This window comes from Leptospira barantonii, assembly GCF_002811925.1.
In the GTDB taxonomy this organism is placed as follows: Bacteria; Spirochaetota; Leptospiria; order Leptospirales; family Leptospiraceae; genus Leptospira; species Leptospira barantonii.
On the sequence record NZ_NPDS01000001.1, the window covers coordinates 698,015 to 755,685 of the forward strand.

Consider the following 57,671-nt stretch of genomic DNA (forward strand, 5'->3'; position numbering starts at 1 on the left):
TCCAGCGCCTGCGCCAGTAACCAAAGGAAAGAATAAATAATTGATTTCTCATTGAAATTCGCGCGATAACAACTGCGATCGCGATTTCCGCGGTCGCAGGGTAAAGAAGCATCGCTTCAAAAATATTCTTACATTCTAAATTTTGAATCTATCACAAAAGACTCAAACGTATTCGGAAAGATATTCTTTGCCTTTGAGATGACTTGGAAAAAAGATCGGAAACTTCTTACCGGTTTTAGCGCGGGAACGACGATACGACTTGGAAGAATTCCAAAAGGTTTCATATTCCGAATCCAAACGAAACAAAAGTTTTTCCCAAAAGATGAAATGAGAATCCACGAATTCTTGCCGAATGTCCTTGGCTCGTAAAGTCAACGGACATTTGCCCGTGAATTCTTTCATAAAAACGAGTCCGACCAAAACTCCTCGCGTATCCAAATACGGTTCGAGAGGAAAGGTTCTACAACTGATCGAACGATTGTCGCGTTCGCAAAATTGAATTCCCTTACATTCGCAGAAAAGAGTTTCTTTGGAATCATACTCCGCGAGCATCTTCTTGTCTATTTCCGTTTCCGGTTTCCAAACCTTCCAAAGATCCGTTCTTTTTTTTAACATGGAGAATTCGGAACGATACAAGGTCGGAACTGCGTTGTCCGCGATACAACAAAAAGGAACTCCGTCGTTGTCGGGCTTACACAATTCTCCGCAATCGAAGTCGGTTAATTCTTCTTGGAGAAGAGAATAGTAGTAAGAGATCTCGTCTTCGGCGAGATGTTTAGGATCGTTTTTTTTTGCTATCGTCTTCAATGGATGAATGACTCCGACTTTTATCGATTCGATTTTTTTTCGGAGTGATGATCTTTCGAAAGATCGCGTATCCCGAAAAGAGAATTCCGGCAGAACAAAGAATTCCCCACTTTCTGTAAAACAACTCAACGCCGGGGGTGAGAAAACCATTTTTCTGAGCCAAGGCCATCAAAAGGGCAAAAATCGTTAAGAGTGAAAACGCGCTTAAAAAGAATAGAACGGTGATTCGAAGATTCTTTAGAGTGTTTTCCAAATCTTTCTTAAACTCCAAGAACCGGGAATAAAATTCTTTGGTTTCTTCTCCTTCGGATAACTTCTGCACGTTATAAAATGATTCGAACTCTTCGGGGATCTTGGTCGTGTCTAAAAGTAGAAATTCGTAATCCAAGGTTTTATCATATTCTTCCCTGGACTCCGGCGAAATCAATGTCAGATAGGCGCGTGTTCCTTCTTCCCGATCCAACTCTCGGGACGGGTTCCAAGGATCGGATTCCAATTTTTCGAGATAATCCCGATACGCGGACTCGATTCTCCCGAAGTCGGAACTCCGAGAAACATCCAGAAGTCTGTAATAGTCCGGTTTTGTATTCACTGCCATAGGATTTAAATAGGGAGGAGTTCCCGCATTTTCTCCGAAAAATTCCCTTTTCCTCTCTATGGAAAACCCCTTTACAGTCGGTCCTGCAAGCAGAAATTCAGTCCTATGAACGTTCTGGAACTGGAAAAAAAGGCAGGAAAAGTCTATATCGAGACTTACGGATGCCAGATGAATGAGTACGACTCGGGAATCGTATCCAATTTGATGAAGGACGCCGAATATTCTTCCTCCCCCGACCCGGAGGATTCCGACATTATCTTTCTCAATACCTGCGCGATCCGTGAAAACGCTCACGCAAAGATCTACAATCGCCTTCAATCCCTGGGATATCTGAAAAAAAGAAATCCGAACCTAGTCATCGGGGTTCTCGGTTGTATGGCTCAAAATCTCGGGGACGATCTTTTTCATCAGGAGCTTCCTTTGGACTTGGTCGTAGGACCGGACAACTACAGAAGTCTTCCGGAACTCATTCAAAGGATTCGAGAAGGGGAGAATTCGATCGCGCTGACTCGACTTTCCAAGATCGAAACCTACGACGAGATCGAACCTCGGGTCGTAAACGGAATCCAAGCCTTCGTTACGATCATGCGCGGATGCAATAATTTCTGTACTTTCTGTGTCGTACCTTATACCCGCGGTCGGGAAAGAAGTAGGGATCCGAAGAGCATCGTCCGCGAAGTTCAGGACTTGGCCGACAAAGGAATTCGTCAGGTAACACTTCTCGGTCAGAACGTGAATTCCTACAAAGAACAAGGCGAAGACTTTGCCGGTTTGATCAAAATGCTTCTCGATGAAACGACAATCGAAAGAATCCGTTTTACTTCTCCGCATCCGAAGGATTTTCCTTCTCATCTTTTAAAACTGATGGCGGAGAATCCTCGTTTTTGTCCGAACATTCATCTTCCTTTGCAAGCAGGAAACACGAGAGTTCTCGAAGAGATGAAACGTTCTTATTCCAAGGAAGAATTCTTGGATGTCGTAAAAGAAATCAGAAGTATCGTTCCCGATGTCGGAATTACAACCGATATCATCGTAGGATTTCCGAACGAAACCGAAGAAGAATTCGAAGATACTCTCGCGGTCGTGCGTGAAGTTCAGTTCGACATGGCCTTTATGTTCAAATACTCCGAGCGCGAAGGAACGATGGCGCAGAGAAAACTACCGGACAACGTTCCGGAAGAAGTGAAATCCGCGAGACTTACCAAACTCGTAGACTTGCAGACTTCGATTTCTCACGAACAAAACAGATCTCGTATCGGCAGAGTATATTCCATTTTGGTTGAGAACACTTCCCGCAAGTCGGAACAACAACTCTGTGGTCGAACTCCTTGCGGAAGAATGACCGTGTTTCCTCTTCCCGAAGGAAAAATCGCATCCGAGATGATCGGTTCCACCGTTTCCGTTCAGATCGAAAGTGCGACCAGCGCGACCCTCAAAGGAAGGATCCTTGCTTGAAGGACGGAGACAATCGAAAGAAGGCTTCCGCTAAGAAGTCGACCTCACGCGCGTCTTCCAACAAAACCGATTCTTCCTCAAAGAAAAAATTAGATTCTTCCCCGAGCAAAAAAACTTCCAAGAGTAAAAACGAAGATAAGAATTCTCCGTTTGATTCTTCCTTCCATTCTCCCTCGAAAAAGAAAAACGCCGATGTTTCCGATTCGAACTCAAGTCGGAAGTCAACGAGCAATCCTTCGAATTCCGGTAAGGATTTAAGAACCGTTCGTCTGAGCAGTGTGGAAGATCTACCGCCGGACTTTAAGGTTCATACGGACAAACGTAAGTTTTATATGATCATTCCGATCTTGGATCGGTATATTTTGAAGGAGATTCTTTCTCCGTTTTTGGTAGCTCTTGCGTTTTTTACGATGGTTTATATGGTTCTCGCCCTTCAAAAGATGATCGGTCTTTTTGTAGGGAAGGGCGTGGATCCGCTTCGTCTTCTGGATTATTTCGGTTATCTTTTGGCCAACACGCTTCCGATGACGATTCCTATGGCTTGTTTGATGAGCGGGATCATGGCCGCGGGAAGACTTTCCGGAGATTCAGAGATCACCGCGATCCGATCGGCGGGTGTGAGTTTTCCTCGAATCTATATTAACTTTCTTGCATTCGGTTTCGTAATGGCCCTCGCGGTCGCGTATTTGAACTTCTATCTTTCTCCCGAAAATACGAGAAAGATGAACGAATTCAACAAATGGGTTCTCGCATACAATCCGCTTCTTGCGATCACTCCCGGACAATTCAGCGGGGACAAAACTCAGGACCTTTTCGAAAAACGAGCGCGTACGATGTACACGGACGGAATGAATCCGGATACGGGAGAGCTCAGAGGGGTTCAAATCCGAGAATGGGAAATCTTTCTCGAAGGAAACGAATACTTTCATATCGGTGGAAAGATGATTCCTATGGGCGGCTCGAGAATCATTCAGATCATCAACGCCGGCAAGGGCAACCTTGTGGAAAAACAAGGACCCGATGGGGATTATGAAAAATCCATCCGTCTCAAAGACGGTTGGATCTTAGAATGGAGCGACGATCGTAAAAGTTTTTCCGTAACCGATTTTAGAAACGGAGAAATGGATTACAACATTCCCAAAGGAAAAGAAAAGAAAACCCTGGAGTTGAACGTAAAGCCCGAAACATTTTCCATGCCGGTTCTCTTTCAGATCCGAAACAATATGGAAACCGAAGGACTCGAAAAGATTCCCGGCCTTGAAACCTTAAAGGAGATGGGAATCGAAATTAAAGGTTTAGTTGGACTAAAGCAAATGGTGGAGCAGATGAAGATCGATCTCGCCATGGGAGCCGCAAACGGAACGCTTACGCCCGATCAAATGACTCAATCGTATTCGGTTCTCACTCAGTTGATGGCCTTGATGCAACAAGGGAAGAAAGTTTTAACGGATTTTAACGTCGAAATTCACAGAAGAATCGCGATGCCGATCTCCTGTTTGATTTTTTTCTTTATTTCATTTCCTTTAGGACTCGTGGTCAAACGTTCCGGAAAAGGAATGAGTTTTACGCTTGCAGTCGTTTTCCTAATGATCTACTTTACATTTTTTACCCTCGGGAGTACGATTTCCTACAATGACAAGGTTCCGGATTGGATTGGTCCTTGGAGTGCGAACATTCTAATCGCGCTTTTAAGCATCAATATCATGATCAAAAGAACCGATATGGATTTACCGAAACCGATTCAAAAGGTCCTGGATAAGATTTCTGATCAAAAATCAAAATTGACAGAGAGATTAGAAAGTTTAAGTATATGGGGAAAAATAAAAAAGATCATGAAAAGAGGTTCCTGACCCGGGAAAATCCGCTGGTTAGTGTTAGAATTAATACGATGAGTCAAAAAAACGCGATCATTTGGCATCTCACTTCAGGAAAAGAATTCCCGATTCAAATCTGGAAGCACCCTCGTGTAAACATAGAATTGAGCAAGGTTTCCCTCGACGGACTCGGCGCGATCGATTTGATGAAAGCCGACATTCATATCTTTTTCCTTTCCGTAAGTTTGCAGGAATGGAATCAAATCCGAGAATTCATCCGCAAATTCGAACTACATCCATACGTAAGTTTGATCATGGTTTATTCCGACGACGCCGAGAAAATCAACGGGGTCGTACCGGAAACCGGCAAAATCGAAGTACTCGAACATCCGGTTCATCCTAGAAACTTAAGACTCATTCTCGATAGAACGATACAATCCGAATTTTACAAACTCGCGGCCAACGAAATCGGAAACAGTTGTCTGACCAATATCGGATTTTTTGAAGGTGTATTCGAACTCGCACAAAAAGAATACAAGGACGCGACCAAGGCCAACGAAGCGCTCCAAGCCATCTTAGAATTCGAATCCAAAGTTAAAAAGAACAACGAAGAAATCAACAAGGCCCTCGAAAGAGTCAACGAACTCAAGAATAAGGAACTTCTCGCGCTTCACGAAAGGCTGAAAGTTTCGGAGATTTTGGATTCGATGAAAACTCAGGAATTGAAGGATGCTCTCGATTTCAAAAAGGCGACCGAACAAGCATTAGATTATTCTCATATAGAAGAGATTCAACTCGATAAGATTTTGGAAGCGCAGGATCGTCTGTTCGCTTATACCGAAAAGGAAATCAAGGATCTGATCGAAGAGAATCGAAGTCTGAAAAAACGTTTGGGAATCCAGTAAACTTTTACCGTTCCATAATTCTTTTGTTTATTCATAACCTCGTGTTTTCGGCGCGATCCATCTTGTCGTTAAACCTCGCCTTCATTCGTATAACAACGATTAGTCTCTAAAAAGTTCTCTGGAGAATTCCTTATAATCCGGAGAATTCTTCCCGAATTTATACTCCGCATACAAAAGTCCGTGTTTCTTCCGGAGAATATCGTATTTCTCCCTGGATTGATCGTCTCGATTCTTTTTGGAAAGACGATACGCCCTTTCGTAACAGTTCGCAAGAAAACCCTGCGCTTCCGAATCCTCGTAAAACTTGGTTCCGATCTGAATGTATCGTTCCAAAAGATCCATGGCTTGCAAAAAATTCTTCAGAGCGAGTTGATGTTTGATGTATTCCCTATAAATCCCGGCTTGTAGTTCGCGATACGCGTCCGCATCTCGAACTTTTTCGTTTTGAATTCTTTCCAAAGAATTCATCGCCCCGACTAAAAGATGAATCGAATCGGATCTCGCCTTGTTTAAATCCCTAGTAAGAGATCGTTCGAAATTCTCTTTACGATTTTTTCTTTGCCACTCGTAACGATCCGCTTCGAAGGTCTGTTGGTCGAATTCTTTTCGTTTCAAATCCGCGAGATCGTTCGCCTTTCTAAAACGATCCATCGCGGTCAAAAAATCTTCCTTGGATTTTTCAAAAAGAGTTTTGGAATTCTCTTCGCTCGCATTCCCTAAGATATCCAAGTCTTGGAATTGAAGACCGTCCTTGCCCCAATCCGATTCCTTGTCGCTTCCTTCCGGAATCAGAATTTCGATTTTTTTTTCGTTGGGAACCTGTTCGCCAAAAAGGATCAGGGGAGAATGGAGAATAAAAAACGAAATCGTAAACGTGAAAACTTTATGATAAAAGGAAGAATGGTTCATCGGGGATCTATCTCGGAGCAAAGAAGAAACGCGGAACAACGCGAATCGACTTTGAAAAAAAATATCTTAGGTCAATTTAGGATTGGTCGCCGATGGCCGTCATCAAAAAATTAGATCGAAAACAAACGAGAAAGAGTAACAAAGAATGAAAGAAGTTTCGGTTCCCGCGACCAAAAGAATCGCACTCGTAGCACACGACAATCGCAAGGAAGACTTGGTAACCTGGGTCAAAACACATCGGGAAATCTTATCCAGACATCATCTGTTCGGTACGGGAACGACCGGAAAATTGATAAACGAAGAAGTGGAATTGCCCGTTTACCGATTTTTATCCGGACCGTTAGGCGGAGATCAACAGATCGGCGCGAAAATCGCGGAAGGGGATCTGGACATCGTGATCTTTTTCTGGGATCCTCTCACTGCGCAACCCCACGACCCGGACGTAAAGGCTCTTTTAAGAATAGCAGTACTTTATAATATTCCAATGGCTTGTAACCGCTCTACGGCGGACTATATGATCAGTTCTCCTCAGTTTACGACTTCTTACAAAAAGGTTCTTTTGGATTACGAAACGAAAATCCGAAGAGATTGATCGAACGAAACTATGAACTTTCTTTCGCGTATTTTTTCGGGAACTTCCGAAGCCGTCCCGCCTTTACAGTTTTCGCCCGAGGCGATCGAAGAGGTGCGTGCACATCTTGAAAATCGTCCGAGTTCCGCGTTTCAGATCAGAATCGAAAGAAAAAACAAACATTCCAACGTTCAAGTCGGTTACGATCGAAAGAAGAACGTAAAGACGATCCATTCTTATCCGATCGTCGTCGAGATGAGCGAGATCGACGAAATCTGTTTGGAAGGATCGCGTATCGATTGGGACGCCTTGAACCGAGAATTTAGAATTCATCCGGACGTGGACTTGGATGTGGAATACGGAACGATTCTGAACCGATTTAAGATTCGGATCAACCGGAATCTATTCAAGGACGATCAACCGCGCGTATATCAAAACGTCGACGGACTTCCGGATTGGGTTCCTATACAAATTAGAAAATTAGAATTCTCTAAAATAGAAATTCGGGAAAGAATTTGGTTTCTGGATTTGACGGAACGACACGAGATCGAAGAGATTTTAAAGATCGAAAAGGAAATCGCGGAGGAAATTCTGGATTATTTCAGCGAATTTCCGATCCGCCGCGACTGAAAAATCGTCGAATCACAGTTTCGACTAACGTTTCCAGATGACCCGATCTCCTTCGGAGATCGTTTTCAATCCGTTATTTCCGTTGTCGGGGATTGCTCTTGAAAGAAAATAATCCGTTTCTTCGATCGTCGCCTCGCCGGATTTACCGGAAGTATTGTAGATTTGGATCTTACTTCCTTTTTTTAAACCGTCGAGAGTTCCGGCGTTGATGATGATGTCTTCGTCCTTAACTCTTAAAACCGAACCGGAAGGTGGAATCGCGGCCAGAATTTTTGCGACGGATCTTGCGGACGCTTCGGGAATAAAGTCTCTTCCCTTCGCAAAAACACGGAACGTCGCGAGGACTTTTTCGTATTTCGAATCCTTAATGGTCCAGTCGATGTTTAAAGAATGATTTTCGTATTTTAGGGAACCGTAAATTAGGAATCTGGGTTTGATTCCGTTCTTAGAAGTATCCTTGATCTTAAGAAAAGTCGATTCCGTAAACGGAAGAATACCCGTGTAAGCGTCCGCGTTTAAATCGAAAGAGGCGGGATTTGTGCGCGCGGTTTCCAAAACGTTCGAAAGAGTGATCGTAGGACTTAATGAAAGATTCTTACGAACGGAAGAAGAAACCAAAAGTGCGAGATCCGGATAATCTCCGAGATACGATTTATCGGAAAGATCGAAAAGTAAAAGAACGGGCGGTGTTCTTCCGTAGTTTTCCAGAAGATTGTCGCCGGTGATCTCCACCATTCCTTCTTTGTATGCGATCGATTGTTTCATCGAGCTAAGAAGATTTTCGATTTCATACTGATACTTTTCGTTTTCCGGATATTTCTTTCTCAAAAACAAAAGTAGATTCAGATAACGAGGGAAAAATCCGTTTCGTTTGTATTCGGATAACGTTTGAAACTGAACCTCGGGTTGGCCCGGAATCAATTCTCTTGCGGACGCAAGATGATGAGAAGCCATATCATACAAAAGAGAATTTTTCGAAGAACGAAAACGTTGCATTCTATATTCTCCGAGTTTTCTTCGGAAAGAATTGTTTTCCGGGAAGTGACCGAGTGCGACCGACTCGGACTTTTGTCTGGATACGGAATCTAAATCATCTAATTTTAATATTTCTATAAGATCGTTTTTCAGAGCCTCTTTCGTGGAAGAATCCTTATTCGCTTCTTTTTCTTCCGCAAACGCTTTCAGATAAAGATAAGAAGGATTTTGAGGATACAAAGAAACGAGTTTTCTGGAAAGAGGAACCGCTGAGACGAAGTCTCCTTGCCAGATTCTAATTCTTACTAGAGAATCGATGGCTTCTTCAAAGTCGGGATATAAGGAGATCGCCCTTTCCAATTTTTCGGAAGCGATTTCCAATTTTTGTCTTCTTTCTTGAGGAGAATTTTTCTCGGACCAATCGATCAGCAAGGAAGCCATGCTGAAAAATAAATCCGGGTCATCCGATGAGCTGGAAAGGATCGCGTTCCAAAGATGATATGCCTTGGAATAATTCCCGGTTTTTCCGTTTACCTTCGCTTCCAAAATTTGAACTTCTTTCGAGCTTTGAAATTTGGATCGGGAAGCTTCCAGTTTTTTGAGGGCCGATTCGTAATTTCCCATTTCCAAAAGAATTTGGATCTGAACCGGGGCCAATACCGGGTCGAAGGGATCGGTTTCCAGGGAAGGTTTTAAGAGGTTTAGAGAATTCTGATATTCTTTTTTACGAATATACGCTAAGGCGGCGCCTTTGATTGCGTTTTTGTTTTCCGGCTCTAAAGCAAGGGCCTTGTTATAAGCTTCGAAGGATTCGTTGTATTTATGAATGTGTTTTGCCGCCTCGGCAAGTCCCAATAAGGAGCGAACCGACATGGAATTGGATCGATACGCTTCCGAAAAGGACTGATAGGCCGCGGTGTAGTTTCTATCTTTGAGAAAGGATTCTCCTTCCTGGATTTTTCGGATCGTTTCCTGCGACGAAACCGGAGCGACGAATAAGAATAGGATAATTACAAAAACGGAATGTCTTTTTAAAAAATCTAAACTCATTTCGTGAAGAATCCCGTTTCGGCCTTGCCCGAGGTGTTTCTGAAGTTCGCCTCTACGACTAAAGGAATGTAAAAGTCTTTTTTATCCGCGTCCACTCGGCTTTTGAAGGATACGATATAACGTCTGTCCTTATGTCCTAAGAAGGAATCGTAAAGATTCTTTTCCAGTCCTTCGCCCGGAATGAGAATGAACTTTCCACCCGTCGAAGCCGCGATCGTTTTATAGGTTTCCACGGCCGGTCCCGTATCCGATAGAGAAAGAAAATAAACCGGTATCGCATGCGCCTTAGAATATCGAATGATTTTTTCCGGAGAAATCTGTGTGAAAGAATCCGGATAAGAATTTCCGGAGACCAGAACCAAGGCGATTCTCGGACCTAAGCGGTCGAGTAGATCCGACATTCCTCTATAGATAGCCTTGCCCGTTTTCGACGTATTGTCGTTGGGAGAAGTTCTTAATATTCTAAAAATCTCATGCATCGAATAGGTGAAGTCGGATGCTTTGATGAGTTCCGACCCTGAACGGAGGACTTCGATGCCATCGTATTGTCTCAGGGACATCAAAAGCGGTTTAAGGGACTTTTCGAATACCTGATAGCCAGCCTTAACCTCGGGAGTATTCTCATAAATGAGAGATACCGAAACCCGGTTATTGAATTGTTGCATATCCGCAAGTCCGATCAGGGGGGATAAGTTTCCATATTCATAAACTCTAAACGAGTTCCTCGGTATCGCCTTTATATCTCGCCCGGATCTGTCTCTCACTCTTAGAAAAACGGAGATGTCGGGATATTCTCTGTTCAGGACCTTTTCCACAACAAGATCCATGTTGGAACTCAACTGATTCGAAGGACTGAAAATCTCCACTCTATGTCGATTGAAGTCCGCAATGAACTGCGTTCCGGTATAATCGAATGCGGATGAGAACGGTTGGTTGAGCTTTCGAACTACGTTCTTAGAATCTCGAAACGAATCAAGTAATCTCCAAGTATTGTCGAGTGTGTTGTAAATGATGAGTCCCGACTTTTCGTCCGAAATATAGATTTCGTTTTTTCGAATCGTGAGGTTTCGCGGGGAAGAGAGTGTGTTCGGGTTGGTGATTTCCCTAAGAAAGTTTCCTTCCGAATCGAATACTGCGATTCTCGAATTTCCACGGTCGGCTACGTAGATTTCGCCCTTGGAATTTACTTTTAATCCCGATGGGTTGCGCAGAATTCCGACACCGATTTCCTGAATGAAAGTCCCATCCGTTTTTAATTTTTGAATTCGATTATTTCCTGAATCGGAGATATAAAGAAAACCATTCTTTGTAAGGAATATTCCCGTTGGTCCGTGAAATTCTCCGTTTCCTTTCCCCGAAATGCCGAATCGATTTCGATATTCGCCTCTGGTATTGAACTCGTAGATCTTATCCGCTTTGAAATCCGCGACAAATATCGAGGTCCCTCTCAACGAGAAGAATAGGGGACCTGATAAGTTCCGACCTAAGGAACCCTTAAAGTTGTCCACCGGGTTTCCGTTGGGATCAAACTTTACAATATTCGCCGTATCGAAGGATAAAACATAAAGAAATCCGTCATCGTCAATGGCTACATCCGAAGGATTTCGAAAGCGGAAGCGCCGGAGATCGTCTCCTAAGATTGCTGAATAATAGCGAACTGCGGAATCTTGGCTACCGCCAGCAAGATTGATCCTGAGAGCATCCAACCTTGCTTTCTGAATCTGGTTGAGTCCTGTTGTTCCTTCTATTTGTTCTAATTCCGACATACTTTCAGGCCAGTCACCGGAAAGATAATACGAGTTGGAGAGAAGCAAACGTGCTAACGTAAAATCGTTCTTTATGGATAGCGCTTTAAGAAAGTTTTCTCGGGATGAAGAATACTGGGAGTTATTAAAATAAGAGAATCCTCTCGCAAATTGGGTTCGTGCTTCCTTTTCCTGAATGGAGAAATTAGGGAGTCCGTCGGAACTCAACGATAGAGTAATAAAAAGGAAAATTAAGGGGATAAGAAATCGATTCAGACGGAACATTGAACTCTTAATTTGCCTCTATCTTCTCAATAAATGGCCGTAAGAGACATAATTTCAAGGACTTTTTAGAATCTAAGGGTACAGAAACTTGTCTTTCGATGAATGAAAATCCTAATATTTAAAGAGTTCGTTTGGCAACTTTAAAGAAGGGGACGGAATTCGTTGATTAGAAGAGCCTTGGAAGGAATTTGACCATAATTCGTTTCAGTCAAAGGTTGAAGAGGACGGAACTCCCTATATATTAACGAAGGCTCAATCGTAATTTTGGGGTCCTGAAAAGAATCCGGGGCCACAGTTCCATGATTTTGTTTCCAACTATCATGGTGTTCCTGCCACATTTCGCGTTTCGCACGATTTTCAGAAAGCTCTGTTCTTGTTTCCCTAAGAATAAAATCCAAGATTAGAATATAATTTCTAAATCTTTTTTCAATATTATTCAGTTCTTCCAAGGAAGCTTCCATACCTGTTTTGAATATCGGATTACGCGATTGAAAAAAACGGAAAATTATGCACTATTCAACTCGAAATTCTTACCTCGCATTAGTTTTTTTAAAATTAATTTCCGATTCGAAAAGATTGTAAAATAAAAGTGGAAGGGTCGTGTGTCTTCTCGCTCCGATTTTAAAGGCCCTCCTTGCAGATTTTTATGCTGAGAATCTTCTTCTTTATCTAAATCTACAAGTCGAGAAAAAAATCTGCAAATCGAGATTCCGAAATAAAAACCGGCGAATTTTGCTTCATACCAATCTTGATAATCGGGACGGAACGAATATCGAATCAATTGTTGATTCTTAGATTGGTAGAGAGTTTTTCTAAAAGCGGAATCCTGAAATTTAGAGAATAGATTTCTTTTTTGAAATTTAAACAATAAGTAATGAAAGTAATTTTTTAAAGTTCGGTGTTTCTTTATTTGCTTTCGGACAAATCCTTCCAAATGTATTGGGACTAACAGATCGGAAGGTCCTGTATCTTTTTTAGATTTCCCCTTGAATTCAGTAAAATCCTGTAAACGATTTTCAATCATTTCGAACCTCTATCGAGTACAGTTCTAAGAGTTACACGAAGAGAGTATGAAATGAAAGAATTATGAAAAAGATTTTAAGACGGCAATATGTGCTTCCACCGATTCGGCTAAAGCCTTAAGGTCGTAACCCCCTTCTAAAAAAGACAGAACTTTACCTTGACAAATTTTCTCTGCACTTTCGAGAACAATACGAGAAAGTTGTTCATAACCATTCGTTGTGATATTCATTCCTCCTAAAGGATCATCTTTATGTGCATCGAAGCCTGCGGAAATTAGAATTATATTCGGTTCAAATTGTTCCATTGTCGGAATAACGATTTCTTTAAATTTTTGAATGTAGATTTGATCTCCAGAATTTGCTTGCATCGGAATATTCTTCGTAGTTCCGACTCCATCTCCGTCACCAATTTCCGTTGAAGCACCGGTCATCGGGTAGAATGGAAATTGATGAATAGATAGATAAAAAATATTTGGATCCCTATAGAAAATCTCCTGAGTGCCATTGCCATGATGAACATCCCAATCAATAATAAAAATTTTCTTAAATCCATTCTTTTGCAAATATCGAGCCGAGATAGCTACGTTGTTTAGCATACAAAAACCCATAATGCGATTGTGCTCAGCATGATGTCCGGGCGGTCTTAAAAGTGAAAAGCCGTTCTTTATATTGCTTGAAATCAAAGCGTCGGCTAAAGTAATTCCGGAATTTGCGGCGGAATAAGCCGCGACCCATGACTTCTCCGTAAAAGGCGTATCAGAGTCGAAATATCCTCTTTTATTTTTCGAATCTTCTATTCTTTGAATGAGGTAGTTTGAGTGAATTTCATTATAAAACTTGGGATTAACTTCTTTTAATTTTGGAAAGTATAAGGAACTGAAATAGCTTGTTTGTTGCAGTTTACTTAGACAGGAAAGAATTCGATCGGAGTTTTCAAAATGAGGGATTTTCGGATCGGAATTGTGGTAAATAAAATCCTCAGAGAATATGAATCCAGTGGTCATCTTTTCCTCCCGATCAATTTGTTCAGGAAATACCAACGTCTTTCCCGAGTTTTTTCAAAGAGAATGCCTATTATTTTAAATTTCGAACAGTCTTTTTTAGTTGAATGCGTTGAATTCCGACATTCTATGGAGAACTAAAAAACTTCTTCGATGCTTACGAAACATTTAACCGACGTGAACAAAATAACTCTTATACTTTTCTCTTTTTTGGTTTGGACTGTGTCCTTATTTCCCGATTTTGATCTTCCTTTTCCAAAGGGTAGAATGCAAAAGAAGATACCCGAAACAGGTTTTCAAGAACTTAGAGACGTAGAGGTCGGAGCTCCAGAAGTTTCAAAGAAAAATGCAGGAGATTCCTCATCTCGAAAATCGGAAATTAAAACTCCGATAACCCAATTCAAATCACCGCCCCTTAACTCCAAAGCTGAACCGAATACAACTGCGAAAGTAGAAGTCGGAACTCAACAAAAAGAAGAAAACTCAAAGAGGAATACGACCTCACAATCTGTTCAGAACGTGATATCTCCGAATTTCTCTAGAGGGATTTATATTTCACAGAGAACATTAAAGAAAACGAAAGAGTTTCAGGAACTGAGGAGAAAAAGCAAAGAGCACGGAGTAAATTTGTTTGTGATTGATGTGCAACCTGCGCCGCCGTCGAAGCGAATATTAGAAGATTTGATTGCTGAAGGTTTTTATCCAGTCGCGAGGGTTGTTAACTTTGATGGCGGGCTTCCGACAGAAAAACCTTCAAATCAAAGAATTACATCTATTCATAAATCGATTCGGGCGGCCTGTGAATCTGGTTTTCCTGAAATCCAATTAGATTACATTCGATACGCCGATAATCTTCAGTTAAAATTAACCTACGAAACCAGATATAAGAATATTTCTGGCATCATAAAGGATATTCGCAATGAAACTCTTAAATGTGACCATCTCCCCTATATAGGAGCCGACATTTTTGGCAGAGTTCCTTTTAATCAAAACGATTCAATCGGACAAAAGGTAGAAGTTTTTGCTCAGGTTGTGGATGTTCTCTATCCTATGTTATATCCCTCGCACTTTTACGGTATGCCCGCAAGAATCAAGGATCCTTACCAGACCGTTTATGACGGAACTCTTCTGACTATAAAGAGATCTCTAAAGACAACGAGGGTGATTCCTTATATTCAAGGATTCAATATGTCCATCGGAAAGTCGGGTCTCAAACTTTCAGACTATATTAAAGCGCAGGTTAAGGCTTCTTACGACAGCGGCGGTCATGGATTCGTGGTATGGAATGCCTGGAATGATTATGAATCCACTTTCCAGGCTTTGAAAGATTACGACAACGAGACAAAGAAGGACTAATTAAAGTCCTTTGAATACAGGTTTTCTTTTTTGCTCAATCGCCTTTATTGTTTCCTTGAAATCGGAAGAGATAAAGTTGCGTGCTTGCGATTCAGCTTCTTTTCTAAGAGCGGCTTCTAACTTGTCCTTGTCGTAAGTATTCTTCTTTAATTCGCTGAGAGCTAAAGGGGCGCTTTCTGAAAGTGCGATCGCCATTTCAGTCGCTCTTCCTACAACTTCTTTCTGTGGAACGGAATCATTGCAGAGTCCAAGTCGGAACGCCTCTTCTCCATTCAAGGTTTCAGCCAAGAATAGAAGTCGATTTGCAATATGGGTTCCAAATAATTCTTTCACGATATAACTTGAGCCCATTCCGGGATGGATTCCAAGTTTAACAAAATTGAATTGGTATTTTGATTCGTTGGAGAATACTCTAATATCGCAAGCAAAAGCGAGTGAAAACCCCGCACCGATTGCGTGGCCGTTTGCGGCACAAATGACCGGAATGTCTAAACGTCTTACTGACAAGAATAGATTATAAAATTCGAACATGGTTTTTTTGTTCGTTTCATAATCTCTGGTTGAAAAGGATTTGAGTAATTCGAAATTTCCACCGGCTGAGAATATGCCATTTTTTCCCGTTAAAATGACAACTCGAGGTTTATTTTTTTCGGGTGCTTCTATCAACCCGTCTATAATCTTTTTAAATTCTAAGCCCATTTCTCGGGTCATAGAATTTCTAGTTTCAGGGTTATTTAAACTTAAGGTTAGAATCTTGCTTCCAGATCCTAGATCGATTGTGTCTTGGTCGATAAATCCCATTAAATTGCTTTTTTCTCCAACTCAAAGCTTTCATACCAGATTCGATCGGATATGGTCAACGGTTTTTCTCCGATTCCCATCTGAGTATAGTATTCGAGTAGAGTTTCGAGGTGGACCGCTTCTTCATCTTCTAAAGTCCAAAAAGAAGAATCGATCGATTTGGAGATCAATGCCTGTCCTCTTACGGAATCCTGAAAGTATTCAGGTTTTCCTGAAAAGATCAAATGCGCTGAAATAAGGTCGAATCGGATTGTCTCCATGATTTTTTTGAATTGGAGTTCCGACTTTTCAAAATATCGGGATGCGATTTCGGTTTGGAAGTAGTCGCCCCAAGTCAGAATGTCCGGTTCTACGCCGGTTTTCTCTTTGATTTGAGCGATTTTTTCTTCCTCGATAAAAGGAGTGACTGCAAATCGATCGACGAGTTCTTTCAAAGCGATCAAATCCAGGATTTTTCCGGCTGATAGCTTTCCCTGTTTCATCATATCGAATAATTCCGGGTTGAGTTCCGACTTTCTTGTATCCATACATTCTTTTTCGGGTTAATCTCAAACCTTCCCTGGGATTTTTTTCCTGAAGTTTGCAATTCTAAGATTTAGTGCTCTTTACATGTGCTGTGGTTGACCACCGAATGTCGGATCTACACGAGAGTTCGAGCTCCTACGATGCTCTAAGAATCCACTATTTCATCCAAACGTGTTCGAAACTCCGCAGAGCCCAATGCTTTCGATGTTATGTCCCTAAACTCGACGACTGAATTCCGACATCCCAAAAACCGATATTTAAGATAGAGTAACCCCCGCAAAAAGAAAATATGGCAGTCGGAAGATCGGACAGTTTACAGGAACTTATCACAATTCTCGAAACGATGTTTGGGGAAACGATCATTGGAACCGACATCAATCTTGTAAAACATCTCTTCTATTATCTCAAAGCGGACGACGTGGAGTTCCCATTCGATTACGACGGGCAAAGATTTTTTGCGGTGATCGAAGACATCGCCGAAACGAGCGTAAATCTGCGAATTCCCGGAGCTACACAGGGACTAACTCTCAGAGCAAAAATCAGTTTCGAAATCATGAATATTCTCTATCAGTTCGAGGTCATAATTCTCGAATTTTTAGAGGATTCGATCATACAAATTCGGATACCGTCGGAACTACAAGCCGCATCGTTTCGAAAGAACGTCCGTGTTGCGGTGGACGATCTTTTTATGAACTACGTGATTCTTTTTAGATCCCTTTCGGGGGGAGGAAGGGAAATAGGAAGAAATATCCAGGTCGAACAAAGATTTAACAATCTGATGCGGGAAATCAAAAAGGACAATCCCGATTTAAGATTGATTAATATTATGATTTCCGAATATATTTCGACCGTTTCCAAGGAATACGACGTCGTATTTTTCTCTCAGGATAAGGAAGAATCCTTTCTACAGTCGTTTATCAAAAGACACGATCGCCCCGTGTATATACCGGATACTTCCCTGATCATCAACTACATCCGCGAAAACGAAAGCGACGATTCCGGCGCCGGAGTGGATAACTACAGGGAAGAATACATTCGTATGGTCCTCGAAAACGGACAGGACTACGCGGATAAATTTTTTAGGGAACTACAGAAGAAGGAAATCCGAGAATTCGTCATTTCCTATCTGATTTTGCCGATTCGATTGTTCAACGACGTCATCGGATATATCCGAGTTTACACCTCCGCAATGGATCGATATTCGATCACACCTTCCCAGGTGGGATATTTGATCGAACTCTCAGAGATTTTCAGTTATTCGATGACTAAAATTTTCATCCGCGAGGACAATTACAGAAATACGAAGGCCGGAACGAGAGTAGTCGACATCAGTATCAACGGGCTTTTGTTCGAAATCGAGGAGGAAAGAATTTTTCAATATTTAAAAAAACATAATATTATAAAGATATTCATACCCGTTTCGGAAAGGGTTTTGATTCTTCGAGGCGAGGTGGTTCGATATATCGTGGTGGAAGACGGGAAATATCATCTCGGGGTGAACTTTTTCGATTCCAATCCGGACGATATGCTGATTCTTCAGAAATACATCTTCATGAAAACCAGAAAGGTTCTTTCCGAGTAAATCTCGAACGATCTCGAAAAACTTAGAAAACGGGATTTACTGGATCGGCTTCAAAACGTAAGGATCGCCTGGAATCGAAGCGGGTTTAAACGTTTTATACTTTTCTAATGCTTCTGCGAACTTACCCTTTAAGATCCCGACTTCTTCGGATTCTCCTATGCCGGTCTGGCCGCTTTCGGAAGTAAGTTCTCCGATTTTATCGAGATACAATTTACAAGCTAAAAGATGAATTCTATATTCGGAAGGATCGAGTTTGTCGGCATGTTTCGTAAGTTTTTCCGCGATCTCGTAATACGTATCCGATCGTTTGCGATTTGTGGAAGCGCCTGCGGGAGTTTTACCGGATTTCGATTCTTCCCTGTAAAGATAATAGTAAGTCAACGCGGAACGAATGAGAAGTTCCGAATCCGATTTAGTCAGTTTAAACGCTTCTTGGATGACTTCCATCGTTTTAGAAAGGATCGCGGAGTTCTTAAAACCTTCGGTTTCGTATTTATGATTTAAGTAATCGATGTATTCCGTATAAAATTCCAGTTCTTCCTGAGAGTTTCCGAAACGTTTTCGATTCTTCCACGCCATGGAGAACTCGGACCCCGCGGAAACGTAAGCTTCTCCCGTTTTTTTATACAGAAGTCCCAAACGAAAATGACCCATCGGAGAAGACGGATCCAAGCTGATCGTATGTTTGTAAGAACGAATGGACTCCGCGATTTCGTTTCTGGAAAGATGATAGTCTCCCTTTTTTCTTTCCACGATCGCAGACTCGATTTTTTCGGAAACGAGCGGAGCCGCGACCATTAGATTTCTATCTTTAACGAGTCCTAGATTTCCGATTCCTCTCGCGCGTTTGCCGATAAAGGACGTTTGAAAGATCGATTTGATTTCGATCTGCGCGACAACGTTTCCGTTTTTGTAATTCTTATGATCGAAGTCTTTTTCTATGAGATATAAAATCTGACCGACTCTAAGGCCGGGATCGTAGTTGATCTTGATCGTAACCAAGTCAGCTCTCGTATCGACTCCGATATCGAGATGCTTATTCTTCCCTTCCTCTTCGATCGGCTTTACCTTATCGTAAAGAACGGTTTCTCCGATCAGAATCATCTTTTCCTTTTCGGGTTTACCCGGTTCTCTGAACGCGTAAACGAGTTCGCGCGCGTTGATCGTTTGTCCGAATAGGATGCAGAAAAGAATCGGAAAGAAAACTGGAAAGGATCTCACCTTCCAAAGATCGGTCGATTTGCAGGTCCCGCCTGAAAAAAAGAATCGATCCGATGCGGTTCCGATTCGATTTTTTTTACGGGAAGAATGGAGATTCTTACGGGTTTAAACCTTCGAACGAGGAAATTCTTACGTGAGAATGTTGAGCCTGAGGATGATTTCCCGGACGTTCCAAAACGAAAGCGTCTAGTTTCGCATTCTTTGCCGCGTCCGCTTCCTCTTTGATGTCCGTAAAGAACAGAATCTTTTCGGGAGCGACTCCGAGTTGTTCCGCGATCTTTTCGTAACTGGAGGATTCTCTTTTAGCGCCGACCGCGGTGTCGAAGTAAGCGGAAAAATATCCGGTGAGATTTCCCGCATCGGAGTATTCAAAAATTAATTTTTGTGCCTGAACGCTTCCGGAAGAATAAACGGCCGCGCGTTTTTTCGCGGCGCCGATTCTTTTTAAAAATTCGGAAACGTCTTTGAACATGGAGCTTTTCAGTTCTCCGCTTTCGTAACCGGTTTTCCAAATTCTTCCCTGAATCTCTTTGAGAGGACCGCTCTTTCTATCCTGGGAAACAAGATGTTTACAAAACGCGCTCAAGTCTTCGGGAGAATCCGAAAGTTTTCCCGAATAACTCGAATCTGATTTTCCCTCTTCGAGCAACTTGTCGATCCATTCTCTTTCGAGTGAATTCGTTTTAAAAAACGTTTCGAACTTTTCGATCGAATACGGAAAAAGAATTTTATGAACGAATTCGATGGGAGTAGTAGTCCCTTCTATGTCGAATAGATAAAACTCGAAAGCGTTTATGTTCAATTACGCGACCCCTTTGATTTTTTTGGCTTCTGAGACCAGATAATCATGCACGTCTTTCTCGTCTTTTTCAAAATTGTTCAGAACCATCAGCCAGAAAAGCGCGCAAGGAATCCAAAAAAATACGGAGATGGAAAGTCCGAGCGAACGATCTCCCGGTGTAAGTCCCAAAATCACCGCGCTCATCGCCGGTCCAAGTCCTTTTCCTAAATCGTCCGTGAGATTGTAGAGCGCGAACATACTACTTCTATTTTTTGGAATATTCACGTTGATTAATGTAGCTCTCACGTTCGGTCCGGTTACGGATATGATAAAACCCGCGACGATATTCACTACGATAAAGACGCCGGACGTCGCGATGTTTTCGGCCTTCAAAAGATAAATACAAGGTAATATTCCGAGTAGAATACTCGACATACAAAAGATGGGCAGAAGTCTCTTTTTGTAGTTGTAGATTTTCTGTCCGATGATTCCTCCGAAAAAGGTTCCCGCAAAAACCCCGACGGCCGCGTAGGTCAAGAGCATCGTCGCGGTCGCCTTATCGAGGTGATACGAGGTTTCGTAGTAATCCACGAGGAACACGAAGAAAACTCCCCAAGGCACACAACCCGGAATTCCTTGCAGAAATATTCCTATGTTCGTCTTATTTTTGAAAAGAAGTCGAATGTCACTCCAACGAAGATGAAAACTTTCTTCCGGAAATTTTTCGGCGATTCCGCTCCATTCCGTTTCTCCTCCGCCTCGAATCGGTTCCTTGCAAAAGATCCAGTAGACGATCGCGAAAAAGAAGGAAGGAATCGAAAGATAGATAAAACTAGTTCTCCATCCGTTGATCGGATCTGCGTTTCCTAAAATTCCTCCGAGAAGCTGACCGACCCCGAGTCCGATTCCCATCGAAAGAGAAACGTAAGCCGCCGCGGTGGATCTGGACTTATCCGAAAAATAATCGCCGAGTACCGTAAACAATAGGGGAAAAATTCCCCCCAAACCGAAACCGGTAAGAGTTCTATAGACTACGAACTCGGAATAACTCGTTGCAAAGCCGGAAAGAAAACAGGGGATTTCACCCAAGAACACGGATAGTATAATCAATGTTTTGCGGGAATACTTCTGCGATAAGTAACCCATACTTACCGAAACGGCCCCGCCTAAAATGAAGAATAAAATCGGAATGAGTCCGCCTATATACCAATCCACGTCCTCTTGTGTGTTGAGTCCGAAGGACGCTCCTATGTTTTTTAAGTTAGGCGCGATTAGATTCTGATCCGCAAAGAGAAAAAACGCCATTCCCATAATCATCCAAAACGCGAGGATCGCGTTCCATCCGTGATTCGCCAATTCTCCCAAACCGAAAAAACGAAGAAGGCTTTTCTCCGATGTTCCTTTGCTCATGATTCTCTCCACTTTTATATGTGTTCTTGATTCTTAATAGGTTTCCGAAACGAATTCAAACAATGGAAAGAGCGGAGTAAAACTCAAGGAAACTTTAAGTTCGATTTTAGAATTCGGCTCCCTCGTTCGAGTGCGCACAACGAGACATAGACCGTCTTCGATTCTTTTTTAAATAAAAACGGTTTCGATGAAAAAATCCCCTTTTTAATCGGTTTATGATTATTTAGTTGACCCGTATCGTTTTAATGATTCCTTTCTTCCAGACAAATCGGTTTCCCCAATGACCTTTCACCACAAAGAATTTTACATTCTATCCAGTTCGGATAAATCAAAGTTATACTGCCAATCTTGGACGAAACCCAACGCCAATCGTTTGATGATCTTTCATCACGGGTTCGGAGAACATAGCGGACGTTATACGAACCTTCTTCGTTTTTTCGCAAAAAGCGACATCAACTTTTATTCCTTCGATATGAGAGGTCACGGAAACTCGGAAGGGAAGAGGGGGCACGCGGATTCCTTCGATTTGTATGTGAGGGATCTTTCCGATTTTGCGAAAGAGGTTCTCAAACGGGAAAGAAAGGATCGTTTTTTTCTATTGGGTCATTCCTTGGGTGGTGCGGTTACGCTTCGTTATTCCCAGGAAGGAATCAATCAGGACAATATTCTCGGGTTGATCTTGGGTTCTCCTGCTCTTCGCGTGAGATTGGATTTTAAAAAGAATCTGAAACGAATCGTAGGCGGTTTTTTAAGCAAAATTTCCCCTGCCACCATCGTGGACGCGGAGTTGGATCTTCACTATCTTTCCCACGATCCCGAAGTGATCGAAGCGTATCAACAGGATCCTCTCGTTCACGGTAAGGTTTCTCTGAAGATGGGAACCGAACTTTTGGAGATCGGACCTAAACTTATCAAAAAGGCGAACGTTCTTCGTTGTCCGACTTTGATTCTTCACGGTCAGGAAGACGGTTTGATCGACTACAACGGTTCCACCGAACTTTATAAGAATCTAATCTATAGAAACAAAAGAATCAAAATTTATCCGGGTCTGTATCACGAATTGATGAACGAATTCCCGGAACACAGGGACGTCGTGTTGAGCGACATTCGGGATTTTTTGGAAACCATTCAGAGGGAAAAGATATCTTCGGATTCGAAGGATTCTACCTTGAAGGTGAAAAAGAAACCGGTCGCTCCGAGCAAAAAGAAAAGCCCGGTTTGACCGTGTTACTTGCGATTTTTACAATATTCAAAAATTTGAATTCTTTCTAAAGACAAAAACGAAAGAAAGAGTAAATAGAAATCCGAGGATTGCCACAAGTCCCAATAAGGATCGTTCGGTCGTAGGGAACCAGGTTCCGTTTTCGATCTTACGATTGACTCGTTCCGATTCCACTTCGGCGACGGGAGCCCCGCCCGCGACGGAAATCGAAACCTCGTATCTCGGGGCCAAATACGCGACCTTAAACGCTTTCATATCGGATGGAACGTCTTCTTGGATTCTTTCCTGTTTTGCCGCGCCGATAAAGGACACTTCCATATCCTGAGGTTTGGAGAATACGGCGCGAAACCCTTCGTCCTTTTCGGCGAGCATTCTATCCTTAAACGTCACCGTGGAAAGATTACTCGCGGGAATCGTATAAGAGATTTGTAATTCGGAACTTCCGGGTAGAATGGCCCGATCCAAAAATTTCCCGTTCGGTCCGTCTTGAAGAGAAAGAGGAATCGCCATCCTCGAATCGCCTTGAGTCAACTGACCTACGACGTCGGTCGCTTCGGAAGGAACAAAAACCTCGAACGGATTTTGTTCGTCCTGATAACTCTTCGGAGGAATGGTGTTGTTTGATATTAGATAAATCTTAAATACTCTGAGGAAGTCCCTTCCTCTGGAGATCTGCATCGCCGATCTGGTTCTGACTAAGGATCTCTCTTTTGTTTTTTCATAGACTACGATTTCCTGAACTCCGGAACGCATGACCGGAACGGGAGGAACCATTTTGTTGTAGTTAACTCCGCCGTATTTCGCCTGAAGGAGAATCGGAGTCTGATCGGGAACGGAAAGTTTGGAAACGACGAACGAACCTTGGGAAGGACCGATCTCCTTGATCGGAATCATCCCTTGTTGAAGGGCTATGATTTTTAAGGACTCGATATTTCCTTCCTTGCCGGTGGTTCCGTTTTTGATGCGGATCTTGAGTTCGAGTTCTTCCGAATAGGCGGATGTTTGTATCAGAAAAAGGAAGAATAGAATCGTTAGGAATGTTTTCATCTCAGGCTCTACGGACAGTTTTTATTCCACCCTTTCAAAAAGAAAATCCTTTACACTCGCTTTTCTCTCCGCGTAACTTGTATTCTCTTTGAAACGGAAGTATTGTCCGTTTAGACGATTTCTTAGGAGAGGAACGATGGGTTGGTTGCGAAAAATATTGGCGGTATTGGGAATTCTTTTCGGTTCCCTTTTGATATTAATCTACTCGATCACGTATCACCCGGATCAGGCACAACCCGCGGACGTTGTATGCGATCCGAAAGCCCCTCTCTTAAAGCCGGATTCCAAGATCAAGATTCTGGTATGGAATGTGCAATATCTTGCCGGTAAAAAAAGAGTGTTCTGGTACGACGTTCCAAACGGGGACGGACCGGATCTCGGACCTTCTCGGGAAGAGATCGAAGAGACTCTTAAAAAAATCACGGATTATATCAAAGCGGAGAATCCGGACGTGGTTCTTTTTCAGGAACTACACGACGGGGCCAAGAACACGTTCGGAGAAGATCAACTGGAAAGAATTCTTTCCCAAGTCGGCTCTGCGTTCCCTTGTAAAAGCGAGGCGTTTTATTGGAAGGCCGCGTTCGTTCCCCATCCTAAAATTCTGGGACGCGTGGGTATGAAACTCGCGACGATCAGTAAATATAAAATTTCCGACGGGATCAGACATTCTTTACCGTTGATGCCGGCGGATCCGGTTTCGACTCAGTTCAACTTAAAGAGGGCGATTCTTCAGAGCGATTTTCCGGTGGAAGGCGGGGATAAGTTCACCGTTTTGAACACACATCTCGACGCATTCTCCCAAGGAACGGATACGATGCACAGACAGGTGGAAACGATCGCGGGGCTTTTAAAAGAACTCGATCTCGCCGGTCATTATTGGGTGTTGGGCGGTGATTTTAATCTTCTTCCTCCCGGTTTCGATCGTAAGTCAATGCATCCGAACGGAGCTTTCTTTTATTCGGACGAACAGGAAATCAAACCTCTCTTCGACGGATGGAACTCCGCGGTTCCATTCAAAATCTTGAATGGACCTGAAAGGGAAAAATACTATACGCACTATACGAACGACCCTGCGATCGGAAAACCGGATCGAACCATCGATTATATCTTTTATTCCTCAAATCTGAAACAAACCGGATATAGAGTGGATCAAGGAGGGATTCTTTGGACCGTATCGGATCATTTTCCGATGATCGGAACCTATTCGTTGGCGCGTTGATTTCGCGTTGTCACGAGAAAAGAAAAGAATTCTCTGGATGAAGAACATATCGAACTTGGAAAAGAACAATCATGAGACCTTTTAAAATATTGGGAATTCAACAGATCGCCGTGGGCGGAGAAGATAAAAAGAAACTCGAAACGTTTTGGGTGGATATTCTCGGTCTTGAAAAAACGGGAACGTTTAAAAGTGAAAAGGAAAACGTGGACGAAGACATTCTGAGAATGGGAAAGGGTGCATATGCGGTCGAAGTGGATATCATGCAACCGATCGACGTCAACAAAAGCCCGAAGGTTCACGAACCGAAACTCAATCATATCGGACTTTGGGTGGACGACATTCATAAGGCGGTCGAATGGCTTACCGCAAAAGGAGTTCGTTTTACGCCGGGTGGAATCCGCAAAGGCGCCGCGGGATACGACGTATGTTTTATTCATCCGAAAGGAAACGAAGAATTCCCGTATTCGTCCGAAGGTGTTCTCGTGGAACTCGTGCAGGCTCCGGCGGACGTGATCAAAGCCCTCAGTTGATTTTTTCGGGCGTGCCGCATCTTTAGAACGCGAAAAAACGTTCTATATTGCGGCCGCGCTCTCCGCTCCATTCAACAAATTGAATTTTATAGTTTTTGAATATTCGATTTAAAGCGACAATTTGTTGAATCCGCGTCGATCGCTCACGCGGGTCTATTTCTTACCCAAAAGAAAGAAGGTTCTCATCGGGCCTTTGCCCTTGACTTCGATGATTCCTCGGTCTTCGAAAGAAAATAAATCCTTGAGGACTTCGTAGGTCGCTTCGGAACAGTTGATCTTGCCCGGTTGTCCGTGCGATTCCATTCTCGAAGCCGTGTTCACCGAATCGCCCCAAAGATCGTAGACGAACTTGTTTTTACCGATCACGCCCGCCACGACGTCTCCGGTGTGGATTCCGATTCGGATATTAAATTCGTATTTCCAGGATTTCTGCAGATCCTTAAGGCCTTGAATCATAGCGATTCCGGCTAACGCGATTTTTTCGGCGTGGTCGTCGGTGGCGTTCGGAATTCCGCCCGCCATCATATAACAATCCCCGATGGTTTTGATCTTTTCGAGTTGGTGTTTGCTTGCGATGTCGTCGAAACAGGTGAAGATCTGATTCAAAATTTCCACGAGTTGATTCGGAGTGGGGATCTGCGTGGAAAGTTTCGAGAAACCCACGATATCCGCGAACAAAACGGTCGAAGTCGGGATATAATCCGCGATCACGCTTTCTCCGGATTTCAATCTTTCCGCGATCGACTTAGGCAAAATGTTCAACAGAAGACTTTCGGACTTCTGTCTTTCCTTCTCCAAGCCTTCGTTTAACATATTGATCTTTTCTAAAGAATCCTTAAGTTCGCGGTTTCTTTTGGAAAGTGTTTTGTAAGCGTCCGCGTTATCCACACCGATCGCCACGTAGTTGGCGAGAGTTCTTAAGATGCTGAGTTGGTTTTCGTTGAATGCGTTCTTTTCGTAACTCTGAATCGTGAGAATTCCGATAAAACGTTCCTCCACTTTCAAGGGAAGATAAACCACCGAGTTGGATTTTTCGCCGAAATGTTTTTGAATCGTGGTGACGTACTGCGGGAAATCCTTTTCGAGATCGTTTGTGATCAGTTCCTGATTGTTATGAAAACAAAAAGAGGAAGGATTCTCCTCCGTAAGCGAATCCACGGAAGGCGCGGGCGTATAACGTCCTTCGATCAGGCTGAATTTATATTTGATTTCGTTTTTCCCTTCTTCCACGATCCCGAACGCGAGAACGTCCATCGAAACCATGGACTTCGTGTTTTCATAAACCGAAGTAAGAATGATTTTCGGTTCGAGACTGGCGGTGATCATCTGGCCGATCTCGCTCAACTGTTTTAGGTTTTGATAAGACGATACCAGTCTTTGATTGGAATCCTGAAGTTCGGTCTGCGTTTTGATCAGACGATTCTGAGTGGAATCGCCGATCTTCATCAGTTTTGCGGATTGTTTTAAAAGGGATTCGTAAGCGTCTCCGATCTTTCTCAACTCCTGAAAAAGATTTTCCTTATCGAGGGATTCTTTTTTATCCAGGGTCTCGTTGACTTCGTTTAACAATTGGAATTCGTTTTCGAAAAAAGAATTGAAGTCCTTCTGAGTTGAAGATGCGGGTTCCATAAACCGTTCCGAGGCTTAGCCGTTTTATTTGTAGGATTTCAGTTCGAACGGAAGAGAAAGATCGGATGAGAATTCCTCTCCGGTCTCCTGCATATCGTCGTCGTCTTCCTTATACAACCAAAGGATTTTCACCTTTCCGCTTTGATCGTGGTATTTCTGAAGGGAATCCAAAATGTCCATGATCACTTTGGAGGAACTCGTGTTGAAATAATCCAATTGAAACTTTACTTGGATCTGAGTTTTAGAACCCATCGCGGAGTTCAACCAATCGAATACCGGTTTGTAAAACGCGATCGCGTTTTCCGGATAGGATTCTCCTATAATTTCGACCGCACCCTTTTCAGTGTCTAAAATAACCTCCGGAGAAGTTTTGGTCTGTTGGATATGTAATGATTCCATTCTCAATTTTCCTTTGTGAAGTATGCGGAGAGTGTGAAGAACGAATGTTTATCGTCCACCGGCGCGATATCGTAGGAAAGCGGTCCGTCCGATTTTCTGGCGATATCGATCAAACCGACTCCCGCACCTTTGCTGTCATCGGGTCTATCCGAGCGCAACTGCTGTTGGTAATAAGTTTTTAACTCGTCCCTCGACATAGAATTTATTTTCTCGCATTTCGATTTTAGCGATTCGATTTTGTCGTTTAGTACAAGGTTCCCGGACGAAACATTATAGCCAATCGATTTTTCATCGACCATGATGATGCCGACGCCGCTGTCCCTTCCGTCTTCGAGAGCTTTTCTTTCCGCGGAATAGTGTAGCATATTCTGAGCTAGTTCGATGAAAACCGCGAAGATTTTTTTGATTTTCGATTCCGCGCTGAGAGAGGTGCGGATCATCGAACCGAATTCCGTAAGGACCTCCTGCGATAGGCGTCCTTTAAAGGAAACAATTAATTGATAATCGCAGGCCTCTTTATACTGTTTAAACAGGTCTACGGACTTGTTTTCCATCATTTCTTTTTAACATACTCCTATATTTTCGTTTCCGGGATCAGATTCGAAACCCGATCAAAGTTATGTCATCTCTCTGGGATTCTCCCGCCTGATGTCCGTCTAAAAAGGCCGCGAGGCGTTCCTTTTGTTCGGATGCGGGTAATGAGAGAACACTTTGTAAAAAGCCGATCAATCCCTTGCTCGCGATTCTTTGTCTTTGAGGATTCGGCTGATCCATATATCCGTCCGTCGCGAGATAGAACATGGTGGGTTTTCCCTTTTCCAGTTTCACCTCGTGTGTCGTATACGTTCTTGAATCTTCTTTCTGTCTTCCGCCGATCGAATGTCTGTCGCCTTTGATCTCTTCGATCTTATCACCCTTTGAGAAATAGAGCGGTCTTTTGGCGCCTGCAAAAAGTACCTTATCACCGTCGATCCTGCAGAAGCAGATATCCATTCCGTCCACGGAGTTCGCGTCCATCGTATCCTGTTTCAAGGCTTGTCGAACATTTCGGTTTAAATGTTCCAAAACCTTTCCCGGATCCTTGATGCCCGCCTCATTTACGATCTGGTTGAGTAAAGTATTTCCTATCATTGACATTAACGCACCGGGGACTCCGTGTCCAGTACAATCGACCGCGGCGAGAAAAATTGATCCTTCTTTTTTACTGAACCAATAGAAGTCACCCGATACGATGTCCTTAGGTCTGAACAACACGAACTGTTCGTTCAAATTCTTTTCGAGAATGTCTTCGGAAGGAAGAATCGCTTGTTGAATATTCAAAGAATATTGAATACTATCCGTGATATGCTGGTTCTTAAGTCCTAAGTCCGCGTTAGCCTGCCCCAACTCTCTCGTTCTTTCCCGTACCTTCTCCTCCATGTTCGCGTAGAGTAACGCGTTGTCGATGGAGATCGCGGCCTGTGAGGAAAGAATATTCATAATTTGTAATCGATCCGAAGTGAAGGCTCCCTCGGAAAGGTTGTTTTCGAGATAGAGAATCCCCGAAATTTCGCCCTGTTTGATTACGGGCGCACAAAGAACCGATTTCGTTTTGGAATTTTTGATATATTCGTCTTTGTTAAACTTCTCGTCCTGGTTCGCGTTTCTGAGAACCAGATTCTCCTTGGTTCTTTCCACGTAATAGATCAGGGAGATCGGAAGATTTTTACTGTTCCCAAGCGGGATTCCGGTCAACACTTCCACGTCGTCTTTAGAGATCGAACCTTCGGCTTCCACGTAGAGTCTTCCTTCTTTTTTAAGAATGAGAACTCCGCGTTGTGCTCCCGCGTTTTCGATTACGATCTTCATCAATTTGTCCAAAAGATTTTCCAGTTTGATCTCTCCGGAGATCGCCGTGGAACTTTTGAGAACCGATTGAAGATCGAGAGTTTGTCCGGAATAAACTTCCGTCGCCGCGGCGGTCGTACTCGAAATCGTTCGGTGTGTGCGTAACGTGCCGGTTCCTCTTTCGCGGATGAATTCCGGAAACTTGGACTTGAGCATGCTTTGTTTGAGATTGGCTCCCCAAAGTCCGTAACGGTGGAACGCTTCGTTGATGAATTCTCCGGCGATCTTAACGCTTCCTTTGGAAAGCCAGAACATCGCGGCCATCTCGCAGGCAAGCGCTTCGTCGTTTTGAAACTCGTTCTTTCTCGCTTCCCGGATTGCGGCTTCATAGGTTCTTGCGGCCTTCCAGTTTTTGTATTCGAGTCTCGCGAGTTCCGCGTCCACGAGAAGATATTTGTGATAGAAATTCTCGGGGCAACTTTCCGCTAAGGAAAGAAGTTGTTTCTGATTCTCCTTGATTTTTTTCAGATATTCCTTTTTAAGATCCGGCGAAACTTTTTTATAATTCGCCGCAAGTGCGAGTGAATACAAAAAGTTATGCTCGAGCGGTCCATACTGACCGCCGAGATAGAGAATCATTCCGTTCGCTTCTTCCGCTTCTTGAAGAGCGAGTTGATTTTCTCCATACATCAAAAGAGAACGAACCTTCATCACCTTAAAGGTGACGATCGGCGCGGGACTTTGGTGATCGTTGCAAAGATCGATGTATTCTTTTTCCTGATATTCCGCGGTGGAGAAGTCGAGATGACTTCCGGTTTCTCCGCGAAGATTGGAAAGAACAAGCGCGGTCCCGAGAATCGTATCGATTGCGAGGTTGTTCTTCACCTTGCGCACGAACTTGAGAAGTTGATTGATCTTGGGTTTCAGAATTTCAAGATTCTTCCCTTGGAACATCACGTTAGACGCATCGTTCATCGCCGCGTAACTTCCGTGCAAAAACTCGCCGGAATCCAGAGCGGATTGAACGCACTTCACGTTTACTTCCTCTGAAAGTTTCAGATGTTTTACGAACGAAGAAGAATAGTTCGCGAGAATGTTCGCGGCCTTTGTGTATCCGCCGGAGTTCATGTGTTTTTCGCTGAGTTTTACAGCGAGTTCGCAGAAGTCGTATGCTCCTTTGTAATCCGCGAGTTTTCCCACAAGGACCATTCCGTAACAGGAATATCCGTAAGAATCGGAAAGGTTTCCGTATTTCATCAGAAGATTGGCCATCTTCAAACAGATCACCGGGAAGAGGGCGGGTTCCTTGTTGTAAGCCATCGGGATCGCGCTGATCAAAAGATTGACCGCCCAGATATGATTCGGGTCCGTCATCAAAGGTTCGTCTAACAGCGATGTTACGGTTCTTCCCTTTAAATTCTTTTTGGCCTCTTCGATTTCCTTGTCCACAACCTTGTCGAAATTGGAAGTCGGGATTTCGATTCCCAGAGGTTTGAGGGCCTTGATCACGGTAGGCATCGCGAGATCGAACTTTCCTTGTGCGGAATATTCTATCATCAAAAGGTTATATGCTTCGGCTTGTTCCACCGGAGTTTTCGCCTGTTTCAAAAGTGTGTGGATCATCTCTTGGGATTCTTCGAAGTTCCCGTTGAGATACAGAACTTCCGCGAGCTCCTTATGAACCGTGTACGAAAGATCGTATTCCTTGGCCCAGAGTTCCTTGTCTCCTTTTTCCGCTTCGGGAAGCGCGAACAAAAGTTCTCTGGCTTTTTCGGAATACAACTTCGCGGGTTTGTAAGCCGCGGAGAGTTTCGCTTTTTGCGCGGCTTGAATATTCAATTGTAGTAATTTTCTTTTTTCGGAATTTTCGGTGATCAACATCGAACCCGTATTCAAGTGGTTCACGACGTCGAAGACCGAGTCTTCCAAAGCCTTTTCGTTCAGGTTCTCGAGAAGGATTCTTCCGATCTGCAAACGAACGGATTGTTTTTGATCCTCGCTTAAAAGTTCGTAACTCGCTTGTTGAACCCGGTCGTGTTGAAAACGGAACTGAATCGTCTTTGCGGTTTGAAAATTTTTATCCTTGTTCTCCCCGATTTCCTCCATGGAATCCACGAGTCTGTAGTTGTCCCCGATCGGAACGATCAGTTCTTCTTCCATGGTTTCCATGATCGCGGCCATGGTTTCCTTGAGGGTCGCGCCGAGGATTTTGGATTGGATTCCGAGATCGAAATTGCTTCCGATACAGGAGGCGAGTTTTAAGGTTTCCTGAGTTCGAGGGGATAACTTTTTGATTCTTCTTACGAGAAGTTCGACCACGTTATCCGAAATATCGGTCTTCTTGATCTTTTCGAGATTCCAGATCCATTTGCCGGAGATCGTGGAACTTCCTTTTTGATACGTTATGATTTCCTCTTTGGAAAGTTGTTTGAGAAGTTCGTTGATAAAGAACGGGTTCCCTCTCGTTTTTGAATATACGATTTCAGCGAAACTCAGCGTTTCTTCCGCGGGTCTTCTCAAGCTGTCCGATAAAAGCTGGTTTACGTTTTCCAAACTCAAGGGTTTGAGAAGAATCTTATCCAGACGGAATCCTTCCTTTTCCAACCCGGTCACCATCGTGGAGAACGGATGTGTGGAATCCACCTCGTTGTCTCTGTAGGCCAACATTAGAAAAAGATAATTTACGGAAACGTCCTCGATCAGATTTTTTACGAGTTCGAGGGAAGGAGTGTCCGCCCACTGAAGATCGTCCAAAAAAACCGCGAGCGGATGATCCTGATTTGCGAAGATCTTTATAAAATTCTGAAATACCAGATAAAAACGGTTCGCGTTTTCCTGCGGTCCGAGTTCCGTCACCGGAGCCTGTTCTCCGATGATAAACTCGAGTTCGGGCAATACGTCCGTCATCACCTTTCCGTTTGCGCCTAACGTGTCCCGGATTTTGTTTTTCCAATCCTCGATTCTTTCCGGGGATTCGGTGAGGATCTGTTCGATGAGATTCGAAAAAACCTGGATGATCGCGCTGAAAGGAACGTTGCGGTTGTACTGATCGAACTTACCGGAAATAAAATAACCTTTGGATTCTGTGAGAGGTTTGTTGATTTCCTTTACGAGTGAGGACTTTCCGACGCCGGAATAACCCGCGATTAGAACCACGCTCGTTCTTCCCGTTTCGGTGACTCGTTTGAATTCGCCTAACAACGATTCGATGTATTCCTCTCTTCCGTAGAGTTTTTGAGGAATTTTGAATTCGTTGGAATAATCCTTGGAACCGAGAGTGAACGCGGGTGCGTCGCCGGATTCCAACCATTTGTCTCGGGTCGTTTCCAAGTCTGCCTTGAGTCCTTCCGAGGTTTGGTATCGGTCCTCCGCGGTTTTGGACAAAAGTTTTAATACGATATGCGAAAGCGCTTCCGGAATTTCGTTGCGGATCTTACGGGGTTCTATCGGTGATTTTGCGAGATGAAAGTGTACGAGTTCCAAAAGATCTTCGCTTTCGAACGGAAGTTTTCCGGTGAGAAGTTCGTAGAAGGTGACTCCGAGAGAATAGAAGTCGCTTCTGTAATCCACGGAACGATTCATTCTTCCCGTTTGTTCGGGAGAAACGTAGTGAATGCTTCCTTCGAGACGGTTCGGATTGGACCAGGAAGTTTCCTCTTTCGAAAGTCTTGTCGAAATCCCGAAGTCTACGATTCGTAACAACTCGTTGTCCGGATTGAATATGATATTGTCCGGCTTTAAGTCCTTATGTATTACTTTTTTATTATGTATTTCACCGAGTTTTTCCGAGAGATCGATCGCGATCTTGAAGAAGTCCTTTAGGTTGACCGGTTTTTTTCCCGAGAAATGTTTGAGAGTTCCTCCGGGAACGAATTCCAAAATCAAGGTGAAACCTTCGGGAATTTTTTCCATGCCGAAGGCTTGGATCATTCTTTCCGAAGCGAGATAATTCAGAATTTCGTATTCGTTTCTAAGATTGACGACCGCCGGATGCAGTTCGTCTAAAATCGGAATGTATTTGATGACGACGTTTGCGCCGTCCTTCGTGCGGATCGCCTTGTAGACCTCCGTGGAGGAATCCGCGTTCATTCTTTCTTTTAGTTCGTAACCTTCTATTTTCATATATGTCGATTTTCTTATATTCGTCAGAGGCGAAATAAGAGTCCTCCCCAATAAAATCCGCCGCCGACGGCGGGTGTGAGGAACAAGTCTCCTTTTTTGAATTTTCCTTTATAATAATATTCTGATAATACGATCGGGATCGAAGCCGCCGAAGTGTTTCCGACTTTTTCGAAGTTCATCAGGATTTTTTCCCTGGGGAACTTGGTTCTTTTGAGAACGTCCTGAACCACCACGTCGGTTCCGGGATGAGGAACTACCCAGTCGATGTCGTCTATCGTAAGTCCGTTCTTTTCCAAAAGAAGATCCATGGACTTGAGAGTGAGATCCGCGGCGTTGGTCACAAGTTCCGGATAACTTTTTACGTAACTCGCCGGAGGAGGTCCGGTCACGATGATTCCCGCCAAGTCTCCGTCGTCCTGCAGAAAGGAATCGATGATTCCGAAATTCTGATCCCCCGTATGTTCGAGAAATACTCCGGCGGCCGCATCTCCTGCGGTGAATTCTCCGTAACCACCCATGCGGGTTCTTACTGAAAAACGTTCGCTTCCGATCACGAGTGCGTTTTTGAATTTTCCCGTTCCTAAATACGCGGAAGCGGTTTGAACCCCGTGAACGAAACCGGTGCAAGCGGTGCTAACGTCGAATGCGAGCGCGTTTTTTGTTCCTGAAAGTTTGGAAGCCTGAGGTGCGAGATCGGGAAGATAATAACGATCGGTCCAGTTCGCGAGAATGTAGAGATCCACGTCCTCCGGTTTTTTGCCGGCGTCTTTCAGAGCCATCTCGGCGACCTGAGCCGCCATAAACATCGGGGTTTCTTTTTCGTTCGCCCTTCTTCTTTCGTTGACTCCGATATTTCCGATCACCGCTTTTTCAGCGGGATGCATTTCCGGAAATTTCAAACGAGAGCGGATCTCTTCGTTGGTTACGATCTGTTCGGGGAAATAATGACCGAAACCGGTGATTCTCACTCCGTTCGACGTTAGATTTTTTCCGCTCATAAGGGTCCTCTAGTAAATTCAAATTTCATTTTATTACGGAAGTCTTGTATATACCATAAACTGTTCTATGTAAATCTTTTCCGGATCCAATTCGCGTAAAACGGTGAGTTCTTCCGCTGTGACCGGAGGTTCTTCCTGCAGGGGAATGTCTTCGTCGGGCGGAAGCCAAGAAGTAAAACGAAGTACCGCTTCTTCCGGTTCCATCTCCTCGTCCGAGGGAGGAGCAATCCAATGCGAAAATTCGAATACATGATCCGAGTTCGGTTTTCTTTTGAATCTTCCGAATTGACAAACCGCTTCCATCACACGATCTCCGACCGAGGTGATGTAGTGTACGTGTTTCACGAATCTTCCTCGATTCGCTTTTGCGACTACGATACAATCCGCGACGGCGGCGATGTCGTTCGCACCTCCGGAGCCCACGAGAAATTTTCCCTTAGCGGTTTTTGTGGAATTGATATTGCCGAACCAATCCACTTCCGCCGCGCCCAATACTCCGAGACAATGATCGGGGACAACCGTACCGAGAATGCTCGTGATGTCGGAAAGCATCGTACATTCTTTCGTATGCAACTGACTGAAAAGAAAAACGTCTCCCGTATGAGGTTTCATCGAGTAGAAGCCGAGTTCCGTGATGACCTTCACGGAAATTCCTTCCTTCTCCAAAAAGCGAGCCGCGGTCCACGCGGAGATATGCGCGGCGCCGATTCCGGCGAGAATCGTTTTATAACCTTTTTCTTTTACGTATTCTTGAATCGCTCTTGCCGCAAGAATGATCATCTGCTCGGAGTCGTTTACCGTTTTAGGATCTTCTAATTTCTCCGCCTTGTTTTCCTCGGGAATGTTCTTCAATCTTCTTAGACGAGTGCTTCCTAAACGTTCCAAATATTCTTCGTGTCCGCCTTCGATATTTACGAAATCCGCGTACCATTTTTCGGCGCGGGAAGGAACGTTGGCGGCTTCGTTGGCTTCGATTTGAAATTCGTAGTCGTCGAGATAGGTGGAAAGACCTTCGAATGCGGGAACTCCCGGAAGATCGTATACACGCAGAGATTGAGGGTGTGCGCCAAACTCCGCGACTGCGACGGCTTTCACTCTGTTTCCGGGAATCGTAACGAGTTCCGCGGGAATGGAACCCTTGGGAACGATTCTTTCCACGGTCGCGATCACACCTTGTTTTGCGGCCAAGGCTCCCCAATAACCTTCACCGCTCGGAGGACAAAGAACAAGATTTCCTTCTTCGTCTCCGACAACGGCGTGAACAAAAGTAAGATCCGGGTTTAAGGGAAGAATGTACGCAAGGTCCACTCCCTTCTTCCCCTTGTAGTCGGGACCGGGCGAACCGTTGTGACCGGGGGATTTGTTTTGAGGATCCGGAAATAAAAACGCTGTTTTGCCTAACTTGTCGAGAATGAGATCGCTACCCAAAAGAGAGTTGGTGATAAAACCGGGAAGACGCATCGCGCCTGCCATCAATCTTTGAACGATGCTGAGAAGAGACCAGAGTTCCAACTCGAACGGTTTCCCTTCCAGTAAATTAGAATATAATGAATTAGGAGAAGGTTTCGGATAATTGTCTCCGGCAAAACCGGTGATCATACGTTTTACGATCTTTGCGATCGTAAGCGCGTGCGCGCTCGAATGAATTCCCGCCATACTGATGACGAACTCCGGATTCGTATTTTGGAAACAACGCGCAAGAGAATAGATGAGCGCGTTGGGTCTGGACATCGTCGCCGAAAGATGTAAGTGCATACCGGGACGAACCGTTTGCCGGATCATCTCGTCAGGATTTGCAAAGATCTTCGTGTTAGCTTCCAATGATTTTATCTTTCCCGAACAAGTGTAAACGTTTTGAATTTTTCGTTTTCAAACCGCTTGTTGAAATTTTTGTCTATCGATTCGCCTACGAGAAAAAGCGATAAATCGTTACACAAAAAATTCTTTTTTTAGACATCCCGAATATTTTTATACGATTCGATTTTCGACAAACACCGCATAGATTAAAGCGACGACAATGGTGGAAAGATATTCTTTTAAGAATGCACTCTAGCAAGAACTTTTTACCGAATCGAAAGCAAAACTCGGAACGGATTCAAGACAAGCATTCCGAAAACCGAAATTAAGAATAGGGAAGAACTCGGATCATTCCGCGATTTTCCCGATCGGACACGCGTTCTCCCGGACGGAAATTTATTTCCTCTCGGAGGTAAAACGAAACGAGTCCGTATACTTGAAATTCTCTTATGTCCCAATGAGGATTTCCGAAAAGCCGCTAAAAAATTATGACAGAGATACAAATAGAATTTCCGGAGCAGTATCATTTTTCGACGGAGTTATCCATACGAAAAACGGATCTTGCATTGGACATTCACGTATCGTTCGCGTCCATTCTCGACATCGTGATGGAAGCGCATCTTCAGTTCTTTCAATATCTCGGGTTTTCCGTCACGGACATCTACGGAAAGAGCATCATCTTCGCAAACGCCGGAATTCTCTATCAGGGAGAACTTCTCTACGGGGATCAGGTAAAGATCGATGTCGTATTAAATAATCTGGCGGAGAAGTCCTTCGATCTCACGTTTCGTTTATCCAAGGATCAAAGAAGGGAGAAGGTTTCCCTTGTTAAGATTCGGGTTTTGTTTTTCGATTATTCCATCCGTAAAGTGGTGCCCGTTCCGGAAGGTTTTAGAAAGATTTTTACGGAAGGAAAAATTCCTTCCTACCCATCTCCGCCCGTGGGAGCCGATATCGGAAGCGGACCGCAGAGTTCCACGCAGATCCGAAATTTCGACAAACTCGAAGTGTTGCGTCTTGCTCACGATTTGATTTTAAAAGTCTATGCGCTCGGCAACAAGATGGACGCGGTCAAACTCAAGGAACACGGACCCTTGTTTGAACATATACGATCGGTTGCGACCCTTCTTCCCGTAAGAATCGCGGGAGCCTGGGGAAGTAGAATCCTTTCCGAAAAGATCAAAAACATTCTCAAAGCGAAAGTCCATCTGGAAGAACTGCGTTATCTGCTCGTTCTCGTCCAGGATCTGAAGGTTTATTCCATCGAAAAAGAATTGTCCGATCTGGAAACGATCAACGGACATCTTAAAAAATATCTCGTCCGAGTCCGAAACGGAAAGACGAGAAAACTGATTTGAAGTATATTCTAAAATTCTAAACTATTTTTCGGAGAATTCCATGAAAGACAAAGTCGCAATGGTGACCGGAGGAAGCACCGGGATCGGAAAGGCGGTCGTTCAAGAGTTCGTCTTAAGAGGCGTAAAGGTCGTATTCTGCGGTCGCAGGCTCGACGAAGGAAAAAAACTCGAAACGAAAATCCGAGAACAAGGCGGAGACGTTTATTTCGTAACCTGCGACGTGACTTCGGGCGAACAAGTGAAAAAAGTCGTGGATACCGCGGTAGAAAAATTCGGAAGACTCGATTTCGGAATCAACAACGCGGGAATCATGGGGCTCAATCATCCTCTTCACGAATATCCCGAGAACGTTTGGGACAACGTGGTTAACGTGAACTTAAAAGGCGCGTGGCTTTCCATGAAATATCAGATCCCGGAAATTATAAAAGTCGGAGGAGGGGCCGTGGTCAACGTCTCTTCAATCTCCGGAATCAACGGAGTCGTGGGGATCAATCCATATGCGGCGGCGAAACACGGCGTTGTCGGATTAACAAAAAGCGCCGCCTTGGAATATGCGAAGAAGAATGTCCGAGTCAACGCGATTTGTCCCGGCGCCGTGAAGACCGAAATTTTGGACGAACTGTTTCATCTTGCAAAAGATCCCGAAGAGGCGGAAAAACAACTCGTGAAGTTGCATCCTCTTCACAGAATTGCGACACCCGAAGAAATCGCAAAAACGGTGGTTTGGCTTTGTAGCGAAGATTCCTCATTTATAACTGGAACGGCGATCCCGGTTGACGGAGGATATTCGGCGAAGTAGGAAAATGAAAATTCTATTTTGTGAAACCTTTTGATGGAAAAATTTGAGAGATAAATAATCATGAACCAGTCTGATCTATAATAAAAAAATAGTTTGGCGAAGATTTGTTCTTGAAGTTCGCTAATGACACATATTTATAATAGATTTTCGGAAATTATTTCAATTTCCAGTGTTTCTCCATGATTATCAACTACTTCGGAATAACGGAAAAAGGAAACTTTCGTTCGCATAACGAGGATTCGATGTATGTTTCCGGCGAGATCGTTGCCGGAACCGTATCGGGTTCGTTTGCGTCTTCCGGACTTCGAGATTCCGCAGTGGCTCCTATGATTCTCGCGCTCGCCGACGGGATGGGCGGTCATATCTCCGGGGAAATCGCAAGTCGTATGACCTTGGAGAAACTTGCCTGGACCGAACGTGCGATTCAACCTTTGGAAGAATTGCCCAGAGCCGGTTGGCAGAATCTTTTCCGCAAAATCAATCACGAGATCAACGATCACGCAAAGGCGACCGGAAGACTCGGAATGGGAACCACGTTAGTCGGCGTTCTCTTCGGAAGAAGAAAGGTTCTTGTCTTCAACATGGGAGACAGCAGGGCTTATCATCTTTCTTCCCAAGGCGTTCATAAGATTACGGTCGATCATTCCTTTTCGGATACCGTTAAAGGAAATCAGATTTCGAGAAGTTATATCACGAGTTGTATCGGAGGCGGCACCACCGATCTTCAGATGGATCTATTCGATATAACGAATTCGTTAAGCGAAGGAGATCGCATTCTTCTTTGTACGGACGGATTGACGGACGTGATTAAGATAGACGATCTGGAAGAGATTCTTAGAAACGCGTCGAGTGCGAAAGAGGCTTGTTCTCATCTTTCGGAAGAGGCCAACCTGAGAATGACGAAGGACAACACGTCCGTGATTGTGATCGAAGTCAAGGAGATGGCGCTTTCTCACGCCGAACCTTGGAAGCTTACCCCAAACGAAAGAAAACGGTAAGCGTAAAAAAGAAATCTCCGCTTGGAGTTTCCTCGAAAGAGGAACGAAACGGAAAATCAGATTTTTTTAATATTTCCAAAAATCCCAACCCGGCTCCTTTGCTGTCCTCCGGTCTTTCTCCCTTGATCTTTTCCTGATAGAGTTCCTTTACTTCTTCTCCGGTCAGCGATAAAAAGTGATCGAGTTTTGTTTGTAGGGCGGAAGCGGTTTCCGCGCTCAAAAAATTAGCGGTGGAAAGTTTCAGGATATGACTCTTTTCTTTGACTAAGATCAAACCGATTCCGTATTCTCCGTCCTTTTCAAGAGAATAGTGACTCACGTTCTGAGCCATCTCGACAAAAACGTTCAGGATCTTATTCTTTCTTTTTTCGTTCGAGATTCTATCTTTCAGAATTTCTGTCAGACTCCCGAGAATTTCATGAGTCACGGCGCCTTGGTAATAGAGAACTGATTTCAATTTTTTTGAATGATCGTATTGTCTATGAAGTCCGCCGGATTTCATCTATATTCTATTTCCTTAAAGTATATCCGGAGCGGTAAGGCTGACGAAGGAAGATTGACTTCCGATCGCAAACGCCATCGAAATCGCGTTTCTCATCCGAACCTTTCTTGCGCCTTCGGTGACATGATCGTGATCGCATTCCGGGTCCACGTCCTTGAGATTGATCGTCGGACAGAGAACCTGTTTTTCGAGCATCAGCGCGGTCGCCGCGACGTTTATGATTCCAGCCGCTCCGAACGTATGACCGAAGATCGGTTTGATCGATCCGAGTGGAGCCCATTTATTTTTCGCGAGTCCGTTGTATAACACTTTGAGGGCTCGGCTTTCCGCCATATCGTTGTTGATCGTCGCCGTTCCGTGTCCGCAGAAATAATCTATATCTCCGAGTCTGAGTCCGCTGATTTTTAGAAGTCGGTTTAAACCGGAAGCCGCTTTTTTACCGGTAAGATCCATTCTCATCGCGTGATCCGCTTCGTTGTAACTGAATGTTCCCAAAACTTCGGCGTAGATCTTGGCTCCTCTTGCAAGTGCGTGATCCATTCTTTCCATACAAAGAACGGCGGCACCTTCTCCCAAAATAAATCCGTCCCGGTTTCGATCGTACGGTTTGACCGCCGACTTCGGATTATTTTTTTCCGCGGACATGACGGAACTCGCCGGATCGGAATACATCATCATCAACGGTTTGATCAAAGGAAATTCGTGACCGCCCGCGTACATCACTTCCGCTCTTCCCTTTCGAATCGCTTGATAACAAAGACTGATTGCGTGATGCCCACCGACGCAGGCCGCCGTGATCGTAGTTACGAAACCTTGAATGTTCGCATAGATCGCGGTAAGATTGGTAGGATTGGATGCCATCGAAGTGAGAACCGAATAACGATCGAATACGCTCGAATTCTTTTCTTCATGATAAAGTTTCCATGCGTGTTCCCACCAAGCGAGAGAAGCTCTGGAAGACGAGTCGATGAATCCGACCTTCGAAGGATCGATGGAATCCTTTTCAAGTTTTGCGTCTCTTCTTGCTTCTTCCATCGCGGCCATAATCGCGAAGGTTTCTCGGTTATAATTTTTTGCGTGTTTTTCGTTTAGATCGGGTAAGAATTTTTTCCAGTCGAAGTCGTTCATTTCGGCCGCGACCTTTACGGGCATATCGTCGGTCGAAAAACGGGTGATCGTGTCTATTTGAGAATTTCCTTCGGAAAGATTTTTCCAAAACGTATCCACCGAATATGTATTGGGGAGAATCACTCCGATTCCGGTGATCGCTACTCTCGAGTTCTTACTTGCTTTTGATTTGTCCATATTCTCTTTTTATTTATTTTCTGCGGATCTGAAAGTGCGGATAACGCTGTTTTCTTTTTTTGTTTCTTACCCGGGTGGATCGTTTTCGTTTGAGAAAATTCGATCTTGTCAAGAATTTATCAACGATTGTTCCGACAAACTTTCTCGGGAAAGAATTTTAAGTACGACATTCGACGGCAAAAATCAAATCAAAAAAACTATATGTATTTTTTTTGAAGATCCGCTGAGAATCTCAACGAAAAGGCGATCAAATCGCCGTTTGGCGAAATTTGAATGCAAGAATATCGTAAAATTCGATTGTAGTTCCGTCATCTTTCCGGTATTTTGCGGGAACTCCTTCGAAAATTCCGGGCGTTTAACGGGAAACAACGAACATAAAGAGATCGGGGATTTGGAAAAAGGTCGGAACTACGGCGCGGTATACTATGGGTTTGTTTTTCTCAATCGTGGGGGATTTTCTCAGCTTCGCAGAGAGCCAACGATTACGCTTCGCTATCTTTTGGCTATTTCGCTCTCTATGGGTCGCGAAATATGTAATAAAAAAAGTTACAAAATGCTTGCCAAAGAATGAAGTCGAGAGAAACTAGATTCGTTTTCGGTTAGAAACCGGAGGAGAATGTATGTGGAACGAAACCCTTTTCGAACAAAAGAAAAAAGCTCTCGAAGGATTCGGCGTCTTATCAAAAAAATCGATCGCACGTTTTACTGAAAATTTAAAAAGCCAAGACGAATGGCAACTCCATCGGATCAATCCGATTCGCTTCGCAAAGGACAACGGATTTGAAACGGGGGAAGCTTTGGATCTTTTTCTTCACGCTGGGAAAATCGGCCTTTTGGATTTTTCATACAATATGATTTGTCCCGCATGCGGAGGAGTTGCGTCTTCCCATACTTCCTTGGATCAGATCGAAGAAAAAAGTTTTCACTGTTATATCTGCAACATGGACGTTCCGACCACCTTGGACGATCAAGTGGAAGTGAGTTTTTCCGTGAACCCTTCTCTTAAAAAACCGAATTTGAATCCTCTCAAGGACGCGCTCACGTATTTGAAATATCATATTTCCGGCAACTTTCATAAATCCAAAGAACTGCTCGATTTTATACATTCTAACTCGAAGGATTTGATCGTGATCGAACCGGGCGCGACCGAAAAAATTCTTCTGGATGCGACGGACGTTCCCGCGTATCAGTTCAGTTCGGTGGAGAATAATTCCGCGGTCTTTTTGTATTTCGACGCGAAGGAAACTACGGAAGAAAGAATCATAGATTTAAGTTTGCTTCCCACCGGTTTTACTCCGATCGAATTGCATCTCGCTCCGGGAAAATACGAGGTCAAGGTTTCCAATCGGACGATCGCGAAGTCTGGATTTCTGATCATAAAACCCAATCTAAAAAGAATATTAGAAATCGTTCATGAACATCCGACTTATATCGAACCGTTTCTTACCGCGAAGATGCTTTTGAACAATCAGACATTCCGCGAATTGTTCCGGGTTCAACAGTTGAGTAACAAACTGAATCTCAACGTGAAAAGTCTTACGATTCTTTTTACGGATCTAAGAGGTTCGACGGAGATGTATGATAAGGCGGGCGATATTCTCGCGTATCGATTGGTTCAGGAACATTTCAGACTTCTTGCGGAGACTGTGAAAAAATTCAACGGAGCGATCGTAAAGACGATGGGCGACGCGATTATGGCGACGTTTTCCAGTCCTTTGGACGGGTTGTTTGCGTCTCTTGAGATGATGTCGCGCATCGATCGTATGAACGAAGAATTCAAAGAACACGGACACGAGATCGGTTTAAAAGTAGGCTTGAACGAAGGCCCCGCGCTTGCGGTAATCAACGACGAACGTTTGGATTACTTCGGACAAAGTGTGAACATCGCGGCAAGAGTACAAGCGCTCGCTTCCGCCGGAGAAATCTGGGTAACGGAACCGATTCTTTCCAGCGCGGGAATCAGGGAAGAATTGAGTCTGCGAGGATACTATACCGAAAGACACGAAGCCTCTCTCAAAGGCGTGGGCCAAAAAGCGACCGTTCATAAATTATTCAAGAACGAAGAACAGAGAACTCTCGCGGAAGTCGTTTAACATCGTCTAAGTCGACTTTCTTGAAAACGGGAGTCGGCTTAGAAAAAATTTATTTTCAAAAAGTAAGGGCGATTCATTCTCTTGTTTTTAAAAAGGATAGGGTCATGAATCACACAATCAAGAGTTTGTTCGTTTCTATCGCGGTTCTTCTGTTTGCGATGAATTGCGGAAAATCAGGCGGGAATCTCGCCGCTGAAATGCAGGCTTTAGCCGCTAAGTCCAAGGAAATCGCCTGTTCCAAAACCGTAGAATGCGCCGGGGAACAATTTAGTAAAATGCCTGAATCGCAGAGAAAATTCATTCCTCCGATGCTTCAATCCAAAGAGGCTTGTATGGAATCCATGGAGAAAAGCGCCGCTGAACAACGCGCGAAATCCGGAAAATCCGAAGCCGATGAATTCAAGGATACAACTCCCGAAAAAATTCAAGCCGCTAAGGATTGTCTTGCGATCATCGAAAAGACTTCCTGTTCCGAAATGATGTCCCCGAACAACCCGATTCAGAAATCGGAAGCCTGCCAATTTTTATCCAGAAAGTAAATTCAGGATTTTGAATGGGATTCCGTCGCCAGTGCGTTTCAACGAGAACGGCGGCCACGGAATCGATCTGGACTGATCCAAAAAAATACCGGTCGAAAGCTGTCATATTTCTAAATTGACAAACACGTATTTTCGAAAAATCGCCGTTAGGTGAAACTATCGAATGCGACCTTTCTTATAAACTGGGAATCCGCTTCGCACCGGTCTGCCGATTTCTCCTCGACTCTCGGTAAATTCGTTTTTTATAATGTGTACATTGGCATATTTTAATATAGGAATTTTCCAAAAACACTATGAAACCTTTTTCTTTCTCTCAAACGTTGATTTCGATTCGGTTCTTGTTCTTAACGATTCTCCTTTTCGTGAATTGTGGGGGCGGTTCCGGCGCTGTTGATTTTTCGAGCGCGTTGATTTTTCTTTTGGGAGGAGGGGATAAGTCCGTTCCTATCGGAGGTTCTCATTCTCCCGTGGAAACGAGCAACGGCCCGGTTCTGAACAATCTCAATGTCACCACGGAATACCGCATCATCTCCGGCGATCCGTATCAAATCGTGTCCGTAAAATTCTCCTTAAAAAATCCGGTTTCGTTTCCCGTAACATATAAGGCTTATCTGGGAAGACCTTCGATTCTCCAGCTCAAACCGGACGGGGTCAGTGTTACGACTTATATCACCGAAAAACTCAGCACGGAACCGGGAAGTCCGGATACTTTCGTTTTTCTTTCTCCCGAAGTCAGCCAATCCTATAAGATCATCGTGATCGCTCAAAGTGCGTTCGGAAATTCCGCTAAAGAAATTATTTCCACGGCTCCGACTCCGCCTGCGGGTCCTTGTGCGGGAGCGGTTTCCGCTCCCGTTACGATCGGAGATTGTTCGAGTCATTGTATTCAGGTGACGCTTAACGGAACGAATATGGAATTCGTTTCACGTTATGTGAATACCGAACCGGCTTACTACGTGTATCTCGATATGAATAATGGTACCGCGACGGGAGGAATCGGGCCGGTTCCGTTTCAATACATAGAACTGTACGATGACGCGGGAAATGCCGTCGTTGCACCGGGTACGTATGAAACTCCGAAGGTGGGGTTCGATACGGGCGCTTACAACGAGGCTTGTATCGCGATCAGTTCATACGCAGTCGCGGATCGAGCGTCCGGATTTTCGGATAGTTATACGGTGAAAAAAGTGATCGTTCCTTGAGGCGCCGAAGGAACGTTATGCGGTCTTGAGCCACACGCTGAAAGTCGTGCGGCCGGGAGCGCAGCGGAATTCTATTTTTCCTTCGAAATTTTCCACGATCTTTTTGCAGATATCGAGTCCGAGTCCCATTCCTTCCCCGTGTTTTTTGGTCGTAAAAAACGGATCGAAAATTCTGTTTCGAATCTCTTCCGGGATTCCGTTTCCGGAATCGCTCCAAGAAACGACGATCCAAGAATCCACTTCTTCGGTTTCGATTTCGATTTTCCCTTTATAATTCATGGATTGAAGAGCGTTGTTTAGAAGATTGATCCAAACCTGATTCAGTTTATCCGCCTCGCCTAAACATTGTTTATCGGTTTTGTAATTTTTTACGACTTCCACGTCGTATCTTAGTTTCCCGTGATACAGAATCAGAATGTTTTCGATTTCCTTTCGAACGTCGATCGCGCGAATTTTTACTTTTCCGTCCTCTACTTCGGCGGCGGGGCGGAGATAATTCTTAAGCGCTTCCGTAACTCGTGTGGCCTTGTCGGTTGCGATTGATATGATTTGTCCCACACGAACGACCGTGACGAAGGATGTGATCGCTTCGAGAATCTCCCGATTTTTTTCGGAACGCAAAAGAGGAATCAAAGAATCGCCTAAGTTGTGTAAGCCGAGATCGGTCGCCGTGCTCGAGATTTCTTCCGGGTTCGGTATGTTTTCGTTTTTCAGTTTACGTTCGAGTTCTTTGCGGATCGTTCGATTGGAAAGAATGGTGGACTCCGAAATATGTTTCAGACTTTCGTCCAAAAGTTTCGTAAAACGTTCGACGTCTTCTTGGCTTAGGTCGGTCAGAAAACTCGGAATGTTTTTGAGTTCTTGATTTACCACGTCAGAAAGGGATCTGCTCGAAGAAGAAATCGCGCCGAGAGGAGTGTTTAATTCGTGAGTGATTCCTGCGGCCAGTCGTCCTATGGCGGCTAATTTTTCCAGACTTGCGTTGAGTTCGAGTATTACTTTTTCGTTTTCCTTGTTTCTCGTATGATTTACGATAAAGACCGTTCCGAGTCCGATCAACATAACGATCGTCGAAAATAGAATCAAGTCGGCTCCGCTTTCCGTTTTTTTGACCGGCATACTGACTTCTAAAATTCCTCGCACGTCGCCGACCTTCCAATCCTTCTTGGGAGATTCCGGATGAGAATTATGACAGGCGACGCAGGAAGCCTGCATTCGATCGGGTAGCGCATAACGTATGTACGGTGAAGAATCGATGTCTCGAAACACGTAGTAGGGAAGATTCGGATTCTCCTGAAGTTTAGCGAGAGCTTCCTTTTGAAAGTCGTCCAATCCTTCCTTTTTCTTTCGATTCGGAAACGGATAGTTGCTGTATAACTCGACTCGAATTCCCTCGAAACGATTTGATAGATGTTCTCCGAATTCTTTTACGATGGTCGCGGGCAGAGGAATACTTTTGGGAACGGATTTGTATTTGTATGTGACTTCGGTTCCTTCATGCAAGGCCTTGTCCACGAGATTGTCCGAGTAATAAACGCGAAGAGCGAGCATTTGTTCGGTGACGGTCTTTACGTTTCGAATCGCCGCGTTTTCAGTGTTCTTTTTTTGATAATAAAATAGGAATGCTCCGAGCAACAGTACGAGCAATATACAACCCGAAAGAAAAGTAAGGAAGATGCGTGTTTCGATCTTCGAAAAATTCGAAAGAAACGCGAATTGAAACGGTTTTTTAGAATTCATGGTCCCGCCTAATTCTTCTTTTACGAACTTTCGATTATACCATAAAAATCCGATTCAGGATCGAAGTTTGAGGTACGGTTTCAATAGACGGAGGAAATAAATCGATTCCTCTATGATTCTTCGCTTTCTTCTTCGATGACCTCGGATTCTTTTAAGGAAAATTCAGCCTTACCCAATCCGCGTTTTTTTCGATCTACGATCCAATAGAGATATAGGATTACCGCAAATACACTCTGAAGAATAAACTGAGCGAGGTGAACCGTGGTCGCATAGAACAAACCTTCGGAAGCTTTTCTTCCCATCAATACGAAAGACGAAGTGACGGATGCGTGAAACACTCCCGCACCGGAAGGAGCGGAAGGAACCATCACACCGACCGCTCCGGCAAACATGATGAGTACGATTCCCGCGTAACTCATTTCGATTCCGACAAGTTTGAGAAGAATGCCGTAACTCAACGCGTAGCCGATCAACCAAGTAAACGCGGTCAATACGGCGGGAAGAATGAATCTTTTTAAAACCAAAAAATTTCCGAGATCGCGTATATAATGCGCGAGTTTATGAAGGAACCATTCTTTTTTGCCGATGAACCCGGCGATCCAAGCAAGAACGTTGATGATCGTTTCGTTTAGGAATCTCACGGCGATCAAACCCGAAAAAATTCCCGCGATGACGAGCGAGGATATGATAAAGAAAGAATCGCTACTTTCGTCCTTGATTCCCAAAAACATAAGAGCGCAGATTCCTGCGGAGAATATAAACGAAAAGTCCAAGACCTTTTCGATAAAGAGCGCGGTGACGAGCGTAGGATATTGAAGATCGGATTCCTTTTTACAAAAATACAAACGGAAGATGTCTCCCCCTCTCGCTGGAAGAAACATGTTCGCGCCTACTCCGATAAACGAGGAAAGGAGCGCATAACGGAATTCGATTTTTTTCCCCATCAAAAGATGCCATCTCCAGGAAAAAAGGATCAACCCCCAAGCGGACGATACGCAGAAAGGAATCAAATAAATCGGTTCCCAGCGTTCCTGGATTCTTGCGAACTCGCTCAGATCCAGTTTTGAAAATAAGAATCCGAGCGCGGCTAAGCTGACTACGGTTCCGAATAGAATTCGTTTCAATGTGATGTTCCTCGTATCAACCCGGAGGCCAAAGAAGTCGGCGTTCCGCTAAAAGATGAAAGTGAATGTGAAATACGGTTTGTCCGCCATTCTTCCCCGTGTTATTCACGACCCGATAACCGTTTTCCGCGATTCCCAAATCCTTAGCGGTATCGCGGATCTTTAACAAAACGTTTGCGAGTAGGGAAGAATCTCCGTCCTCGATCTGAGCGAGGGACGTTACGTGTTTTTTCGGTATGAATACGATATGGACCGGGGCCTGCGGAGAAATATCATGAAATGCTAATATTTCTTCGTCTTCAAACGCGATCTTGGAGGGAATTTCCTTTCGGATGATCTTACAGAAAATGCAGTTCGGATCGTTCATTCGTGATTCTCCATACAAAGAGCGGCGGCTCCTAAGGCTCCGGATACGTTTCCTCCGGGCAGAATTTGAGTATAAGTTCTGAAAACGGGAAAGATCAATTCTTCGATTCTTTTTTGAAGTGTGTTTCCGAAAAGATCCCAGGATTGTACGATTCCGCCGGTGAACACGATCTTGTCCGGGTTGATCGTATGGATCAGTCCTCTACAAAGTTGTGCGAGCGCTTCGATTCCTTCGTTTAACAAGGATAAGGCGGAAGATTCTCCCTTACGGCTTCTTTCGAAAAATTCTTCCGCGGAACTTAAATGATTTCCGGTTTGTTCTTTGTATCGATTTAAAAATCCGCTCGCGCTGAAGTATGCTTCCACACATCCCTTTTGTCCGCATCCGCAGAGGGAACCGTTCGGAAGATACGTTATGTGACCCGCTTCCATTCCGCTTCCCTTATATCCGTTGAACAGTTTTCCCTGATATACCCAACCGCCTCCAAGTCCAGTTCCCAAAGTGAGAATGATCAAACTCGACGAACCCTTCCCGATTCCGAATCTGTATTCTCCGAGAGCGGCCAAATTCGCGTCGTTGTTGTAGTAAACCGGTATTGAGAAATTCTTTTTTAAATGAGCGACTAACGCGACGTTTTTTAATAACGGGAGATTGGCGGATTGGATGAGAATTCCGTTTTCCGAATCGATCGGTCCCGGGCTTCCGATTCCGATCGCCGTGAGGGAAGGGGTTTTCATTTCGGAAACGATATCGTATAACGAATTCAGAAATTGTTTTTCGTCGGTTTCCGATCCGGTGGGTCTATGAGTTTTTCCTAATATGTTTCCTTGAGAATCGACCAGATTGGCCTTGATGCTCCCGGCTCCGATATCGATTCCGAGATAGGATTTCATTTTACCACCCGGGTAAACGCTCCCTCTCTCATTTCATAGATTGTTTTTGCGTCGAATGCGAGATTCATATCATGAGTTACTAATAGAATTGTAAGTCCTCTCGAGTTGAAATCGTAGAGAAGATTTCTTACGAGTTCGCTGTTCTCCGGATCCAAATCCCCGGAAGGTTCGTCTGCGAGAAGAAGTTCCGGTTCGTTGATGAGGGATCTTGCGATCGCGGTCATCTGGATTTGTCCGCCGGAAAGTTTACTTGGATAACTCTTTCGAATCGACTCGAGTCGAAGACTTTTGATGAGGTATTCGCATTTTTCCAAATATTCTTTCGGGCTGAATTTTCCGACAAGAAGCGCGGGGAGAAGGATATTCTCCTCCACGTCCAAGTGAGGAAGAAGTTCCGAAAATTGAAAGATCAGTCCGATGTTTCTCGCGCGGAAATTGGCGAGGTTCCCGCTCGACATATCGCTTACCTTTGTGGTGTCAAAGTAAACTTCTCCCGCAGAGCTGGTTAACATTCCGGTAATCATGGATAAGAGCGTGGTTTTTCCCGAGCCGGAAGGCCCGACGATGGCGACATAGTCGGATTGGTTCATGTCGAAGGAAACACCGTTGACTGCCTTCGATTTTCCGTATTCTCGGGAAAGGTCGTTGATGCGAAGAATCATTTTCCCCTCCGAATCGAGCGGTATGGATCCAAATACGTGAGAATCGTGGAAAGAATCGCCCCGATTCCCGAAATGAGAGATATACAGATCAAAAACGCTTTCAGATAATCTAATAAACTAGAACCTTCGGCAACCCAAGGTGGGAAGAATAGGGTGGCGGCGATCGCCAAAAAGAATCCGGTTCCATGGAGAATCCAGAGTTCCGCGACCAAAAGTCGAATCGTTCCGATTCGGTTTCCCCCGACCGCCATCATAATTCCCGCGTCGGAGGTTCTGAGGAGGGTTCTCGTGAGCGCCATAAATATCAATCCGGCCGAACTCAGCAATAAAACCAACTGTGGATAATTCCGGAAGAGTTCGATACTAGAAGGGTTAGAGGGAGCCTTATCCATTCTGAGTAGAAAGATCCCGAAGATCAGAAAAAAGCAGAATAAAACGGAAAATCCTATATGAAGAATACTAATGATAATATCGCGTTTTACAATAGAATACGCGAATCTGAAGTAGGTAAGTTTTCCCATCTGGTTTTCGTTTCTACAAAAAGATTGATTTTATCCCAAGACCGGATAAATACCCGGACCAATTCTCGAGATTTTATCCATTTACTAACTGGAACCTGAAAGAAAAACAAAAAAATGATCTTCGTCATTCTTGTCGCCATTGGAATCATTCTGATTGTTGCGTTTGGATCCTTTTTGATCCAGACCAAGAAAGACGCTTTTGAAAAGGCTCTGGCCCTCGCCGCGATGGGTAACTTCGTGGACGCCCGAGTTATCATTCGGGATATTTTGGACAATTCTCCCTCGAACGTTCGGGCGCATTACGTCATCGCTAAAATCTACGCGATGGAAGGTGATACGACCAACGAGGCCCGTCACCTCGAAAAAATCAAAAAAATCGGCGCTTATGAAAAGGGTATCAACGAGGTTGCGGTTTCCAATCGGATCGCGGATATTTATTATCAACAGGATTTATTCGAAGAAGCGCTATTTCATTATTTAGATACCGTCACGATCGATCCCGAAAATGCGGAAGCCAACGTAAGAATCGGTTTTATGGCCCTCGGTCAAAAAGAATTCGCGATTGCGGATCGTTTTTTAGGAAAGATCTCGAACGAAAAAATCAAAACGGCTTCCATCTTTATCGGTAAGGGAGTTGTCTCCGCGGTTCTTCGTAAAGGAAATCCGGTGGAATTCTTTGCAAAGGCTTACGAGTTGGATCCCGCTTCTCCGGTCGGCGGGTTTTTATATGCGCTTAGTTTGACTCGGGATTCTAAATACGACGAAGCGATCAAGGTTGCGAACTCGGTCGCGGATCTCATCGAAGACGATTATGTTCGTTATACGATCTTTCAATTTTTGATGTGTTGTTTTATTCTCCAGAGAAATTTAAACGAAGGTCTCAAACATGCGAGACTTTGTATGGAGATGGCGAGAAACAGCGGTTGGAAACAGGAGATGATAGATTCCGACGTTTACTTTTCTTTGTTGGCGGTCAAACTCGGAAAACTGGAAGAGGCGAGCGAGTATCTCATCGAAGCCGAGTCGGAAAGAATCGACGACGTAAGAATTTTGGAACTTGCGAATTACAAGTTTCAACTTGAGACGAAACGAATCGATGCAACTAAGGCGGGTCAGAGTGGATTCTCCTTGGACGATGAGATCGGCAGAATCTTCGGCGAACTTTTTCCTGTGGAACGTTTTTACGAACTCTCCGGTTTAAAATCTTCCAAGTCTTTTCATATCAAGGGAATCTTGGACGATCAGGGGAATAAACTTCTCGCGGACGTTTCAAAAATCGGCGTCGGGGTTTTGGATCACTATCGTCAACTCAAAGGTGTTGAATTTAAGAATCTTTGCGTTCGAATCGTGATGGCTTTGAATTATACCGTGAGTCGGGAAGTTCCCAACAAAGAAGGGGACGGTCTCAATCTTACGGGCTTATACAAAACCGATAAAGAAACTCGTTCTCTTTTTAAATTCCGCAAATGGAAGGACGCGAAAATTTCGGATATCTTTCTTCGGGATACGATCGGTCAGTTGAAGGAACTCGGCGTCGATAAGGCTTTTATCGTGGGTGACGCGGAGTTTACCGAAGGCGCCAAGCGTTTTCTTACGGATAATTCTTCCTTGCTCAATGTGATTTACGGTAAGGATTTGGAAGAACTTTTGAAAAAAGCGCTTCGTTTGGAAGCAAAGGGCGCGTAAAGGCGCATAACGTTCCTTTGGCGCGTTAGTTCGTCGTGCTTTTTGTTAGGCTGTGTTGTTTGTGTTCGTCGGGTTTTTAGTCCGGATACCAATCTCTGTAATCTAATGTGTAGAATAGGGTATCAGGTTCGCATTGGAGCCTGCGGATTACTCTGTTGTTCGTTAAGTCGAGGTGGAGGATATAGTTGTAATTTCGGTGGAACGTGGGAACTCCCGCGTTCAAAGTATAAAAGATAGAATCTCCAACCCCTGCCAATTCCAAACACAACAAATAATTGAAAAGAAAACAACGCGACACACCATGAGCCTGAGCCAACGCACCGAACATTGTCCAACTCCCGGGACTCAAACGAACGTTGATTCGTTTCATTTTGGATTTTCCCGGGCTCGGCTGATAAAGGGTTCGTCCCGCATTCTTCCCTAAACGTTTTTGAGCCGAGAGAAATTTCCCATAAGTCCTTAACATCTGAGGAATTTTCTTCGGAAGTTTGCGAATCTCATCTTCCGAAAAACGAAACAACATATCTTCCGAAAGCAACAATGTCACAGTTTCCATACAATCTTTTTGAAGAGTGGAACGAATCTCTTGATCCGCGTCGAGTAGTAGATATCCCATACCGAATTCGGTTCTCGAAACGAGTATCGAAAGCGTATAATCTCCACCCAACTCCACAAAAAAAGAATACAAAACGTGAAAAAAACGATTCACTTCACATTCCCTTTCATTCAAAGAATGGAAAACAGATCCGAATAAAAACAAAACTTGATTCGACTTTACGATCGATTCTCAGAGACTGGACCCGGGTCCGGATTTCTTATGCGCGAAAAGATGACATATTTTTTGGATCGGCTTTGCCCGACTCAGAACCTTGCGCGGACCCATGCACAACGTCCTGCAAAGGGATCGTTATACCTCGTACTAAAAAAAACACAACTTTCGATCGGCGCCTTCCTACTGTTTTCATTCTCCCTAATCATTTCGTTTTCTTGTAAGACGATTTGGACGACGACAGAATCGGACCGGAACGCCGCGTCCGCAGAACAGGAACTTTTTCTTTCCAGAACGGATCTGAAAAGCCCGGAAATTGGGGCCGGAAAGGTCTTTCTCGCGGGTCATACCGGCGACCACAGCAAGGACACGCCCGAAATTCTCCAGTTGATGAAAACCCTCGTAGAAGAAACCGTCGCCAAGGATTTTTCCAAACTTCCGGACCGAGTGTCTCCGAAGGACGGATTACTTTTGGATTTGAAAGGAATCTGGACCCGAGAAGAAATCAAAAAGGAACTCTCCAAAAAAGGAAATTATTTCGAGACTTATTTTTTCGACCGAGAACTTTTAAAAAAACAAAAGAATTCCGAGAACGTAAGAACGGTTCGGGATTTGTTTTTGCTGTCGGGTGGGATTGAGATAGAGTTTTATTACGAAAGTATGACCGAATGCGAATTAAAACTTAGATTTAAAGATAACATAGAACTGGAGAAGGAACTTCTCAATCCATACTTTAAGAAAGTGCAGGGAAAATGGTATCTTCACAGAATGTTTTAATGAATCCTCCGAGATCGATCAGAACTTTTTTGATTCTCGGTTTTTTAGGACTTATATCCTTTTTGATGTTCCCAATTTACGCGGAAGTCATACCTCTCGAACCGAGTCTTGTTTCGGAAGAGGATAAGAAAAAAAACGGTTCCTTGCCCGACGAAAAAAAATCCCAAGACTCCAAGGAAGAACAAAGTCAAGCGCCAAGCGCGACTAACGCAACGCCGGTTTCGGTTTCTTTTTCGGGAAAGATCATAGACTGGGACGTGGAGAGGCTGACCGACTACGCCGTTTCGAACAACCCGTTGTATCTCGCCGAAAAACAAAACATGGGAATCGAAAGAGGAAGGGTCATCACCGCTTCCCTTTATAGAAACCCGATCGTGCAGTATCAACAACAGTTTATCGGGATGCCGGGCGGAGGATCTTCCGGGCCTCAGATTCTCGGGGCAAACGGATCTCAAGGAGGCGCGACTGAGATCGCACCCGCGCTGTACCAAGACGTGGACGTATACGGAGTCGTATCACTTCGCTCCAAGGTCGCAAAAAAATCCTTCGAAGCCGTTCTCGGAGAATTCGACAACTTCGACAGATTGTTTCGTCTTAGGCTTCGCCAAAACTACTGGGCTTATTTATTTCTTACTAATTTAGTAGATTATAATAAAGAATTTTACGAAAATTACAGCGACCTTCTCGAACTCACGAAGTTTCGAGTGGAAAAAGGCGACATCTCCCCTCTCGAATACGAAAGACTCGAGTTGGAAAGAATTCAGGTCGAAAAATTCTACCGTGACGCGCTTGTCCGCAGACAACTCGTCGAAAAAGAACTCAGAATTCTATCCGGAATCCGGGAAGCCGAAGGAATCTTTGCGTTTAAATCGGAGATGAAATTCAAATCCCTCGAAGACCTCGGCCTCAGACTCAAGGATTCTTCGATCACATCGGTGAATCGCCCCGACATCGCCGCACTCGAAGAACGAGTCAAAGAAAAGAAACTCAACATCGATCTGCAAAGAAGAGAAGCCCTCGGTTATCTTCAGGTCGGTGGAGAATGGAGAATCAAAGGCAACGAACACTACGCCGGTGTTTTTGCGACGATCCCACTTCCTTTGAACGACAGAGGGCAAGGGAAAGTTCTTTCCGCCAAGGAAGAACATAAGAAATTCGAACTCGCTCTCGAAGCCAAAAAAAGGGAAGTCAACGAAGAGATCGAAGCTTCCAAAAAAGAACTTCTTGCGAGAGAGGATCTTCTTTCCAAATACGAAAGAATCAATTTATTACAAAAAAACAAACAGTTGGAACAAAAGTCCAGGATTGCCTATGTCCGGGGCGCTTCCGATCAGGTAACCTTTCTACAGGCCGAAAAGAATTATCTTACGGTTCTCAGGGATTACTACGAAGTATTGTATCTCTACTACAACGCGGTCGAGATCTACAAAGCGGCGGTCGGAAGGAAAACAGAGAGGGATTAAAAAAACGTCCCCGGAGATTCGTATGATCAATTTCTTAAATAGATACAAAACCACTCTCGTCCTCCTCGCGATCGTAAGCGCGGGATACTTCGGCTACAAAAAATTCTTCTCCAAAAAAACCGAGGAAAAGAAACAAGTCGTAGTCAACAAAAACAGATTCAACGTTTCCGAAGAGATATTAAAACGACATCCTTTGACGTTAGTCGCTCTTAAAGAAGTTTCTTCTGTCGACGAGGTTGCGCTTCCCGGGCGGGTTTCCTACGATCCGGAAAGTATGGCGAGAGCCGGTTCCACCGTGGAAGCGAGAATCAAAAAGGTTCTCGTTAGAGAAGGGGATCGCGTGAGCCAGGGTTCTCCGCTTGCGATTCTTTCTTCCGTGATGCTCGGGGAGGTCGAAGCTTCTTACGTAAAAGCGAGAGCGAGTCTCGAAGCCTTAAAGCTGCAAGCGGATCGTGCGAAAGAACTCTTCGATATGAAGGTGACTTCCGCGAAAGACTACGAATTCGCAAATATGCAATACAAAACCGCGAAGACCGAAGTGGAAACAACTCGGATCAAACTCGAAAACTACGGACTCACACCCGGAGAAATCTCCGGTATCGAAAGAGGGGTTTACGTTTCTTCCAATCTCGTTTTAAGAAGTCCGATCAACGGAGAAGTCACCGAAAGAAAAGCAATCCAAGGACAACAGGTTACAAGAAACGAGGATCTATTCACCATCGCCAATCTTACCAATCTGATGGTCCTTCTTGAAGTTTACGAAAAAGATTTCGGAACGATCTCGGAAGGAGCGGAGGCTCATATCTATCCGCTCGGCGACGAAAAATCTCCCGGAATACGAGGAGAGGTTGCGTATGTGGGAACGGTTTTGGACAATATCAAACGAACCGCCAAACTTCGGATCATGGTTTCCAACCGTAACGGAAGATTGAAACCGGGTCAGTCCGTAACCGCAAAGGTAAAAGGAAAGGTGGTGAACACGGGAGCCGAACCGAGAAGGACCGTTCCTTTGGAAGCCGTTCATGAAATCGAAGGCAAGTCCATCGTGTTTATTCAAAATGAGGATGGAAGTTTTGAAGCGACCGAAGTGATCACGGGAGATACGGTCGGAGACGAAGTTGTAATCAAGGCCGGATTGAAAGAAGGGGTTCAGATCGTTTCGAGAGGATCTTTTATTCTCAAGAGCGAATACTTGAAGCTCTAAGAATTTTGCGTGCGCCCGAACGCCTGCGCTTCGCGCAGGCGGACTACACAATCCCCCGACAAGTTTTACTATTTTTGTGTTGACTTAGCATTTATTCACTACTAAGTTGTTTAGTATGAAAGACCTGACAGACAAGCAACAGGCTGTTCTTACGTTCATCACTGCAATCATCAAAGAACGAGGATTCCCGCCAACGATTCGAGAAATCGGAGACGAATTCGGAATCACCGCAAAAGGCGCTTACGATCATCTCAAAGCGATCGAAAAAAAGGGTTATCTCAAGACCGCTAAAAATCAATCCAGAGCGATCGAACTCATTCGTCAAAGTCCGATGGAATCTCTTCCGGTGCAGGCAACGAGTATTCCGGTCATCGGTCAAGTTGCCGCCGGTCTTCCGATCTTTGCGGAAGAAAACATCGAGTCTTACATTCCCGTTCCCGACGAGATGGCGAAAGGAAACGTTCCTATGTATGCTCTTCGTGTGCAGGGAGATTCCATGATCGAAGCGGGAATCAACGACGGAGACATCGCGATTATCGAAAAAAGAGACATCGCGCGCAACGGAGAAATCGTAGTCGCATTGATCGACGACGAGGCCACGTTAAAAGTATATTATAAAGAACAGGATCAGATTCGTCTCGAAGCGAGAAATCCGAAATACAAACCGATCAAGACCAAGAAAGCGGTCGTGATGGGAAAGTTGATCGGCCTATATCGAATTTACTGATTGACAGAGAGGGAAACTCGACTGAAACTTCGGACAGAGTGTTTCAACGAAATTTTTTCCTCTTTATCATTCTCCTTTTCGTTCTTCAATGTAGCCCGCCCAAAAAAGAAATCGCTGACGGTGATTTAAAGCGGGTCTTGGAAAGAATCAGCATCGCAAGAATCAACGCCAACCTCAAAGCGACTTCCGGCAAATCCGCGCCGGGAGATCTTACGTTTTTTCTCGAAGCGTGTTCAGTCTACAGATTAGATCCCGATAGTGTACTGAGTCGTTTGAAACAAACAAGTCCCGCACTACACGAGGCATTGATCAAAGAATATGAAAAATAAAGAAAGAATGGTCTGGATCGGAGTTGTCTCCTTTCTCAGCTTCGCACTCATTCTCCCCACCGGAACGGTAAAAGGAATTTCCAAATCCGGAGAATCCTATCTCCAAATCTTTCACGAAGTATTGTCCTACATTCATTCCGATTACGTGGAATCCGTGGACGAAGAAAAACTCTACGCGGGCGCGATTCGAGGATTGATCTCTTCCTTGGGAGATCCTCATTCCCGGTTTATGGACAAGGACGATTTTTCCCAACTCCAAGAAGAAACCCGAGGAAGTTTCGGCGGACTGGGAATGGAAGTTTCCTTTGCGGACGGAGCCATCATCGTCATATCTCCGATCGAAGACACACCCGCGATGAAAGCGGGAATTCTCCCACAAG

52 protein-coding genes and 1 pseudogene (2 of these 53 running past the window's edge) are annotated in these 57,671 nt (G+C 44.2%); 24 read left to right on the forward strand and 29 right to left on the reverse strand.

The features are described 5' to 3' along the window. Positions 1-40, forward strand: partial view of an LA_1841 family salt-regulated protein gene (locus CH367_RS03390; RefSeq protein WP_100761057.1) — the end only. The gene continues 407 nt to the left of window position 1, outside the view; only the last 40 of its 447 coding nucleotides appear in the window; its start codon lies beyond the left edge, outside the window; its stop codon occupies positions 38-40. 122 nt (positions 41-162) lie between these two features. Here CH367_RS03390 and CH367_RS03395 read toward each other — a convergent pair whose 3' ends face one another. Together CH367_RS03395 and CH367_RS03400 are read right to left on the reverse strand one after the other, a co-directional pair. Then, positions 163-807 carry a hypothetical protein gene (locus tag CH367_RS03395; protein ID WP_100761058.1) on the reverse strand — a complete coding sequence of 215 codons (645 nt, stop codon included), beginning with the start codon at positions 805-807 and terminating at the stop codon, positions 163-165. After that, a complete protein-coding gene (locus CH367_RS03400) occupies positions 776-1,405 on the reverse strand; it encodes a molecular chaperone DnaJ (protein WP_100761059.1) in 630 nt (209 codons plus the stop codon). Before CH367_RS03400 ends, CH367_RS03395 begins: the two co-directional genes overlap by 32 nt. 105 nt (positions 1,406-1,510) lie before the next feature. On the opposite strand from CH367_RS03400, the gene miaB reads away from it, so the two are divergent. Genes miaB through CH367_RS03415 form a run of 3 tightly spaced genes read left to right on the forward strand, consistent with a single transcriptional unit; the run spans position 1,511 to position 5,579 of the window. After that, positions 1,511-2,860 carry a tRNA (N6-isopentenyl adenosine(37)-C2)-methylthiotransferase MiaB gene (gene miaB, locus CH367_RS03405; RefSeq protein ID WP_100761060.1) on the forward strand — a complete coding sequence of 450 codons (1,350 nt, stop codon included), beginning with the start codon at positions 1,511-1,513 and terminating at the stop codon, positions 2,858-2,860. Next, positions 2,857-4,710 carry an LptF/LptG family permease gene (locus CH367_RS03410; RefSeq protein ID WP_100761061.1) on the forward strand — a complete coding sequence of 618 codons (1,854 nt, stop codon included), beginning with the start codon at positions 2,857-2,859 and terminating at the stop codon, positions 4,708-4,710. The genes miaB and CH367_RS03410 overlap by 4 nt, the downstream gene beginning before the upstream one ends. Before the next feature lie 38 nt (positions 4,711-4,748). After that, positions 4,749-5,579, forward strand: coding sequence for a hypothetical protein (locus CH367_RS03415; RefSeq protein ID WP_165783202.1), 831 nt, complete (start codon positions 4,749-4,751; stop codon positions 5,577-5,579). 99 nt (positions 5,580-5,678) lie between these two features. On the opposite strand, the gene CH367_RS03420 is transcribed toward CH367_RS03415, so the two are convergent. Beyond that, positions 5,679-6,488, reverse strand: a complete 810-nt coding sequence (locus CH367_RS03420) for an FcpA-related putative periplasmic flagellar protein (RefSeq protein ID WP_100761062.1) — start codon at positions 6,486-6,488, stop codon at positions 5,679-5,681. Positions 6,489-6,633: 145 nt separating this feature from the next. Between CH367_RS03420 and CH367_RS03425 the strand changes: the two genes are divergently transcribed. After that, positions 6,634-7,080: a methylglyoxal synthase gene (locus CH367_RS03425; RefSeq protein ID WP_100761063.1), complete on the forward strand. Its 447-nt coding sequence runs from the start codon at positions 6,634-6,636 to the stop codon at positions 7,078-7,080. A gap of 12 nt (positions 7,081-7,092) precedes the next feature. After that, the gene (locus CH367_RS03430; protein WP_100761064.1) at positions 7,093-7,689 is read left to right on the forward strand and encodes a hypothetical protein; all 597 of its coding nucleotides are present in this window, start codon (positions 7,093-7,095) and stop codon (positions 7,687-7,689) included. Between the two features lie 24 nt (positions 7,690-7,713). Here the strand turns inward: CH367_RS03430 and CH367_RS03435 are convergent, their stop codons facing one another. The 5 genes and pseudogenes from CH367_RS03435 to CH367_RS03455 form a co-directional block, all read right to left on the reverse strand. Beyond that, complete coding sequence (locus tag CH367_RS03435; RefSeq protein ID WP_100761065.1) at positions 7,714-9,714, reverse strand: tetratricopeptide repeat protein; 2,001 nt, start codon at positions 9,712-9,714, stop codon at positions 7,714-7,716. Then, positions 9,711-11,744 carry an NHL repeat-containing protein gene (locus CH367_RS03440; RefSeq protein WP_100761066.1) on the reverse strand — a complete coding sequence of 678 codons (2,034 nt, stop codon included), beginning with the start codon at positions 11,742-11,744 and terminating at the stop codon, positions 9,711-9,713. The genes CH367_RS03435 and CH367_RS03440 overlap by 4 nt, the downstream gene beginning before the upstream one ends. 263 nt (positions 11,745-12,007) lie before the next feature. Next, positions 12,008-12,205, reverse strand: a pseudogene (locus tag CH367_RS21130) (hypothetical protein); the annotation flags it as partial. Between the two features lie 44 nt (positions 12,206-12,249). Beyond that, positions 12,250-12,768 (reverse strand): DUF1564 family protein, encoded by a 519-nt coding sequence (locus CH367_RS03450; protein ID WP_100761068.1) that lies wholly within the window; start codon positions 12,766-12,768, stop codon positions 12,250-12,252. A 60-nt stretch (positions 12,769-12,828) separates the two neighbouring features. After that, positions 12,829-13,770, reverse strand: coding sequence for a histone deacetylase family protein (locus tag CH367_RS03455; RefSeq protein ID WP_100761343.1), 942 nt, complete (start codon positions 13,768-13,770; stop codon positions 12,829-12,831). Positions 13,771-13,920: 150 nt separating this feature from the next. Here CH367_RS03455 and CH367_RS03460 point away from each other — a divergent pair, with 150 nt between their 5' ends. Beyond that, the gene (locus CH367_RS03460) at positions 13,921-15,123 is read left to right on the forward strand and encodes a putative glycoside hydrolase (RefSeq protein ID WP_208861970.1); all 1,203 of its coding nucleotides are present in this window, start codon (positions 13,921-13,923) and stop codon (positions 15,121-15,123) included. On the opposite strand, the gene CH367_RS03465 is transcribed toward CH367_RS03460, so the two are convergent. Both CH367_RS03465 and CH367_RS03470 read right to left on the reverse strand, forming a co-directional pair. Then, complete coding sequence (locus CH367_RS03465) at positions 15,124-15,924, reverse strand: enoyl-CoA hydratase/isomerase family protein (RefSeq protein ID WP_100761069.1); 801 nt, start codon at positions 15,922-15,924, stop codon at positions 15,124-15,126. After that, complete coding sequence (locus CH367_RS03470; protein WP_100761070.1) at positions 15,924-16,451, reverse strand: hypothetical protein; 528 nt, start codon at positions 16,449-16,451, stop codon at positions 15,924-15,926. The genes CH367_RS03465 and CH367_RS03470 overlap by 1 nt, the downstream gene beginning before the upstream one ends. Positions 16,452-16,738: 287 nt before the next feature. On the opposite strand from CH367_RS03470, the gene CH367_RS03475 reads away from it, so the two are divergent. Next, positions 16,739-18,031: a DUF1577 domain-containing protein gene (locus tag CH367_RS03475; protein ID WP_100761071.1), complete on the forward strand. Its 1,293-nt coding sequence runs from the start codon at positions 16,739-16,741 to the stop codon at positions 18,029-18,031. A 36-nt stretch (positions 18,032-18,067) separates the two neighbouring features. Here CH367_RS03475 and CH367_RS03480 read toward each other — a convergent pair whose 3' ends face one another. From CH367_RS03480 to CH367_RS03490, 3 genes are read right to left on the reverse strand one after another with little or no spacing between them, the layout of a single operon-like run. Continuing rightward, the gene (locus CH367_RS03480) at positions 18,068-19,318 is read right to left on the reverse strand and encodes a tetratricopeptide repeat protein (protein ID WP_100761072.1); all 1,251 of its coding nucleotides are present in this window, start codon (positions 19,316-19,318) and stop codon (positions 18,068-18,070) included. A gap of 31 nt (positions 19,319-19,349) precedes the next feature. Continuing rightward, the gene (gene mtnC, locus CH367_RS03485) at positions 19,350-20,054 is read right to left on the reverse strand and encodes an acireductone synthase (RefSeq protein WP_100761073.1); all 705 of its coding nucleotides are present in this window, start codon (positions 20,052-20,054) and stop codon (positions 19,350-19,352) included. Continuing rightward, on the reverse strand, positions 20,055-21,443 hold the full coding sequence (locus CH367_RS03490) for an MFS transporter (protein ID WP_100761345.1): 1,389 nt from the start codon (positions 21,441-21,443) through the stop codon (positions 20,055-20,057). A 280-nt stretch (positions 21,444-21,723) separates the two neighbouring features. Between CH367_RS03490 and CH367_RS03495 the strand changes: the two genes are divergently transcribed. After that, positions 21,724-22,665 (forward strand): alpha/beta hydrolase, encoded by a 942-nt coding sequence (locus tag CH367_RS03495; protein ID WP_100761074.1) that lies wholly within the window; start codon positions 21,724-21,726, stop codon positions 22,663-22,665. A 27-nt stretch (positions 22,666-22,692) separates the two neighbouring features. Here CH367_RS03495 and CH367_RS03500 read toward each other — a convergent pair whose 3' ends face one another. Beyond that, a complete protein-coding gene (locus CH367_RS03500; protein ID WP_100761075.1) occupies positions 22,693-23,712 on the reverse strand; it encodes a hypothetical protein in 1,020 nt (339 codons plus the stop codon). Between the two features lie 136 nt (positions 23,713-23,848). On the opposite strand from CH367_RS03500, the gene CH367_RS03505 reads away from it, so the two are divergent. Together CH367_RS03505 and CH367_RS03510 are read left to right on the forward strand one after the other, a co-directional pair. Then, on the forward strand, positions 23,849-24,931 hold the full coding sequence (locus CH367_RS03505) for an endonuclease/exonuclease/phosphatase family protein (protein ID WP_100761076.1): 1,083 nt from the start codon (positions 23,849-23,851) through the stop codon (positions 24,929-24,931). A 71-nt stretch (positions 24,932-25,002) separates the two neighbouring features. After that, positions 25,003-25,461, forward strand: coding sequence for a VOC family protein (locus tag CH367_RS03510; protein ID WP_100761077.1), 459 nt, complete (start codon positions 25,003-25,005; stop codon positions 25,459-25,461). Positions 25,462-25,614: 153 nt separating this feature from the next. Here the strand turns inward: CH367_RS03510 and CH367_RS03515 are convergent, their stop codons facing one another. Genes CH367_RS03515 through CH367_RS03540 form a run of 6 tightly spaced genes read right to left on the reverse strand, consistent with a single transcriptional unit; the run spans position 25,615 to position 36,257 of the window. Next, positions 25,615-27,090 (reverse strand): adenylate/guanylate cyclase domain-containing protein, encoded by a 1,476-nt coding sequence (locus tag CH367_RS03515; protein WP_100761078.1) that lies wholly within the window; start codon positions 27,088-27,090, stop codon positions 25,615-25,617. A gap of 24 nt (positions 27,091-27,114) precedes the next feature. Next, positions 27,115-27,489, reverse strand: coding sequence for a DUF1987 domain-containing protein (locus CH367_RS03520; protein WP_100761079.1), 375 nt, complete (start codon positions 27,487-27,489; stop codon positions 27,115-27,117). 2 nt (positions 27,490-27,491) lie between these two features. Next, complete coding sequence (locus CH367_RS03525) at positions 27,492-28,046, reverse strand: SiaB family protein kinase (RefSeq protein WP_100761080.1); 555 nt, start codon at positions 28,044-28,046, stop codon at positions 27,492-27,494. A 37-nt stretch (positions 28,047-28,083) separates the two neighbouring features. Further along, on the reverse strand, positions 28,084-33,438 hold the full coding sequence (locus tag CH367_RS03530; protein WP_100761081.1) for an AAA family ATPase: 5,355 nt from the start codon (positions 33,436-33,438) through the stop codon (positions 28,084-28,086). A gap of 23 nt (positions 33,439-33,461) precedes the next feature. Continuing rightward, entirely contained in the window at positions 33,462-34,436 is a 975-nt protein-coding gene (locus tag CH367_RS03535; protein ID WP_100761082.1) for a ketoacyl-ACP synthase III, read from the reverse strand. Between the two features lie 33 nt (positions 34,437-34,469). Beyond that, positions 34,470-36,257 carry a CoA-transferase gene (locus CH367_RS03540; RefSeq protein WP_100761083.1) on the reverse strand — a complete coding sequence of 596 codons (1,788 nt, stop codon included), beginning with the start codon at positions 36,255-36,257 and terminating at the stop codon, positions 34,470-34,472. Between the two features lie 464 nt (positions 36,258-36,721). Here CH367_RS03540 and CH367_RS03550 point away from each other — a divergent pair, with 464 nt between their 5' ends. The 3 genes from CH367_RS03550 to CH367_RS03560 all read left to right on the forward strand — a co-directional run bounded on the left by CH367_RS03550 (position 36,722) and on the right by CH367_RS03560 (position 39,388). After that, complete coding sequence (locus CH367_RS03550; RefSeq protein WP_100761085.1) at positions 36,722-37,591, forward strand: acyl-CoA thioesterase; 870 nt, start codon at positions 36,722-36,724, stop codon at positions 37,589-37,591. A 40-nt stretch (positions 37,592-37,631) separates the two neighbouring features. Then, on the forward strand, positions 37,632-38,390 hold the full coding sequence (locus CH367_RS03555) for a glucose 1-dehydrogenase (protein ID WP_100761086.1): 759 nt from the start codon (positions 37,632-37,634) through the stop codon (positions 38,388-38,390). A gap of 179 nt (positions 38,391-38,569) precedes the next feature. Further along, a complete protein-coding gene (locus CH367_RS03560; protein ID WP_100761087.1) occupies positions 38,570-39,388 on the forward strand; it encodes a PP2C family protein-serine/threonine phosphatase in 819 nt (272 codons plus the stop codon). On the opposite strand, the gene CH367_RS03565 is transcribed toward CH367_RS03560, so the two are convergent. After that, positions 39,363-39,890 (reverse strand): SiaB family protein kinase, encoded by a 528-nt coding sequence (locus CH367_RS03565; protein WP_100761088.1) that lies wholly within the window; start codon positions 39,888-39,890, stop codon positions 39,363-39,365. The genes CH367_RS03560 and CH367_RS03565 overlap by 26 nt on opposite strands. A gap of 15 nt (positions 39,891-39,905) precedes the next feature. Continuing rightward, a complete protein-coding gene (locus CH367_RS03570; protein WP_100761089.1) occupies positions 39,906-41,195 on the reverse strand; it encodes a beta-ketoacyl-[acyl-carrier-protein] synthase family protein in 1,290 nt (429 codons plus the stop codon). Positions 41,196-41,815: 620 nt separating this feature from the next. Between CH367_RS03570 and CH367_RS03580 the strand changes: the two genes are divergently transcribed. The 3 genes from CH367_RS03580 to CH367_RS03590 all read left to right on the forward strand — a co-directional run bounded on the left by CH367_RS03580 (position 41,816) and on the right by CH367_RS03590 (position 45,029). Further along, positions 41,816-43,288: an adenylate/guanylate cyclase domain-containing protein gene (locus CH367_RS03580; protein WP_100761091.1), complete on the forward strand. Its 1,473-nt coding sequence runs from the start codon at positions 41,816-41,818 to the stop codon at positions 43,286-43,288. Between the two features lie 104 nt (positions 43,289-43,392). Then, complete coding sequence (locus tag CH367_RS03585) at positions 43,393-43,827, forward strand: LA_2478/LA_2722/LA_4182 family protein (RefSeq protein ID WP_125226088.1); 435 nt, start codon at positions 43,393-43,395, stop codon at positions 43,825-43,827. A 293-nt stretch (positions 43,828-44,120) separates the two neighbouring features. Further along, on the forward strand, positions 44,121-45,029 hold the full coding sequence (locus tag CH367_RS03590) for a hypothetical protein (RefSeq protein WP_100761093.1): 909 nt from the start codon (positions 44,121-44,123) through the stop codon (positions 45,027-45,029). 15 nt (positions 45,030-45,044) lie between these two features. On the opposite strand, the gene CH367_RS03595 is transcribed toward CH367_RS03590, so the two are convergent. The 6 genes from CH367_RS03595 to CH367_RS03620 form a co-directional block, all read right to left on the reverse strand. Continuing rightward, on the reverse strand, positions 45,045-46,769 hold the full coding sequence (locus CH367_RS03595; RefSeq protein ID WP_100761094.1) for an ATP-binding protein: 1,725 nt from the start codon (positions 46,767-46,769) through the stop codon (positions 45,045-45,047). A 110-nt stretch (positions 46,770-46,879) separates the two neighbouring features. Further along, complete coding sequence (locus CH367_RS03600; RefSeq protein WP_100761095.1) at positions 46,880-47,893, reverse strand: lysylphosphatidylglycerol synthase transmembrane domain-containing protein; 1,014 nt, start codon at positions 47,891-47,893, stop codon at positions 46,880-46,882. Between the two features lie 16 nt (positions 47,894-47,909). Continuing rightward, positions 47,910-48,260 (reverse strand): histidine triad nucleotide-binding protein, encoded by a 351-nt coding sequence (locus tag CH367_RS03605; RefSeq protein ID WP_100761096.1) that lies wholly within the window; start codon positions 48,258-48,260, stop codon positions 47,910-47,912. Further along, positions 48,257-49,153, reverse strand: a complete 897-nt coding sequence (locus tag CH367_RS03610; protein WP_100761097.1) for an ROK family protein — start codon at positions 49,151-49,153, stop codon at positions 48,257-48,259. Before CH367_RS03610 ends, CH367_RS03605 begins: the two co-directional genes overlap by 4 nt. After that, positions 49,150-49,815, reverse strand: a complete 666-nt coding sequence (locus tag CH367_RS03615) for an ABC transporter ATP-binding protein (RefSeq protein WP_100761098.1) — start codon at positions 49,813-49,815, stop codon at positions 49,150-49,152. Before CH367_RS03615 ends, CH367_RS03610 begins: the two co-directional genes overlap by 4 nt. Continuing rightward, the gene (locus CH367_RS03620; protein ID WP_100761099.1) at positions 49,812-50,336 is read right to left on the reverse strand and encodes an ABC transporter permease; all 525 of its coding nucleotides are present in this window, start codon (positions 50,334-50,336) and stop codon (positions 49,812-49,814) included. Before CH367_RS03620 ends, CH367_RS03615 begins: the two co-directional genes overlap by 4 nt. Before the next feature lie 114 nt (positions 50,337-50,450). Here CH367_RS03620 and CH367_RS03630 point away from each other — a divergent pair, with 114 nt between their 5' ends. Next, the gene (locus tag CH367_RS03630) at positions 50,451-52,022 is read left to right on the forward strand and encodes a tetratricopeptide repeat protein (protein WP_100761100.1); all 1,572 of its coding nucleotides are present in this window, start codon (positions 50,451-50,453) and stop codon (positions 52,020-52,022) included. 76 nt (positions 52,023-52,098) lie between these two features. On the opposite strand, the gene CH367_RS03635 is transcribed toward CH367_RS03630, so the two are convergent. Then, complete coding sequence (locus CH367_RS03635; RefSeq protein WP_100761346.1) at positions 52,099-52,638, reverse strand: DUF1564 domain-containing protein; 540 nt, start codon at positions 52,636-52,638, stop codon at positions 52,099-52,101. 381 nt (positions 52,639-53,019) lie between these two features. Here CH367_RS03635 and CH367_RS03640 point away from each other — a divergent pair, with 381 nt between their 5' ends. From CH367_RS03640 to CH367_RS03665, 6 genes are all read left to right on the forward strand, one after another. Then, the gene (locus CH367_RS03640) at positions 53,020-53,568 is read left to right on the forward strand and encodes a hypothetical protein (protein ID WP_244284476.1); all 549 of its coding nucleotides are present in this window, start codon (positions 53,020-53,022) and stop codon (positions 53,566-53,568) included. Continuing rightward, positions 53,544-55,031 carry a TolC family protein gene (locus CH367_RS03645; RefSeq protein WP_100761101.1) on the forward strand — a complete coding sequence of 496 codons (1,488 nt, stop codon included), beginning with the start codon at positions 53,544-53,546 and terminating at the stop codon, positions 55,029-55,031. Before CH367_RS03640 ends, CH367_RS03645 begins: the two co-directional genes overlap by 25 nt. Positions 55,032-55,053: 22 nt before the next feature. Then, positions 55,054-56,235, forward strand: coding sequence for an efflux RND transporter periplasmic adaptor subunit (locus CH367_RS03650; protein ID WP_100761102.1), 1,182 nt, complete (start codon positions 55,054-55,056; stop codon positions 56,233-56,235). Positions 56,236-56,350: 115 nt separating this feature from the next. Beyond that, positions 56,351-56,962: a transcriptional repressor LexA gene (lexA, locus tag CH367_RS03655; RefSeq protein WP_100761103.1), complete on the forward strand. Its 612-nt coding sequence runs from the start codon at positions 56,351-56,353 to the stop codon at positions 56,960-56,962. Between the two features lie 38 nt (positions 56,963-57,000). Next, complete coding sequence (locus CH367_RS03660) at positions 57,001-57,291, forward strand: LA_1448 family UV-C exposure upregulated protein (RefSeq protein ID WP_100761104.1); 291 nt, start codon at positions 57,001-57,003, stop codon at positions 57,289-57,291. After that, positions 57,281-57,671, forward strand: the 5' end (the start) of a protein-coding gene (locus tag CH367_RS03665) for a S41 family peptidase (RefSeq protein WP_100761105.1). It continues 998 nt past the right edge of the window; the window shows 391 of its 1,389 coding nt (coding positions 1-391); it begins with the start codon at positions 57,281-57,283; its stop codon lies off the right edge, out of view. Before CH367_RS03660 ends, CH367_RS03665 begins: the two co-directional genes overlap by 11 nt.

Coding starts and splice junctions, on each gene's coding strand:
- CH367_RS03605 (WP_100761096.1), bottom strand. CDS start 48,260: ATGAACGATCCGAACTGCATTTTCTGTAAGATCATCCGAAAGGAAATT.
- CH367_RS03650 (WP_100761102.1), top strand. CDS start 55,054: ATGATCAATTTCTTAAATAGATACAAAACCACTCTCGTCCTCCTCGCG.
- CH367_RS03415 (WP_165783202.1), top strand. CDS start 4,749: ATGAGTCAAAAAAACGCGATCATTTGGCATCTCACTTCAGGAAAAGAA.
- CH367_RS03520 (WP_100761079.1), bottom strand. CDS start 27,489: ATGGAATCATTACATATCCAACAGACCAAAACTTCTCCGGAGGTTATT.
- CH367_RS03565 (WP_100761088.1), bottom strand. CDS start 39,890: ATGAAATCCGGCGGACTTCATAGACAATACGATCATTCAAAAAAATTG.
- CH367_RS03530 (WP_100761081.1), bottom strand. CDS start 33,438: ATGAAAATAGAAGGTTACGAACTAAAAGAAAGAATGAACGCGGATTCC.
- CH367_RS03595 (WP_100761094.1), bottom strand. CDS start 46,769: ATGAATTCTAAAAAACCGTTTCAATTCGCGTTTCTTTCGAATTTTTCG.
- CH367_RS03525 (WP_100761080.1), bottom strand. CDS start 28,046: ATGATGGAAAACAAGTCCGTAGACCTGTTTAAACAGTATAAAGAGGCC.
- CH367_RS03430 (WP_100761064.1), top strand. CDS start 7,093: ATGAACTTTCTTTCGCGTATTTTTTCGGGAACTTCCGAAGCCGTCCCG.
- CH367_RS03455 (WP_100761343.1), bottom strand. CDS start 13,770: ATGACCACTGGATTCATATTCTCTGAGGATTTTATTTACCACAATTCC.
- CH367_RS03495 (WP_100761074.1), top strand. CDS start 21,724: ATGACCTTTCACCACAAAGAATTTTACATTCTATCCAGTTCGGATAAA.
- CH367_RS03435 (WP_100761065.1), bottom strand. CDS start 9,714: ATGAGTTTAGATTTTTTAAAAAGACATTCCGTTTTTGTAATTATCCTA.
- CH367_RS03505 (WP_100761076.1), top strand. CDS start 23,849: ATGGGTTGGTTGCGAAAAATATTGGCGGTATTGGGAATTCTTTTCGGT.
- CH367_RS03450 (WP_100761068.1), bottom strand. CDS start 12,768: ATGATTGAAAATCGTTTACAGGATTTTACTGAATTCAAGGGGAAATCT.
- CH367_RS03500 (WP_100761075.1), bottom strand. CDS start 23,712: ATGAAAACATTCCTAACGATTCTATTCTTCCTTTTTCTGATACAAACA.
- lexA (WP_100761103.1), top strand. CDS start 56,351: ATGAAAGACCTGACAGACAAGCAACAGGCTGTTCTTACGTTCATCACT.
- CH367_RS03570 (WP_100761089.1), bottom strand. CDS start 41,195: ATGGACAAATCAAAAGCAAGTAAGAACTCGAGAGTAGCGATCACCGGA.
- CH367_RS03400 (WP_100761059.1), bottom strand. CDS start 1,405: ATGGCAGTGAATACAAAACCGGACTATTACAGACTTCTGGATGTTTCT.
- CH367_RS03645 (WP_100761101.1), top strand. CDS start 53,544: ATGGTATCTTCACAGAATGTTTTAATGAATCCTCCGAGATCGATCAGA.
- CH367_RS03560 (WP_100761087.1), top strand. CDS start 38,570: ATGATTATCAACTACTTCGGAATAACGGAAAAAGGAAACTTTCGTTCG.
- miaB (WP_100761060.1), top strand. CDS start 1,511: ATGAACGTTCTGGAACTGGAAAAAAAGGCAGGAAAAGTCTATATCGAG.
- CH367_RS03535 (WP_100761082.1), bottom strand. CDS start 34,436: ATGAGCGGAAAAAATCTAACGTCGAACGGAGTGAGAATCACCGGTTTC.
- CH367_RS03635 (WP_100761346.1), bottom strand. CDS start 52,638: ATGGGATATCTACTACTCGACGCGGATCAAGAGATTCGTTCCACTCTT.
- CH367_RS03550 (WP_100761085.1), top strand. CDS start 36,722: ATGACAGAGATACAAATAGAATTTCCGGAGCAGTATCATTTTTCGACG.
- CH367_RS03555 (WP_100761086.1), top strand. CDS start 37,632: ATGAAAGACAAAGTCGCAATGGTGACCGGAGGAAGCACCGGGATCGGA.
- CH367_RS03515 (WP_100761078.1), bottom strand. CDS start 27,090: ATGGAACCCGCATCTTCAACTCAGAAGGACTTCAATTCTTTTTTCGAA.
- CH367_RS03420 (WP_100761062.1), bottom strand. CDS start 6,488: ATGAACCATTCTTCCTTTTATCATAAAGTTTTCACGTTTACGATTTCG.
- CH367_RS03615 (WP_100761098.1), bottom strand. CDS start 49,815: ATGATTCTTCGCATCAACGACCTTTCCCGAGAATACGGAAAATCGAAG.
- CH367_RS03470 (WP_100761070.1), bottom strand. CDS start 16,451: ATGGATACAAGAAAGTCGGAACTCAACCCGGAATTATTCGATATGATG.
- CH367_RS03465 (WP_100761069.1), bottom strand. CDS start 15,924: ATGGGATTTATCGACCAAGACACAATCGATCTAGGATCTGGAAGCAAG.
- CH367_RS03460 (WP_208861970.1), top strand. CDS start 13,921: ATGCTTACGAAACATTTAACCGACGTGAACAAAATAACTCTTATACTT.
- CH367_RS03620 (WP_100761099.1), bottom strand. CDS start 50,336: ATGGGAAAACTTACCTACTTCAGATTCGCGTATTCTATTGTAAAACGC.
- CH367_RS03490 (WP_100761345.1), bottom strand. CDS start 21,443: ATGAGCAAAGGAACATCGGAGAAAAGCCTTCTTCGTTTTTTCGGTTTG.
- CH367_RS03585 (WP_125226088.1), top strand. CDS start 43,393: ATGAATCACACAATCAAGAGTTTGTTCGTTTCTATCGCGGTTCTTCTG.
- CH367_RS03590 (WP_100761093.1), top strand. CDS start 44,121: ATGAAACCTTTTTCTTTCTCTCAAACGTTGATTTCGATTCGGTTCTTG.
- CH367_RS03475 (WP_100761071.1), top strand. CDS start 16,739: ATGGCAGTCGGAAGATCGGACAGTTTACAGGAACTTATCACAATTCTC.
- CH367_RS03425 (WP_100761063.1), top strand. CDS start 6,634: ATGAAAGAAGTTTCGGTTCCCGCGACCAAAAGAATCGCACTCGTAGCA.
- CH367_RS03510 (WP_100761077.1), top strand. CDS start 25,003: ATGAGACCTTTTAAAATATTGGGAATTCAACAGATCGCCGTGGGCGGA.
- CH367_RS03580 (WP_100761091.1), top strand. CDS start 41,816: ATGTGGAACGAAACCCTTTTCGAACAAAAGAAAAAAGCTCTCGAAGGA.
- CH367_RS03610 (WP_100761097.1), bottom strand. CDS start 49,153: ATGAAATCCTATCTCGGAATCGATATCGGAGCCGGGAGCATCAAGGCC.
- CH367_RS03440 (WP_100761066.1), bottom strand. CDS start 11,744: ATGTTCCGTCTGAATCGATTTCTTATCCCCTTAATTTTCCTTTTTATT.
- CH367_RS03630 (WP_100761100.1), top strand. CDS start 50,451: ATGATCTTCGTCATTCTTGTCGCCATTGGAATCATTCTGATTGTTGCG.